The sequence below is a fragment of the Neiella marina genome, from assembly GCF_002165625.1.
GTDB classification, from domain to species: domain Bacteria; phylum Pseudomonadota; class Gammaproteobacteria; order Enterobacterales; family Neiellaceae; genus Neiella; species Neiella marina.
Map to the genome: position 1 here is coordinate 115,344 of NZ_NGNS01000003.1, position 57,671 is coordinate 173,014.

50 protein-coding genes (2 of these 50 cut by a window edge) are annotated in these 57,671 nt (G+C 48.8%); 16 read left to right on the forward strand and 34 right to left on the reverse strand.

Annotation, left to right across the window (positions count from 1 at the left end):
- The 6 genes from dnaX to CBE68_RS03945 form a co-directional block, all read right to left on the reverse strand.
- Nucleotides 1–1,602, reverse strand: partial view of a DNA polymerase III subunit gamma/tau gene (dnaX, locus tag CBE68_RS03920; RefSeq protein ID WP_087504757.1) — the 5' portion only. Its footprint begins 981 nt before the window's first position; the window shows 1,602 of its 2,583 coding nt (coding positions 1–1,602); its start codon is at nucleotides 1,600–1,602; the stop codon falls past the left edge of the window.
- A 17-nt stretch (nucleotides 1,603–1,619) separates the two neighbouring features.
- The gene (gene apt / locus CBE68_RS03925; protein ID WP_087504758.1) at nucleotides 1,620–2,162 is read right to left on the reverse strand and encodes an adenine phosphoribosyltransferase; all 543 of its coding nucleotides are present in this window, start codon (nucleotides 2,160–2,162) and stop codon (nucleotides 1,620–1,622) included.
- A gap of 157 nt (nucleotides 2,163–2,319) precedes the next feature.
- Nucleotides 2,320–2,454, reverse strand: coding sequence for a hypothetical protein (locus CBE68_RS18995; protein WP_087504759.1), 135 nt, complete (start codon nucleotides 2,452–2,454; stop codon nucleotides 2,320–2,322).
- Nucleotides 2,455–2,549: 95 nt separating this feature from the next.
- Nucleotides 2,550–3,317 carry an HvfC family RiPP maturation protein gene (locus CBE68_RS03935; protein ID WP_087504760.1) on the reverse strand — a complete coding sequence of 256 codons (768 nt, stop codon included), beginning with the start codon at nucleotides 3,315–3,317 and terminating at the stop codon, nucleotides 2,550–2,552.
- On the reverse strand, nucleotides 3,314–4,168 hold the full coding sequence (locus CBE68_RS03940; protein ID WP_087504901.1) for an HvfB family MNIO-type RiPP peptide maturase: 855 nt from the start codon (nucleotides 4,166–4,168) through the stop codon (nucleotides 3,314–3,316). Before CBE68_RS03940 ends, CBE68_RS03935 begins: the two co-directional genes overlap by 4 nt.
- A gap of 133 nt (nucleotides 4,169–4,301) precedes the next feature.
- Complete coding sequence (locus tag CBE68_RS03945) at nucleotides 4,302–4,691, reverse strand: HvfA family oxazolone/thioamide-modified RiPP metallophore (RefSeq protein WP_087504761.1); 390 nt, start codon at nucleotides 4,689–4,691, stop codon at nucleotides 4,302–4,304.
- A gap of 251 nt (nucleotides 4,692–4,942) precedes the next feature.
- Between CBE68_RS03945 and CBE68_RS03950 the strand changes: the two genes are divergently transcribed.
- The gene (locus CBE68_RS03950; protein ID WP_087504762.1) at nucleotides 4,943–5,341 is read left to right on the forward strand and encodes a hypothetical protein; all 399 of its coding nucleotides are present in this window, start codon (nucleotides 4,943–4,945) and stop codon (nucleotides 5,339–5,341) included.
- Here CBE68_RS03950 and CBE68_RS03955 read toward each other — a convergent pair.
- A complete protein-coding gene (locus CBE68_RS03955) occupies nucleotides 5,333–7,171 on the reverse strand; it encodes a DUF885 domain-containing protein (RefSeq protein ID WP_087504763.1) in 1,839 nt (612 codons plus the stop codon). The two genes, CBE68_RS03950 and CBE68_RS03955, sit on opposite strands and share 9 nt — an antisense overlap.
- Before the next feature lie 141 nt (nucleotides 7,172–7,312).
- Here CBE68_RS03955 and CBE68_RS03960 point away from each other — a divergent pair, with 141 nt between their 5' ends.
- A complete protein-coding gene (locus CBE68_RS03960) occupies nucleotides 7,313–7,696 on the forward strand; it encodes a YchJ family protein (protein ID WP_158100487.1) in 384 nt (127 codons plus the stop codon).
- A 64-nt stretch (nucleotides 7,697–7,760) separates the two neighbouring features.
- Here CBE68_RS03960 and fadD read toward each other — a convergent pair whose 3' ends face one another.
- The 6 genes from fadD to CBE68_RS03990 all read right to left on the reverse strand — a co-directional run bounded on the left by fadD (nucleotide 7,761) and on the right by CBE68_RS03990 (nucleotide 15,491).
- On the reverse strand, nucleotides 7,761–9,431 hold the full coding sequence (gene fadD / locus CBE68_RS03965) for a long-chain-fatty-acid--CoA ligase FadD (RefSeq protein WP_087504765.1): 1,671 nt from the start codon (nucleotides 9,429–9,431) through the stop codon (nucleotides 7,761–7,763).
- Nucleotides 9,432–9,609: 178 nt separating this feature from the next.
- Entirely contained in the window at nucleotides 9,610–10,482 is an 873-nt protein-coding gene (locus tag CBE68_RS03970) for an alpha/beta fold hydrolase (protein WP_087504766.1), read from the reverse strand.
- A 25-nt stretch (nucleotides 10,483–10,507) separates the two neighbouring features.
- Nucleotides 10,508–11,353, reverse strand: a complete 846-nt coding sequence (locus CBE68_RS03975; RefSeq protein WP_229744635.1) for a class I SAM-dependent methyltransferase — start codon at nucleotides 11,351–11,353, stop codon at nucleotides 10,508–10,510.
- 214 nt (nucleotides 11,354–11,567) lie between these two features.
- Nucleotides 11,568–12,266, reverse strand: coding sequence for a tRNA (adenosine(37)-N6)-threonylcarbamoyltransferase complex dimerization subunit type 1 TsaB (gene tsaB, locus CBE68_RS03980; protein ID WP_087504902.1), 699 nt, complete (start codon nucleotides 12,264–12,266; stop codon nucleotides 11,568–11,570).
- A gap of 3 nt (nucleotides 12,267–12,269) precedes the next feature.
- Nucleotides 12,270–14,204 (reverse strand): ATP-dependent DNA helicase, encoded by a 1,935-nt coding sequence (locus CBE68_RS03985; protein ID WP_087504768.1) that lies wholly within the window; start codon nucleotides 14,202–14,204, stop codon nucleotides 12,270–12,272.
- A gap of 96 nt (nucleotides 14,205–14,300) precedes the next feature.
- Nucleotides 14,301–15,491 (reverse strand): outer membrane beta-barrel protein, encoded by a 1,191-nt coding sequence (locus tag CBE68_RS03990; RefSeq protein ID WP_087504769.1) that lies wholly within the window; start codon nucleotides 15,489–15,491, stop codon nucleotides 14,301–14,303.
- Nucleotides 15,492–15,869: 378 nt separating this feature from the next.
- On the opposite strand from CBE68_RS03990, the gene CBE68_RS03995 reads away from it, so the two are divergent.
- On the forward strand, nucleotides 15,870–16,475 hold the full coding sequence (locus tag CBE68_RS03995; RefSeq protein WP_087504770.1) for a hypothetical protein: 606 nt from the start codon (nucleotides 15,870–15,872) through the stop codon (nucleotides 16,473–16,475).
- On the opposite strand, the gene CBE68_RS04000 is transcribed toward CBE68_RS03995, so the two are convergent.
- On the reverse strand, nucleotides 16,472–18,223 hold the full coding sequence (locus tag CBE68_RS04000; protein ID WP_087504771.1) for a glycoside hydrolase family 36 protein: 1,752 nt from the start codon (nucleotides 18,221–18,223) through the stop codon (nucleotides 16,472–16,474). The genes CBE68_RS03995 and CBE68_RS04000 overlap by 4 nt on opposite strands.
- 56 nt (nucleotides 18,224–18,279) lie before the next feature.
- Here CBE68_RS04000 and CBE68_RS04005 point away from each other — a divergent pair, with 56 nt between their 5' ends.
- Nucleotides 18,280–19,176, forward strand: coding sequence for a type 2 periplasmic-binding domain-containing protein (locus CBE68_RS04005; RefSeq protein ID WP_087504772.1), 897 nt, complete (start codon nucleotides 18,280–18,282; stop codon nucleotides 19,174–19,176).
- Here the strand turns inward: CBE68_RS04005 and CBE68_RS04010 are convergent.
- The 3 genes from CBE68_RS04010 to CBE68_RS04020 all read right to left on the reverse strand — a co-directional run bounded on the left by CBE68_RS04010 (nucleotide 19,136) and on the right by CBE68_RS04020 (nucleotide 22,009).
- Entirely contained in the window at nucleotides 19,136–19,918 is a 783-nt protein-coding gene (locus CBE68_RS04010) for a methyltransferase domain-containing protein (protein ID WP_087504773.1), read from the reverse strand. The two genes, CBE68_RS04005 and CBE68_RS04010, sit on opposite strands and share 41 nt — an antisense overlap.
- A gap of 8 nt (nucleotides 19,919–19,926) precedes the next feature.
- Nucleotides 19,927–20,682: a Nif3-like dinuclear metal center hexameric protein gene (locus CBE68_RS04015; protein ID WP_087504774.1), complete on the reverse strand. Its 756-nt coding sequence runs from the start codon at nucleotides 20,680–20,682 to the stop codon at nucleotides 19,927–19,929.
- Between the two features lie 97 nt (nucleotides 20,683–20,779).
- Nucleotides 20,780–22,009 (reverse strand): nucleoside recognition domain-containing protein, encoded by a 1,230-nt coding sequence (locus tag CBE68_RS04020; RefSeq protein WP_188708069.1) that lies wholly within the window; start codon nucleotides 22,007–22,009, stop codon nucleotides 20,780–20,782.
- A 66-nt stretch (nucleotides 22,010–22,075) separates the two neighbouring features.
- On the opposite strand from CBE68_RS04020, the gene rsmF reads away from it, so the two are divergent.
- Nucleotides 22,076–23,491 (forward strand): 16S rRNA (cytosine(1407)-C(5))-methyltransferase RsmF, encoded by a 1,416-nt coding sequence (gene rsmF, locus CBE68_RS04025; RefSeq protein WP_087504776.1) that lies wholly within the window; start codon nucleotides 22,076–22,078, stop codon nucleotides 23,489–23,491.
- 254 nt (nucleotides 23,492–23,745) lie between these two features.
- On the opposite strand, the gene CBE68_RS04030 is transcribed toward rsmF, so the two are convergent.
- From CBE68_RS04030 to CBE68_RS04040, 3 genes are all read right to left on the reverse strand, one after another.
- Nucleotides 23,746–24,936: a porin gene (locus CBE68_RS04030; RefSeq protein WP_158100488.1), complete on the reverse strand. Its 1,191-nt coding sequence runs from the start codon at nucleotides 24,934–24,936 to the stop codon at nucleotides 23,746–23,748.
- Between the two features lie 126 nt (nucleotides 24,937–25,062).
- Entirely contained in the window at nucleotides 25,063–25,620 is a 558-nt protein-coding gene (locus CBE68_RS04035; RefSeq protein ID WP_087504778.1) for an NAD(P)H nitroreductase, read from the reverse strand.
- A gap of 97 nt (nucleotides 25,621–25,717) precedes the next feature.
- Nucleotides 25,718–26,398, reverse strand: a complete 681-nt coding sequence (locus CBE68_RS04040; RefSeq protein ID WP_087504779.1) for an HvfX family Cu-binding RiPP maturation protein — start codon at nucleotides 26,396–26,398, stop codon at nucleotides 25,718–25,720.
- Between the two features lie 151 nt (nucleotides 26,399–26,549).
- Between CBE68_RS04040 and metA the strand changes: the two genes are divergently transcribed.
- The 6 genes from metA (at nucleotide 26,550) to CBE68_RS04070 (ending at nucleotide 35,033) form a co-directional block, all read left to right on the forward strand.
- The gene (gene metA, locus CBE68_RS04045) at nucleotides 26,550–27,494 is read left to right on the forward strand and encodes a homoserine O-acetyltransferase MetA (protein ID WP_087504780.1); all 945 of its coding nucleotides are present in this window, start codon (nucleotides 26,550–26,552) and stop codon (nucleotides 27,492–27,494) included.
- Between the two features lie 48 nt (nucleotides 27,495–27,542).
- Entirely contained in the window at nucleotides 27,543–31,232 is a 3,690-nt protein-coding gene (gene metH, locus CBE68_RS04050; RefSeq protein WP_087504781.1) for a methionine synthase, read from the forward strand.
- Nucleotides 31,233–31,401: 169 nt separating this feature from the next.
- Complete coding sequence (locus CBE68_RS04055; RefSeq protein WP_087504782.1) at nucleotides 31,402–33,129, forward strand: ABC transporter substrate-binding protein; 1,728 nt, start codon at nucleotides 31,402–31,404, stop codon at nucleotides 33,127–33,129.
- The gene (locus CBE68_RS04060; protein WP_087504783.1) at nucleotides 33,117–33,824 is read left to right on the forward strand and encodes a substrate-binding periplasmic protein; all 708 of its coding nucleotides are present in this window, start codon (nucleotides 33,117–33,119) and stop codon (nucleotides 33,822–33,824) included. The genes CBE68_RS04055 and CBE68_RS04060 overlap by 13 nt, the downstream gene beginning before the upstream one ends.
- A 119-nt stretch (nucleotides 33,825–33,943) precedes the next feature.
- Complete coding sequence (gene hutC / locus CBE68_RS04065; protein ID WP_087504784.1) at nucleotides 33,944–34,648, forward strand: histidine utilization repressor; 705 nt, start codon at nucleotides 33,944–33,946, stop codon at nucleotides 34,646–34,648.
- Between the two features lie 82 nt (nucleotides 34,649–34,730).
- Entirely contained in the window at nucleotides 34,731–35,033 is a 303-nt protein-coding gene (locus CBE68_RS04070; RefSeq protein ID WP_087504785.1) for a PGPGW domain-containing protein, read from the forward strand.
- A gap of 30 nt (nucleotides 35,034–35,063) precedes the next feature.
- Here CBE68_RS04070 and CBE68_RS04075 read toward each other — a convergent pair whose 3' ends face one another.
- The 4 genes from CBE68_RS04075 to recC form a co-directional block, all read right to left on the reverse strand.
- Nucleotides 35,064–36,725 (reverse strand): L,D-transpeptidase family protein, encoded by a 1,662-nt coding sequence (locus tag CBE68_RS04075; RefSeq protein ID WP_087504786.1) that lies wholly within the window; start codon nucleotides 36,723–36,725, stop codon nucleotides 35,064–35,066.
- Between the two features lie 75 nt (nucleotides 36,726–36,800).
- Nucleotides 36,801–38,690 carry an exodeoxyribonuclease V subunit alpha gene (gene recD, locus CBE68_RS04080; RefSeq protein ID WP_087504787.1) on the reverse strand — a complete coding sequence of 630 codons (1,890 nt, stop codon included), beginning with the start codon at nucleotides 38,688–38,690 and terminating at the stop codon, nucleotides 36,801–36,803.
- A complete protein-coding gene (gene recB, locus CBE68_RS04085; RefSeq protein WP_087504788.1) occupies nucleotides 38,687–42,250 on the reverse strand; it encodes an exodeoxyribonuclease V subunit beta in 3,564 nt (1,187 codons plus the stop codon). The genes recD and recB overlap by 4 nt, the downstream gene beginning before the upstream one ends.
- Nucleotides 42,247–45,558, reverse strand: coding sequence for an exodeoxyribonuclease V subunit gamma (recC, locus tag CBE68_RS04090; RefSeq protein ID WP_158100489.1), 3,312 nt, complete (start codon nucleotides 45,556–45,558; stop codon nucleotides 42,247–42,249). Before recC ends, recB begins: the two co-directional genes overlap by 4 nt.
- A gap of 523 nt (nucleotides 45,559–46,081) precedes the next feature.
- Here recC and CBE68_RS04095 point away from each other — a divergent pair.
- Nucleotides 46,082–46,870 (forward strand): DeoR/GlpR family DNA-binding transcription regulator, encoded by a 789-nt coding sequence (locus CBE68_RS04095; RefSeq protein ID WP_087504790.1) that lies wholly within the window; start codon nucleotides 46,082–46,084, stop codon nucleotides 46,868–46,870.
- 280 nt (nucleotides 46,871–47,150) lie between these two features.
- Here the strand turns inward: CBE68_RS04095 and CBE68_RS04100 are convergent, their stop codons facing one another.
- Nucleotides 47,151–48,605 carry a DUF3360 family protein gene (locus tag CBE68_RS04100; RefSeq protein WP_087504791.1) on the reverse strand — a complete coding sequence of 485 codons (1,455 nt, stop codon included), beginning with the start codon at nucleotides 48,603–48,605 and terminating at the stop codon, nucleotides 47,151–47,153.
- Between the two features lie 426 nt (nucleotides 48,606–49,031).
- Between CBE68_RS04100 and CBE68_RS04105 the strand changes: the two genes are divergently transcribed.
- The 3 genes from CBE68_RS04105 to CBE68_RS04115 all read left to right on the forward strand — a co-directional run bounded on the left by CBE68_RS04105 (nucleotide 49,032) and on the right by CBE68_RS04115 (nucleotide 51,328).
- Nucleotides 49,032–49,274, forward strand: coding sequence for a YecH family metal-binding protein (locus tag CBE68_RS04105; protein WP_087504792.1), 243 nt, complete (start codon nucleotides 49,032–49,034; stop codon nucleotides 49,272–49,274).
- Between the two features lie 166 nt (nucleotides 49,275–49,440).
- Nucleotides 49,441–50,340, forward strand: a complete 900-nt coding sequence (locus CBE68_RS04110) for a diguanylate cyclase (RefSeq protein WP_143824483.1) — start codon at nucleotides 49,441–49,443, stop codon at nucleotides 50,338–50,340.
- Between the two features lie 73 nt (nucleotides 50,341–50,413).
- Nucleotides 50,414–51,328: a type 2 periplasmic-binding domain-containing protein gene (locus CBE68_RS04115; protein ID WP_087504794.1), complete on the forward strand. Its 915-nt coding sequence runs from the start codon at nucleotides 50,414–50,416 to the stop codon at nucleotides 51,326–51,328.
- A gap of 77 nt (nucleotides 51,329–51,405) precedes the next feature.
- On the opposite strand, the gene CBE68_RS04120 is transcribed toward CBE68_RS04115, so the two are convergent.
- From CBE68_RS04120 to CBE68_RS04140, 5 genes are all read right to left on the reverse strand, one after another.
- Nucleotides 51,406–51,822 carry a hypothetical protein gene (locus tag CBE68_RS04120; RefSeq protein ID WP_087504795.1) on the reverse strand — a complete coding sequence of 139 codons (417 nt, stop codon included), beginning with the start codon at nucleotides 51,820–51,822 and terminating at the stop codon, nucleotides 51,406–51,408.
- A 29-nt stretch (nucleotides 51,823–51,851) separates the two neighbouring features.
- The gene (locus CBE68_RS04125) at nucleotides 51,852–52,277 is read right to left on the reverse strand and encodes a GNAT family N-acetyltransferase (protein WP_087504903.1); all 426 of its coding nucleotides are present in this window, start codon (nucleotides 52,275–52,277) and stop codon (nucleotides 51,852–51,854) included.
- A gap of 68 nt (nucleotides 52,278–52,345) precedes the next feature.
- The gene (locus CBE68_RS04130; protein WP_087504796.1) at nucleotides 52,346–52,735 is read right to left on the reverse strand and encodes a hypothetical protein; all 390 of its coding nucleotides are present in this window, start codon (nucleotides 52,733–52,735) and stop codon (nucleotides 52,346–52,348) included.
- A 102-nt stretch (nucleotides 52,736–52,837) separates the two neighbouring features.
- Complete coding sequence (locus CBE68_RS04135; RefSeq protein ID WP_158100490.1) at nucleotides 52,838–53,302, reverse strand: energy transducer TonB; 465 nt, start codon at nucleotides 53,300–53,302, stop codon at nucleotides 52,838–52,840.
- A gap of 139 nt (nucleotides 53,303–53,441) precedes the next feature.
- Nucleotides 53,442–53,849, reverse strand: a complete 408-nt coding sequence (locus CBE68_RS04140; RefSeq protein WP_229744633.1) for a winged helix-turn-helix transcriptional regulator — start codon at nucleotides 53,847–53,849, stop codon at nucleotides 53,442–53,444.
- 150 nt (nucleotides 53,850–53,999) lie between these two features.
- Here CBE68_RS04140 and CBE68_RS04145 point away from each other — a divergent pair, with 150 nt between their 5' ends.
- Nucleotides 54,000–54,542 carry a nuclear transport factor 2 family protein gene (locus CBE68_RS04145; protein ID WP_087504798.1) on the forward strand — a complete coding sequence of 181 codons (543 nt, stop codon included), beginning with the start codon at nucleotides 54,000–54,002 and terminating at the stop codon, nucleotides 54,540–54,542.
- 72 nt (nucleotides 54,543–54,614) lie between these two features.
- Here the strand turns inward: CBE68_RS04145 and CBE68_RS04150 are convergent, their stop codons facing one another.
- From CBE68_RS04150 to rimK, 4 genes are all read right to left on the reverse strand, one after another.
- Nucleotides 54,615–55,022 (reverse strand): GFA family protein, encoded by a 408-nt coding sequence (locus CBE68_RS04150; RefSeq protein ID WP_087504799.1) that lies wholly within the window; start codon nucleotides 55,020–55,022, stop codon nucleotides 54,615–54,617.
- Nucleotides 55,023–55,302: 280 nt separating this feature from the next.
- The gene (locus CBE68_RS04155) at nucleotides 55,303–55,734 is read right to left on the reverse strand and encodes an ATP-dependent zinc protease family protein (RefSeq protein WP_087504800.1); all 432 of its coding nucleotides are present in this window, start codon (nucleotides 55,732–55,734) and stop codon (nucleotides 55,303–55,305) included.
- An 18-nt stretch (nucleotides 55,735–55,752) separates the two neighbouring features.
- A complete protein-coding gene (locus tag CBE68_RS04160; RefSeq protein WP_087504801.1) occupies nucleotides 55,753–56,790 on the reverse strand; it encodes a succinylglutamate desuccinylase/aspartoacylase family protein in 1,038 nt (345 codons plus the stop codon).
- Nucleotides 56,790–57,671 carry the 3' portion of a 30S ribosomal protein S6--L-glutamate ligase gene (gene rimK / locus CBE68_RS04165; RefSeq protein WP_087504905.1) on the reverse strand. 24 nt of this gene lie beyond the right edge of the window, so the window shows 882 of its 906 coding nt (coding positions 25–906); the start codon falls outside the window, past its right edge — the gene reads right to left on this strand; it ends in the stop codon at nucleotides 56,790–56,792. The genes CBE68_RS04160 and rimK overlap by 1 nt, the downstream gene beginning before the upstream one ends.

Below are 57,671 nucleotides of genomic sequence, written 5' to 3' on the forward strand. Positions count from 1 at the left end.
CAGGTTGGCCAGATCGACCAACTCAGAACCAAACATATCGTCCGGCTGCGCTGAGTCGAGCGGCGCAGGATGCATAGGCCGTTGCTGGTCATCAACCGCAATATCTGAGTCAGAGGAAACCTCTGGTTCTATTTGGTTTTGTTGCTTAACAACATCATTTTCTAATGCCGGCGCGTGCAATGACTGTTCGTTCAAATCAGCCTGGCTGTCCGCCTCACCCTCTTCCAGAGTCGCCGTTTCATTGGCCACATGTGGCGGGACTTGTTCTTCAGCACTTTGCGATTCGGTTTTTGAAACTGGCATTGTTGCGGCGGATTCGCTGCTTTGATCGTCTTCGACTATATCCAATGCCGCAGGCACTGTCGCTGGCGCAGCAGATGGAGATGGTGCAACAGATTGCTCAGCAGCCACCGTATCGTTCGCTTCTTTTGGTCGCGCCTCCGAAGCCGAATTCGGCTCTGCGATCGGCTCGACCGTCGGCGCCACCACGACCTGATGTTTGGGCAAATCAATTTGCTGCATCGGTCGGAACATTAGAATTCTAAGCAAAACCATTTCCAGACCACTGCGTCCATCAGGAGCAAACGGTAAATCTCGACGGCCTTGCAACAATATCTGATACGCCAGCTGTAATTGCTCAGGCGCCCAATGGTTTACTAAATCCTGCAGTAACTCGCGCTCCGGTTCATGATCAGCTATCGCTGAAGGCGCCAGCGCCGCCAGCGACGCTCGATGAACCAAACTTTGCAGCGAACTGAGTAGCTTGTCGTAATCTGGGGCAAAGCCTGCGACTACAGCGACCTGCTCCATTAGGGTCTCTGCGCTGCCAGCCATCAAACCATTGACTAGGGCTCGGACATAATCGCGGTCAATTAGGCCTAGCATTGCCGTCACTTGCGCATCTGACAGCTGTCCCTGACCATGAGCGATCGCTTGATCGGTGAGACTCAGCGCGTCACGCATACTACCTTGGGCAGCCCGTGCAATTTGTTCCACCGCCAGCATCTCGTATTCGATGTGTTCTTGGCCCAAAACGAATTGCAGCTGGCCGATAATTTGCTCGACCGTCATGGCCTTCAAGTTGAACTGCAAGCAACGCGACAATATCGTCACTGGCAGTTTTTGCGGATCGGTCGTTGCGAGCAGAAACTTAACGTGTGGAGGTGGTTCTTCAAGGGTTTTCAACAAGGCATTGAATGAGTGGCGAGATAACATGTGCACCTCGTCAATCAAATAAACCTTGTACTTACCTCGTGTTGGCCGGTATTGAACGTTATCAAGAATTTCGCGAGTGTCTTCAACCTTGGTACGAGATGCTGCATCGATTTCAATCAAATCGACGAAGCGACCTTGATCAATCTCTTGGCAAACACTGCAGACACCGCAAGGTTCAGCCGATTGGCCTTCCTCACAGTTTAAGCTCTTAGCTAAGATCCGCCCCAAAGTGGTTTTGCCGACACCGCGCGTGCCAGTCAAAAGGTATGCATGGTGCAACCGGCCGGATTCCATGGCATTAGTCAATGCCTGAACCACGTGCTGCTGCCCTACTACCTCAGAAAACTTAGCCGGCCGCCATTTACGGGCCAACACCTGATAACTCATGACTTATCCTTTAGTCGTTAATCGCCGTCAAATGCACACAAGTAATGGGACTTAACGCCAATTTTTGCCAATCGTTCGATACCACCCAAATCAGGTAGTGCGATAACAAATGCCGCTTCTGCTACCTCAGCACCGAGCTCTCGGGCCAAATGAGTGGTCGCTTCAATGGTGCCGCCAGTGGCCAACAAGTCATCGACCAGCAATACCTTATCGCCCGGCCCAACGGCACCTCGATGAATTTCTAAGGTGTCTTCACCATATTCAAGTTGATAGCTTTGACTAATGGTTTCACAAGGCAATTTACCTGGCTTGCGAACCGGAACAAAGCCCAATCCCAAGGCTAGAGCAACCGGCGCACCAAACAAAAAGCCCCGAGCTTCGGTACCAATGACTTTGGTGTAACCTTTATCTCGAAAAGGCTGGGCCAATAACTCAACGGATTGATGAAAGGCCGTTGGGTTTTCTAATAATGAGGTGACATCGCGAAAAAGAATGCCAGGTTTTGGATAATCGGGAATTGCGCGGATCGTCGCTTTGATAAAAGAATATTGTTCGCTCATCGCGTTACTGAACTTGCTCAAGCAGGAAAAAAATCAGTCGCCAATGGTGTCACAGATTGCCCCCATCGCCAAGCGACGCAATCCTAATTTGAGCGATGACCGATGTAAAAAAGGCGCTCCAATGAGCGCCCTTTCTGTGTGCTGTTCCGGCGAAAGATTAGCTCTGCCAGTCCCAGCCACCAATCACGCGAACCCAAGTAAGGGTTGCAACTAGCGTCGGCATTGCCAGTACAGCAACGAACGCCAAGAAGTATTTGAGGTTGTATGGATCTTTGTAGTTTTCGTCAGACATACCGAATTTCCAGCTAGTAAATAAGAATGCTTATAATTTTGAATGCGCATCCTACCTGAAGACCAACTGTTTGACTAGGGTATTACCACGATGAATTAAGGTTGCACGCGTTGTTTGACAATACCCCGCTGTCCCAACTCAACCAATATGTCGTTCAAGCCCGACTGCACTTGTTGTCTCGGGACTTGCGGCATCAGAGCCGTAAGCTGATCGCCCAACTCAGTTACCGAAATACCCGGTCCTTCACTGACAAACTGCAACAAACGAGCCGTTACTGCGTTGATTTCCAAAAACTTTACATCATCATCCATATTACGATAGACGACTAAAAAAACGCCTTGTTCAGTGGCTTGCTGTGGTTGAAAATCGGGTCTTATCTGGTGCACAGGGAATTGATATTGCAATACCCGCGCAGTGTCTGCGACTGCCAATGGCGTGTCAGCTGAGGGGACGCCTTCGGCAAGCGTTTTATGGAGCTGCGATGGACTACAAAATGCCACCTCAAACTCAATCCATTCGTAGTGGGCCAGTTCCACCAGAAATGCCGGATCATCGGCTTGTGGTTGTCGCTGTTGGATCAAGTAGTCTAAAAACTCTTCAGCAATATCAATAAAATATGGTGACTCTGATCGATGCTGGACCATAAAGTTACTGACTTCACGTTCTAGTTTGTCGTCGCCCCATAGTTTCCAAAGCACCGGAAACGCCTCTTCGACAAAGCCTTTAATATTGTTAAACACCAAGCGCCGATAAACTGCTAGGCGCCTGCTCTCAATCCCCTCCGGAGCAGGTTGGCCATCCGGATCTCGAATATGAGCGGCAAAGGCCCGTTGCTGTTGCTGATAGTCACCAGAATCAATCATGCTGGTTGTTTCCCATATGTCCCTTGCAATGATGGCATCTCCGACAATGCTTGCTGTTGATACTGTTTGATTTGACTGACTTCGGTGCACAGCTCCGGCAAAGGCGGAATATTGAAATCGCGTTCCAACAGCGTAGGAAAGACGCCGTGATGAGCATAAGCTTGTTGTAACAATTGCCACACGGGATCAATAACATCTGCGCCGTGGGTATCGACAATAAGATCGACATCCTCATTGTAATGGCCGGCTATATGGCCATACACAATGCGCTCTGAAGGAAGGCCTTTCAGATAACTCAAGGCATCGTAGCCATGGTTGATCGAATTGACGTAAATATTGTTTACATCAAGCAACAGACCGCAATCTGCTTGTTCTAGCACTGCATTGATAAAGGTCAGCTCGTCCAATTGCTGGCCGGGAGCAGCATAATAAGAGACGTTTTCCAGCACAAACCGACGTTCGGTAATATCCTGAACTTGCTTAATTCTGCTCACCACATGGTTAACCGCTTCTTCGGTAAAAGGAATCGGCATCAAATCGTACAAGTGACCATCAGCACTACAATAACTCAAATGTTCAGAATATATCTCGATATTGTGTTCATCGAGGAACCACTTGACCTGCTTAACAAAATCAACGTCTAACGGATCGAGACTGCCAATCGACAACGACAATCCATGGCATATGAAAGGGTATCGCTCGGTCAACGATTTAAATTTTTTGTTGAGCTTGCTACCAAATGGAATCCAGTTTTCTGGTGCAACTTCAAAGAAGTCAATGGCCGCAGGCTTGTCTGCAATCACCTCATCAAGCATGCGCCGCTTGAATCCCAAACCAGCTCCAGTTGGCATATTGAATTTAACCACCGCACCCTCTCTTTTTTTCTGCTGCTTGTAATAATATAGCCAGCATTTCGCTGGCTATATTTTATATGCTCCTACCCGACACTGAAGAGCTTACATCTGCCAAAGCACTGTTGGCGATTTACTTGCCGCCGCAAGCGCCTTCACCACAGCTGGCTTCTTTTTTGTCTTTGCCGCCACAAGAACCTTCACCACAGCTGGCTTCTTTCTTGTCTTTACCACCACAAGAACCTTCGCCACAGCTACCTTCTTTCTTGTCTTTACCGCCACAAGAGCCTTCACCACAGCTGGCTTCTTTCTTGTCTTTACCACCACAAGAACCTTCGCCACAGCTACCTTCTTTCTTGTCCTTACCACCACAAGAACCTTCCGGCGCCGCCACTTGATAGCCAGCAACCAGATCAGTCAGACCAAATGGTGAAGTTTCAGCCTGTGCTGGCATCATCATGACAGAACCGACAGCAACAGCACCTACGGCAGCAGCAACAGAAGTTTTGTTTAATTGTTTCATAACAGTACCTACGTTTATCTTTATGTTTAATATTGGCGCCAGCTGCATGTGCCGTTGCCTCTCCAGTTATCAAAGAAGACCCTAGCCACTAGAAAGAAATTTCACCAGCAACTAAAAAACTTCAAAATAATCTTAATCCGGGACAACAAAAGTTCAATTTCAACTGACTAGTTGGCGAGCAATTGATATGCGTCATAAGTCTAAAGATCACGTCTTTCTATACTCGGCGCGATTGGCTAAGGCGGGTAACAATGGTGACAAAACAACATTCAGCGCAACTTGAGCGCTTTAAAAAGACTCTAGAGAGCGAGCATCAACTGCTGATCGCTGACTTAGCGATGGCGTTGACTAGTATCGAAACAGAAACGAGCCGTAACGTGCTGGCAAACTTGAAGGCACTATCCTGCGACGAGCTTGTGGAATTGCTGGCCGATGAAGAATGCCCGGAGATTAATCGTACTCTAAAGCGCCTGCGGGCAGTCGACGCATCCCTGTGTCAAACCGAACTTGGCCTCTATGGATTTTGTGCAGATTGCGAGAAAGCAATCGAGTTAGATATGTTACAACGCGACGCGACACAGCAGCGATGCTATGCCTGCGATCAAATCCATCGCCACGTAAAAAAGAACAACAAGCGGATCTTACTCTGATCCGCCACTTTTCTGTGCCAGCCACAACTCAACCTGGTTACGCAACGTCGGCAAACTGACCGAGCCGTTGCGTAGCAAAACATCATGAAATTCACGAATATCAAACTGCGCTCCCAACTGTTGTTCGGCATCGCGTCTTAGCTGCAAGATGGTCTGCTCACCAAGCTTGTAGCTCACGGCCTGACCAGGCCAAGCCATATAACGTTCTACTTCAGCGACAATATCTGATTTTGCCAACGGCGAGCTATTGACCATGTATTGGATTGCCTGTTCGCGACTCCAGCCTTTATCGTGCAGGCCGGTATCGACGACTAATCGCATCGCCCGCAACAGCTCATCACTGAGTTTGCCGAAATAATCGTACGGATCATCAAACAACCCCATCTCAATGCCCAAGTATTCAGCATAAAGCGCCCACCCTTCTTCGAAGGCACCATTGCTTTGATAGTTTTGATAATCTGACAACACAGGTAGCGTCAACTTAGTGGCAATTTGGAAGTGGTGGCCCGGTGACGCTTCATGGAGTGACAAGGTCATCATGCCCCATTTCGGTTGTGCTCTTAAGTTATGAGTATTGATGTAAAAAATACCTGGTCGACTGCCATCACGGCTGCCCATCAAATAGCTGGCCCCGGCTTCATTCGCTGCTCGGTAAGCTGGTACTTGATGAATCTGGTAATCTTGCGCCGGCTGCGTAGCAAAGTAGTCATCCAAAAGAGGATTGATTCGTTGCTTAATTTGTTGGTAAGCCAAGACCAAATCGTTGCCATTGCTAAAGTACTGAGCATCATCGCTAGTCATCGCGGAAAATATTTCGGTTAAATCGCTACCTAGCCCTAGTCGTTCGCCAACCTGTCGCATCTCGCGATGAATGCGAGCGACTTCTGATAACCCCAACTGGTGGATTTGCTCGACAGAACGGCTGTCATCGGCAAATTCATTGACATATTGCTTGTACCACAAGCGGCCATTCGGCAGCCCCCAATAACCATCTGACGCTCGAGTGTGTGGCAGGTATTGTTGTTCTAAGTAATCCGCCAACAACTCAAGACCCGGGACAATATTGTCATCTATCGCTTGACTAAAACTCGCTTTGATTTGCTGGCGCTCGCTGGCATCCCATACTTCAGTGGTCAAAGCTAACGGCAAAGCGCCCCATAACGGGCTTTCTGACTTCGGCATCGCCAAAGTTCGGCGGATTTGTTCGATGGCGCGCAGCGCTAATACTTGCGGCAGTGTGACGTCACTGTCGATGCCTTCGTTCATGCGATCGATCGCTAAATCAACCCAGACTCTAAACGATTGGGCTCGAGCGAGGAAATCGTCGAAATCAGCAACCGTGTTAAACGGCTGTGCGGCTTTTCCCGAGGCGTACTGAATCAGTCCTGAATAGGGATTATTGAATTGATCAAGCGGCAAAAATCGCTCAGGGAAGGTTTCTGCCACCAAGTTGATTTGACGCTGACGGATAAATTCAGCCAATACCAACTGCTGCGATTGTGGCCAACAACTCGTGTTCATTTTCTGCGCCCGCTTCAATGATGACTCATTGAGTTGATGACGCTGCTCGAGCCAGCTATCGGATAAACCATCAGCGAAACGATCATTAAATCGATGATCGCCAATAGCGGTGGCCCACATCGGATAGAGAGCCTTGGTGCCTTCAAAGTAATCATCTAGCAACGGCTTAAGCACTTCGGGATCGCAAGTCCGACTGACATCAGTTGATGTGAAGGGTTGTTTAGCGCCTGTTGTTCCGGGCTTACCACAACCAACTAAAGACACTACGACTAACGCCAAACAACTCACCCGAGCAACAACGAACCCCATTCTACTATCCCATCTTGTGACCACTATTTAACGCGGCAATTGTACGCGGACACGTGACCGATAGCGACTATTGATAGTGCAATTGACATCCTGTTCAAGACTCTTATGCTGGGCTCAGATATCGTCCAACGAAGGATACGCGTGAAAATCAATCTGTGCCCTTGCGGCAGTAACCTCAAAACCAAGGATTGCTGTGCCGCTATTCATCTTTCAGCAAAGTTAGCCCGCCACCCTGAACAACTAATGCGCGCGCGTTACACCGCTCACGCCACCAAAAATGTGGCTTTCATCTTAGCTAGCTGGCACCCATCAACCCGTCCTGAAGATAGCGCCGCCATCCAACAATGGAATGATGAGTGTACATGGTTAGCACTGAACGTCGCGCAATCACGCAAACTAGGTAGTAAAGGCTTGGTTGAATTTGTCGCGCTCTATCGCCAAGGGGGCCAGCTAAAACAGCATCATGAAGTGGCGAACTTCAAGTTTGAAAAAGGTCAATGGTGGTATGTTGATCGGACCGACTAACTAAGCGGGGGAAATTGGCGCAGCCATCGCCTACTGCAGCTGCGCCAGAATGAAGCAATTACAGTTAATGCTCCTCGTGTTTGCGCAATTCCCGGCGGAGAATCTTGCCAACGTTTGATTTTGGCAACTCATCACGAAATTCCACTAACTTCGGTACTTTATAAGCCGTCAGATGTTTGCGGCAATGTTGAATTAATGCCGAATCAGTGAGTTTCGGATCTTTACGCACCACAAAGATTTTGACCGATTCGCCCGTCACTTCATTAGGGACACCGATCGCAGCACTTTCCACTACGCCCGGATGCATCGCAACGACATCTTCAATTTCATTTGGGAATACGTTGAAACCACTCACTAGAATCATGTCTTTTTTACGATCGACAATGAAGAAATAGCCCTGCTCATCGACCTTGGCAACATCACCGGTGCGAAGCCAACCGTCTTCGACAATGACTTCCGCTGTGGCGTCGTCCCTGCCCCAATAGCCTTGCATCACCTGTGGCCCTTTTACCCACAACTCTCCTGCTTCACCGGGACCGACATCGACGCCATCATCATTGACCAGTCTCATGTCGGTTGATGGCGCGGGTAAGCCGATACTGCCGTTGTAAGCGGTTTGGTTCATCGGTGACACCGTCACCAGTGGACAACACTCAGTTAAGCCATAGCCCTCGAGTAACACGGTACCCGTCACCTCATGCCACTTTTCTGCTACCGCTCGCTGCACCGCCGCACCACCACCAAGTGCTAATTTGTAATTACTGAAATCAAGGGCACGGAAATCTTCGTTGTTCAGTAACGCGTTAAATAAGGTGTTCACCCCTGTCATAATGGTAAACGGGTAGCGACTGAGCTCTTTGACAAACCCGGGAATATCGCGTGGATTGGTGATCAGCAGATTGGCGCAACCATATTTCATGAAGGTCAGACAATTCGCGGTCAGCGCAAAGATGTGATAGAGCGGCAACGCGGTCACCACAAATTCCTTGCCAGGATTAATCACTGGGCCAACGATAGCTGCCACTTGCTCGAGGTTGCCGACCATATTGCTATGACTCAACATAGCGCCTTTAGCAACACCGGTTGTACCGCCAGTGTATTGTAAAAATGCCAAATCATCAGGCGACATGTGAGGCTTCACGTAAGTTAAATGACGACCTTTGGCCAGCGCTTTGCGCATCGAGATAGCATCTGGCAAATCATATTTCGGCACCATCTTTTTGACGTACTGCACGACAAAATTAACCAAAGTCCTTTTCGCCGTTGCCAGCTGATCACCCAGCTTGGTCAGGATAACGTGTTTAACTGGCGTTTCTCGAACCACTTTTTCAAGGGTATGAGCAAAGTTAGAGACGATAACAATAGCTTTTGCCCCGGAGTCATTAAGCTGGTGTTTTAGTTCTCTAGGGGTGTACAGCGGGTTAACGTTGACAACTACTAGCCCTGCGCGCAAGACACCAAACAAGGCGATCGGATACTGCAACAAGTTGGGCATCATAATGGCGACACGGTCGCCTTTTTGTAGCTTCAACTCTTGTTGCAAGTAAGCAGCAAAAATTCGGCTCTGTTCTTCTAAACTGCGAAATGTCAGAGTCGCACCCATGTTGATGAATGCTGGCTGATCGGGGTATTTATGGACCGACTCCTCAAATATGTCGATCAACGAGGTGTAGTGTTCAGGGTCGATGAATTCGGGCACCCCTTCTGGATATTGCTCCAGCCAGGTCTTCTCCACGGCGCTCTCCTGCTTGTATAGTTTGTTATGTTTTTTATTGAGTGTAACTGCAAAGTCACTTGTTATATTGAACTTTGATGCATTTAGACTAGAGCTAACACTCTAACCATCAAATCGTGACACAAAATTCATAAATCACCTCAATTCACTTGTTCATCATGAGAGCTAGCGCATATTTTCAATCACTTGTTTGAATTGTGCCGGCGACAAATTGCTCAATTAATGAAGCGACATTTTTCGGTTGTGTCATATGGACATGATGACCGCCGGGAAGTTCCTCAACAGACAACCGCTGAAAGAAATCTCGACGCGACGCCAGCATTGATTTCACTTCTGGATAACCATCGGTTGCGACAATAATTTGCACTGGGCATGCGATCGCTTGCAACATTTCTTGGACCTGAGATTCCACCAGACGGGTAGCAGACAGCGCTTTAATCCGTCGATCATATGCCCATTGCACCCCCGAATCTGAAGTCCTTACGTTACGTTTGATGAGTAGCTCTACGAGCGTTGGATTGAGGTCATCTGACACCGCTAGCCTAGCAGCAACGGCTTGATGAATATCGTCATAATATTTAGCCGTTTGCTGCCGATTGCGCTTGCGGCTGAGTAATCCTTTACGAAGCATGGCGACCGCTTGCTCTGGTGCTGCAGACAGCGGCCCTGCGCCCTCAATCATCACCAAGTGGGACACTTTCTCGGGAAATGCTGCAGCAACCATGCTGTTGACCAAAGCCCCCATTGAATGGCCAACCAAAATCACTGGCTGATCAATTTGCACCAACACCTGATACAGCACATCAGCCCAATCAACAAAATGATAGTTTGCCGCGGATGGCAAGTGTTGCGACAAGCCGTGGCCGGGCCAGTCAAATGCCAGTACCGGATGATTCTGAATTCTTTTTGCCAATGGCAGTAATGAGTTGGCGTTATCGAGCCAGCCATGGGTGGCAACGATTAAAGGCCTTTGCGGCTCTTGGGATGGGGGGTTAATTTGCCAACCAGCCAGCTTAATACCAGCTAGTTGGCAATACCAATCTTGATACATAGTTGATCAAGCCAAACGAAATGAGTTAATTCGCTGGTTTGATGAACTTCAAGGTCATGCGATCACTCTCACCAATAGCAAGGTACTTGTCTTTGTCCTGATCTTTCAGGCGCAGTACCGGCGGTAATGTCCACACTCCTTTAGGATGGTCTTTGGTGTCTTTTGCATTGGCGTTAACTTCGCTGGTTGCAACAATTTTGAAGCCTGCGCTTTCAATGACGCCAATCAGTTCAGCTTGGTTCAAGTAACCTGAACCCTTCAGTTCTTCGTTGCTTTTATTGTCGGGGCCGCGATGCTGAACCACCCCCAAAACGCCACCAGGCTTCAACACAGCAAATGCTGATGCCAAGACATCGCCATCGATGCCATCGCGATGCCAACCATGGAGGTTGCGGAAAGTTAGAACCATATCGACCGAGTTATCAGCACCCAGTTTGGCAGCGGCCGGCGGCTGAAATTCAACCACTGCAACATTGCCCCACCAGTCTTTGTTAGCGTCTAACTTCGCCAGAAGCTTCTTACCATTTTTGTAGTAGTAGCTATTTTCATCAGCTCCAGTGACTTTGAAATTGGCGGCAATGAACTTACCTTGATCTTTCAGATAAGGAGCGAGTATGTGGCTATACCAAGCCCCACTGCCGGGCCACAATTCGATCACTGTATCTGTTGGTTTGATACCAAAGAAAGTGAGTGTCTGGTAGGGGTGACGATAGACGTCTCGTTCGGCCATCGCAGCACGACGTTCATCGGCAATGGTTTTCGCTAATGCGTCATCAGCCATTGCCGGAGCAGCAATAACGGCTGCCGATAAGGTTAATCCTGCCAATACAGCTTTCTTCGCTGAAGTCGTTCTCAGAGCTCTCAGTAGCATGCTATTTGTTCCTTTATTGTGCTGTTATTTATATGGAAAATCGTAGCTTTATACCAATCGATGTAGACATTTATCCTGCTCTGAGCGGAGCAAATGTTTGCATCGACTGGTATTACAGACTGGCCATTAACTTAAAGCTTTCAGCAGTCAAATAGCCAGCCCCAGACACAATTTGAAACAAGATTGCTAGCTTATCGCCGCGAACAACGATCCCTTAGCGACCAGGTAGTTTTTGCCACGTCACGGTATCACGAAGGTATACAGGCTGAGCGTCTGCAGCATCAACAGCTTCACCACGTTGCCAAGCAAACTGGCTTAAATACGCCATGTCCTCAGCAAGTGGAAATAGATCGATATCGTGGTGCACGACGTGATTTGGCATTGGAGCCAGTTTATCGGCATAAGCCAACCAACCGGAGCCCGTCGCGTAATAGTCTTTTGATTCGTCAACAACATCGCGCCATTGCTCTGGTGGGCAAACTCGCTCTGGCTGTTGTGGCACAAAGTCACCTTGGTGATGGCAAAAGCTACCGAGGTAGATTTCATTCATCCGAGCATCAATGGCGACTAACTGCTGCGGGATATCGCTTAAACGGTAACCTTGACGAGCCAGAGCTTGCAACGTCGACATAGCTAGCAGTGGTAAATCGGCGCCGAATGCCAATCCTTGCGCCGTTGCGGTACCGATACGAACACCAGTAAAACTGCCTGGCCCGCGACCGAAGGCGATGGCATCGAGTTGCGATAAACTCAATCCGGCTTGTGCTAGCAGTGATTTTGCCATTGGCAATACTAATTTAGCGTGCTCTCGGGGTGCCACTTTACTATCGGCAATTATTTCGTCACCGACCATCAATGCCGCAGAGCAACTTTCAGTACAGGTATCGATTGCTAAGATTTGGAGCTTTTTCATCATTTAATCAGGTTGTTGTTCTATCGAAGGTTGTTGCAAAAACGCCACCGCCTTGTCTTGTCGCCGAGTTCTCGGCATCTCCGGTAAGCTTTGCAAAAAGGTTTTGCCGTAGGCTCTGGATGCTAATCGAGAGTCACAGATTGCCAATAAGCCTTGGTCTGTCACTGAACGGATCAAGCGCCCTGCGCCCTGTTTTAAAGTGATCACCGCTTTGGGAATTTGAATAGCCGAAAATGGGTCGCCGCCACTGCGCCGGCAATCTTCGATGCGAGCGCTGAGCAAAGGGTCATCTGGGGCACCAAAGGGCAATTTGTCGATGATAACACAGCTCAAGGCATCACCTCGGACATCAACGCCTTCCCAAAAACTGCCAGTTGCCAGCAATACAGCATCCCCTGCAGCAACAAATTGATCGAGCAAAATCCGTTTTGAACTCTTTCCTTGGACCAATATCGGCCGCGTCAATTGCTCGCCAATCTCGGCGGCTACTTGCTGCATCATCCGATGACTAGTAAACAGCACAAACACGCCGCCTTTGCTCGCCTCAATGAGCGGCAAAATAGTCTCTATGAATTGCCTTGCCGTAGGCTGACCGCCGACTGGTTCTGGCAGAGATGCCGGAACAAATAGTAAACTCTGTTGCTGATAGTTGAAGGGGCTTGGCAAACTTAACTCTGCAGTACGCTGAATTCCCATTTGAGAGGAAAAATGTCTGAAACCATCGCCAACTCGCAAGGTAGCGGAAGTAAACACCCAAGAGGCGTGTTGCTGGGCCATAAAATCGGCAAAGCGGTTGGCGATATCCAATGGCGTTAAATGCATGATTAAATGTCGAGGTGTCGTTTCAAACCAATAGCTATTGCCGAGTTCATCGACTTGGCAAATCGCTTTGAGCTGATTGATATACTGGCTACAACGCTCCCAGCATTGATCAATTAATTTTCCTCGTCCCAAAGCCAGCTTCAACACATCGAATAAAAAGCTCAAATCATCGGCTAGGCGCTTGACCGCATGTTGCACATTGCTTTGTTGCATTTGCTCGCGCCAATTGCCTTTGCTTGGCTCTCGGCCAAAGCAAAGCCGTAGGTCTTGCCCGGCTTGCGATAATCGCGCCGCCGCTTTACCTAACTGGGCTTGGTCGGCCGCTTCGGAGCGATAGGCAGCTTCAACATCCTTGCTCAGATCGACAATCTGGCGAGTAGACAACGAGGTCCCAAAATACATGGTAGCAATATCGGGTAGTTGGTGAGCTTCATCGAAAATAAAGCTATCGGCCTGTGGCAATAGTTCACCAAATCCGGTGTCTTTAATCGCCATGTCGGCAAAGAACAGGTGATGATTGATCACCACCAACTCTGCCTCCTGGGCCTTTTTGCGCGCTTTTAGTAGGTAACACTCGTCATAGTCTGGGCAATCTCGGCCCAAACAATTGTCTTGAGTCGAAGTCACATAAGGATAAATACGACTGTCTTCACCGAGCTCTGTTAATTCGCCGATGTCGCCACTGTCAGTTCGATTCGACCAGCGCTTGACGATCACTAAATCAGCCTGCAAGTCAGACTCGAGTAGCTTATCAGCTTGTTTTAGGTGCAAATCCATCCGGTATCGGCACAAATAATTAGCCCGCCCTTTGAGCAAAGCTACAGGTCGACCGCAACCTAGGGCATCGATAACAGTCGGCAAATCTCGATGAAAGAGTTGCTCTTGCAGCGCTTTGGTTCCGGTACTGACGATGGTCTTACCTTTACTTAACAGCGCCGGAATCAAATAAGCGAAGGTTTTACCGGTACCCGTCCCAGCCTCGACCACTAAGTTGGTCTTTTGCTTCATCGCTTTTTCGACTGCAAGCGCCATATCAAGCTGTGCCTGACGTGGTTTGAACTGGGGAATAGACTTGGCTAGCGCGCCTTTGTCACCAAAACAATTCGATACTTTCATCAACTCAGTGAGTCATTAACTCGTCATTCAATAAACCGATAAGCGGTCCACAAAAAAGCTGGCCTAAAGCCAGCTTTTTGTCATTCGCTTTGCTTTTTATAGGGCTGCACGCAGCGTCAGCCAGTAGGTACTTTTATCGTAACTCAAGCGCTCTATATTGGAATCTTGGTCACTGTACTGGTAGTTCAGTTCCGTGCTTAACCAGCGGCGCCAATCATAGCTAATAGCAAACTGTGCCGATAGATAATCATCATCTCGGTCTAAACCGGTGAACTCCTCGTCAACGTATTTGCCACCAACAGTAGTGGTCAATCGGTCACTCCAACCATGCTGCCAACGCAATGCTGCATTGGTTTCTTTTACAAAGTCACCAAGGGTATCGGGATCTTTCGCCCGTCGACCACTTTCAATGCTGATTTTGGAGTAACTCTTTGGCATCCATTCCGCGCCGACAGACCAAGTTAAACCAGAAAAGTCAGTTCGCGCGACGTCATCATAATCGCGATTTTCGTAACCGACTTTAACGATACCAGCAGTTTTGCCAGTGGCTTGCCAGCGCAAACCCAATTGATAGCTCTCATCGGTACTATCGCGGTTGCTCTCGGAGGCGGCTTGGCGATCATACTCAGTATCCGTGCGACTCCAATCAAGCAGCGCTGAGGTTTTCGGTCCCAAACGCCAATACAGCGTGGCGCCAGCAGTTAGTGCGTCAAAATCTCGAAACACGCTTTGTTGACGGAAGTTGCGATACTCCTGCTGGTCGTAAGCTAAGCGAACGTCAACATTGAATCGTGCATCACTGACACCGAAACCGTAAAGCGCCGAGGCATTTTGCAATTCCTTCTCAACAACTTCATCGAGGCGGTCACCCTGTCCTTCACTGATGCCTTTGCCACGCGCTTCATGCTCCCGAATGAAGTCGTAGTTCATGGTCAGACGATGTTGACTGGTAAACTCATGGTGCAGCTTGGTGGTTAGCTTATGATCGGTGTAATCATCTTCATCACTCGAATGATAGGTCGCATGTGCCAATTGATAACCGACCGCGAAGTTACTCAGCTTGTCGCCGCCCGCAACCGTTAATTCGGGCTTGAGTAATGTGTACCAGCTATCAATTTCAGCAGTCGATGTGTGCGCCGTATTGTCGTCATAACCATTAATCACACTAAGTTGAGGTCGAAGCTTTAAACCGTCAGCTATTTCAACCGCAGCCGGTTGATAATCGGCTTTTACAGGACTGCTGACGGCCACAATCAAGGTCAGCGCAGAAGTGGTGATAAGTCGCATTGGCTAGTTCCCTCACAACACCAGTCGTTCGTCACTCAATTGACAATGGATGGCACGACTGATTATTCCAGCATCTTTTTTTAGTTAGTGTGGAGATAATACAGACAATAGCCGCTAACGGCACCCATCAAACAGTAAATTAGTCCCTCGTCATTGGGGCAATAACAATTTGCCAGCAATAATTTTGAACTATTTGATTAAAGTTCCGTCAACTAGAGGAATGTGTGCTGCTCATCGCATCGGTGTTTCAAAATGTAACGATGTGTTCACAAATTTGTCGGGAATCAAAAGAATTCGTTGATTTTTGCTCTATGGTGCTGATAGTTTTTGACCGCTGTTGACGCACAGATTGTTGTCGTACGTTACGTTAGGGCTTGTATGAAGTATTTGATTGGTTCAATTATTGTAGCGATAGCTGCCGGGTTAAGTGCTCTGACACCTTGTCAGGCGCTCGATCGTGACGCCGCCGAATCAACCAATGATAAACAACCAGTGCTCACCACAGGCCAAGCCAGCTTTCTGCAGTTCAATCAAAAGTTTCAAATTGATTTCCAATCGCTCACCACTGCATCAGACTTTGCCAAGCAGACTTACAACGCGGTGTATGAGTCGCTGATTAACTACAGCCACAAAATTGAAATCCTGCCAACAGCCACCGATCAGTTTTATGATGCCGAGGCAATGTCGTACCAATACATCGCGTTGCCATTGGTCGCTTTACCCCATGACAACGTCAGGTTTGAGGTGTTTAGCCAGGCCTACGATCCGAGTTATTATGCACTGAGCCATCGAAGTCAGGATGACCCACTAAACAGCTACATGCCATATGCTGATTTACAGTTTAATGATGCCAAGTTCGCGGTTGGTGTCGGTGCTAGCTTGCCACTCGACGACCGCTCCAGCCTCAGAGCACTCTATACCTCTGGAACCATCCCTGGTTTGGGAGATAGTAAACTTGGCTTGTCCTACGAACTCAAGTTCTAAGCGCTACTTTGACCGCGTCTTTTCGCTAGAATCGCCCTCGCCTGTTTTGGCTCAACATTGCACCTGAACTCGGTTTGCTGATCAGCAAGGGGTATTTGTTGCCAGTAATCGAACCAATCCACCGGTTCATCACAACTAACGATGTGTTGCTGCGTAACGTCGCGATGCAAGTTAAACAACAAGAACAATTCGAGTTCCGCGCTCAGTCGCAAGCGCGCCTGACTAAAATCCAAATCGTGATACTTAGCACTGTCTTCACTCTGCTGCCAACGATCGAACAATCGCTGAATGGTGTTGTGCGCTAAAGACGGCATCGCCAGCACCGAATCACCCAAGATCAGATTGCCACCATGGGTCAACATTGATGTGGCGTGAAACAGGTATTCCGATGGACTCGCGTGCTGTTGCTGCTCAGCGGTGTCGAGATCCGATACGGTCAGACAATCTTGATCGATCTGCCACAGTTTGTTGTGCTGCCAACTACGGCAGGCATTCTCTTGATGCAACTGACTGAAGCGATGCATATGCCGATGAATATCGTCACTGGTTCGCATCGCGTCAACTAATCCTAGCGATGGCCACATCGGTGCGTTACAGCCCAGCACGACCGCATCACCTGCGCCTTCGCGAATAGCAGCCAAGCCACGGCGATATGCTTCAACACTGGTCATTGGATTGGCTCGCGGAACTTGCAATGCCCCCCAATATAGCGCGTCGAGTTTGAACAGCACGATGCCCCAGCGCTGTTTCATTGCTGCGACTGTATCTCGCAAGTATTGGCAAGGGCCATCTTGGGAAGTATCAAGCAAGTACCAAGGAGTGCAACGCCAACCTCCGTAGGTAATGTCATCCGCCGGTATCGGGCGCCCCTGTTGATTGCGGACAAACCAGTCGGGATGTTGCTGCAATAACTGTGATGATCGCTCAGCAATAAATGGCGCCAACCAGATGCCCGGTTGGCAATTGGCGCGTTCAATTGCATCAATTGCCGATTCAACACCGCCAGCAAACTTGTCAGACGGTAGCAACCAATCCCCCATCGCTCGTTGATAGCCATCATCGATCAGCACTACCTTGGCTTGCGGAAATTGTTTACTCAACGCATCACTATTGGCTGCGATAATGTCGGTAGTGATGTGTTCATAATAGTGGTACCAGGAACACCAGCCCTGCAGGCTGTTGTTAAATCTGGGCACTCCGTGGTGGTGTTGAATCGCCTTAGCAAACTGCGAGGTCACCTCATCAATCGAATGACCGGCTACACATACAGGCATTGGCAAAGACAACTCTTGACGCGCCGCCAGCGACAATTGTTCCGTTTCCACTACCGCCACCAAGAGCCCTTGATCTCGATATTGAAAATAGCCATTAAACTGGTCACAGCTAGCAAAGCCGCAGAGCCAGTACGCTTTACTGGGCTCTACCTCAACGATCAAGTAGTTGTAATAACGAACCTGATCGGCTGGATAGCGTCGATAGTCATTGTCGTTGTCGGCACAGCGGCTGACCCGCTGGGGGTGCTGCAATGTACCACGCCACTGACAAAGCATTTGGAAACCATCGCCTAACACTTGTTGGTCGCGCCATAGGCTCAGGTCCCAGCTCGCCACAATGACATTAGGCAATTGCTCAATCTCGGCGTTATTGGCGCGCACAATCACGCAATTATCGTGTTTTATCAGTTGCGCATTGCTACGACGGTCAAAACACGGCGTAGCCAAGGTTGATTGCGAGGGCTTAATAGGCATACTGAATACTAAGGTGACTGTCGTTTGACGTTAGTCTAGTGGAATTGGAGACCTAAGTGGTGCAGATTTTTATCATCTCGCTGGTATTGATGTTGCTGATCCCCACTAGCTATGCCCAGACCAATGTGGTCTACTTTCAAAGCCATGACAGGTTCAGTTATGAAGTTGAATTGCTTGAACATTTACTGGCAATAACTGACCAAGAATACGGCAAAGCGACGCCAATAGCGCATCAATCAACAATGACTGAACAGCAAGGCTTGCGGGCGTTAACCCGGGGTGAAGTCGATATCGCTTTTTTGCCAACCAGCAAACGCCGTGAGGCAAACTATCTTGCCATTAAACAACCGTTGCTACAGGGCATGCTGGGCTTCAGGTTGTTGCTGACAAATCGGTCATCGAATTACAAATTTGCCGATATCCACTCTATTCAACAACTCCGCGACAACGTCATCGCAGGCTTTGGCTTGCATTGGGAAGATCTTCGTATCTTGTACCGTAATCGACTGCCCGTCATGACTTCACCTCAGTATCAAGAACTGTTCGCCATGCTTGGCACTGGCCAGATTGATTACCTGCCGCGGGGCCTGAATGAAGTCGAAGCCGAGTTAAAAGAACAAGCCATGCGCTATCCCGATATTGGTCTCAATGAGGATATTGCCCTGTATTACGCATTCCCTCGTTACTATTTCGTCAACCGCGGCAATAAACAACTAGCAGAGCGTTTGACCGCAGGCCTTGCTATAGCGAAACGAGATGGCAGTTTCCGGGCATTATTTGACAAACATTTTGGCGCCGTTAGTGAACGTTTGATGAGTAAGCCAAGAGTGTTAATTGAATTGAAAAACCCGTTCCTGCCGGATGATGTGCCGCCGATGGAAACCGATTGGTGGTTACAGCCGAAAGCAATTACTAATGTCGCTGGCACACGTAGTGCACGTAACGAGCAATAGCGCATAACGCCTGATCATCAGCATGTTGTAACTCTAATTCAATTAACTGCTGCTCATTGGCCGCAGCGTGCTCTCTATCGCGAACATAATCGCTAAATACCCTGACTCCTGAGCGTCCAACAAGCGTCAATTGATTGGCCTCTAACTGTTGTTCAAGCTGCGGCAAATCTACCGGCCATTGTGGACTGAGGCGTTGCCGACTACGCCTTTTCATACCACTGGCAACATGGTCAAAGTTACCAGCAACAAGATTGTGCAACAGTTTTGATTTTGCGTTATACGCCATTAGGCTCAGAGATCCGCCAGGTTTAAGCAGCTGACCGAGTATGCTGACAAATTGTGCCTGTGGCTCAATCCATTCAATGACTGCATGGCACAGAATCAAATCGAACGGTTGTTGCGGCGCCAAGTCAAACAAGCTGGCGTGAATGAAATCGAGTTGCTGATCCAGCTGGCGCTGAGTCGCATGTTGTTTTGCCTCCGCCAGCATATCGGCAGAGATATCGCACAAGGTGACATGATGCCCTGCTTCAGCAAACCACAAAGCCATCTGGCCCATCCCGGCCCCCACATCGAGAATCCGTAACGGAGCGCCATTGCGGAACTGAGCCAAATCCCGCTGTAAAACAGCCAAGCGTATCTTTCCTTTCGGCGTCTCATAGATACTGCGAGAAAACTTCTTTGCGGCGCCATCGAAGTTCGATTTAGTGGTCTGGCGATGACCCTTTTTAGATTTAGCCACGCGCTTGTCTATACCGGATTGTCGATATCGACAAATTCAACATCCAAACCATGCTGCTCAGCCAAATGCTCGCCAAGCGCTTTAACACCGTAACGTTCGGTAGCATGGTGACCAGCAGCGAAATAATCGATGTTCAACTCCTGGGCGATATGAAACGTTTGCTCCGATACCTCGCCACTAATAAACGCATCACATCCGGCAAGTGCCGCTTGTTCAATAAATGACTGACCACCGCCGGTACACCAACCAACAGTGCTAATTGGTCGTTCGCTGGCAGCAATATGTAACGGAGAGCGCTCCAACACATGGCTAATCCGCTGTGCCAATTGCGCTCCACTTAGGGGCTGAGAGAACCTGCCTAGCATAGCGACCGAGAATGGGTCATTTGGCTCCAGTCCGCCGATTACATCAATGTCTAACAATGCTGCGAGCTGGGCGTTGTTGCCCAATTGTGGATGGACATCGAGTGGTAAGTGGTAGCCAATCAAGTTGATATCTGCGCCCAGCAAGGCTTTCAATCGATGGTGTTTCATTCCTGTGATTACCGGTGATTCGCTTTTCCAAAAGTAACCATGATGAACCAAAATGGCGTCCGCTTGGCGCTCAACAGCAGCATCTACTAAGGCTTGGCTAGCAGTCACCCCAGTGACTATTTTACCAACCTCATCACGACCTTGGACTTGCAGGCCATTGGGGCAGTAATCACGGATTTTATCGGCTTGCAGCAATTCATCCAAATAGCGAATCAGATCGTTGGTCAGCATAGAAAAATGTTCCAAGTATCAATTTCAGTAACTGTCATTTTGCAGAGCGGCATTCTATCTCAATGCCGTCACCTGTTGATGCATTTTTTCGTTATCACTAGCCGTAGAACCAATAGGCAATGAAAATTGCCGCAATAATGCCCACAGCATCGGCAAAAAGGCCACACCAGAGCGCATAGCGACTGTTCCGAATACCAACGGCGCCAAAATACACCGCTAAGACGTAAAACGTCGTCTCAGTACTACCTTGGAATATGCTAGCCAAACGACCAACAAAGCTATCGGCGCCATGAACATGCATGGTATCAATCAACAGCGCCCGAGCCGCCGAGCCGGAGAAAGGTTTGGCGAACGCAACCGGCATTGCCTCGACAAACGACGTATCACCACCAAACCATGCAACCAGCCACGCCAAGCCATCAACCACCATTGCTAGTAAACCACTCGCGCGCAACATCGCCAATGCCACGAGCATCGCGACCAAAAACGGAATCAGTCGAATAGCGGTTTCAAATCCCTGCTTGGCACCTTCAATAAATTCATCATAAACAGCAACCTGACGCCGCTGAGCAAGCAGCAGAACAATGGCAATAAATGCAACTAACAGTAGATTGGCCATTAAGGTTGATTGTTCGCTAATCGCACTTGCACTCAGCTGCATCAAGTAACCAATGAGCGCCAGTATTAACGCTGCGACCAACGCAAATGCCATCAGAATTTGTCGTTGCAGTAAATTGATTCGCTGCACTAGCGAAACGATCAGTAGCCCGCCGATGGTCGATGCTGTCGTGGCCAGCAGTATCGGCAAAAACACGTCGGCCGGCGCTTCAGCACCTTGCTGCGCTCGATACAAGAACACCGTGATAGGAATGAGTGTGACTGATGATGTATTGAGCACCAGAAATAGAATTTGTGCATCACTTGCGGTATCCGGTGTCGGATTGTGCTTCTGCAGATCTTGCATCGCCCTGATACCCAGTGGCGTTGCAGCATTATCGAGCCCAAGAGCATTGGCCGCTAAATTCATCGTGACGCTACCAAAGGCAGGATCGCCTTTGGGTATACCAGGCATCAGCAACTGGAACAGGGGCGTCACTTTTTTGGCTAGCCAAGCAACCGCCCCGCACTTCTCGGCGATAGCAAACAGCCCTTGCCATAGACACAACACCCCTATCAAACCCAAGGCAATTTCAACGGCCAAACTGGCACTGTCAAACATCGCAGCCACCAATCCATTGACACTTTGGCTATCGCCAATGAACAGCCATTGCGCTAGGGCGGTGGCAAAACTGGCAAGGATCATTACCAGCCAAACTCGATTTAACACGCTACGTCCTTTTTATCGTTATGCTAGAATCTGCCGCTGTTCTAGCCCATAACATAACTTTGCATCATGACTAAAGTGGAATTCCCTCAAGAGTTTATTGATAACACTAAGTCGATACTACCGGCAAATTTGACCATTGAGTCTTTGTTGGAAATCAGTCAACTACCGCTTAGAAAGAGCATTCGCTTAAATACCTTGAAAATGCCCACTGGGCCTAGCCTTGATAACTTAGTGGCACAAGCTAACCCGATACCTTGGTGCCCTCAGGGTTACTGGCTAACCGAGCAACCACAGTATCCATTGGGCAATCATGTCAGCCACCTCAATGGCCAATTCTATATTCAAGAAGCCAGCTCGATGTTGCCACCAATGGCTCTAGCCCACTTATGTGACAGTCCTCAACTGGTTCTCGATATGGCCGCTGCGCCGGGTTCAAAAACAACTCAGCTGGCCGCTTTTATGAACAACCAAGGAGGACTGGTAGCAAACGAGTTGTCGGGTTCAAGGTTGAAGGGATTGTTTTCCAATATCCAGCGATGTGGTGTCCGCAATACCGCATTGACTCATTTTGATGCCAGCGTCTTTGGTGCTGCATTGCCAGAAACCTTTGATGCCATTTTGCTCGATGCACCGTGCTCAGGAGAAGGTACGGTGCGCAAAGATCCAGACGCCATGAAAAACTGGTCGATCGCCGCCATTGAGGAGCTGGCTGCCTTGCAAAAGCGGCTTATTGATAGCGCGTTTCACGCCCTCAAGCCCGGCGGAGTGTTGATATATTCAACCTGCACACTTAACCCTCAAGAGAATCAGCAAGTCTGTCAGCATTTGATGAACACATTTGCCGGCTCAGTTGCACATCGTTCATTGGCAACATTGTTCAATGGTGCGGACAAGGCACTCACGCCAGAGGGCTATTTGCATATTTGGCCACAACTGTACGATTCCGAAGGGTTCTTTATTGCCGCATTTGAAAAAACCGCGGCGGTTGAGCCTCCTACTGCGACTAATTATCGGTTGGGGCAATTTCCCTATCAACGGATGAATGCCAAGGAGCGAAGCGCCATTGACCATCATCTGCAGCAGTTTGGCTTAAGTGCACCCAATGATATGAGTTGGTACAAGCGTGACAATGTTTGCTGGTTGTTTCCTCAGGCAATTGAGCCATTAATCGGCAAGGTGCGATTCGACCGAATCGGCTTAAAGGTTGCCGAGCAACATAAAAAGGACTTTCGATTGTGCCATGAATTTGCAGTTGCGCTGGGAGCAGGAGCCTCGGCACGGCTGATTGAATTGGACCCATCGCAAGCGGAGCAATATCTCCAAGGCAAAGATGTTCGAGACATCGGCGAGCTGCCGAACAAAGGCGAAGTCATGGTTCAATTTGAACGACAAGTACTGGGGCTGGGGAAAGTGGTTAATCAGCGAATTAAAAATTCTTTACCTAGGGATCTTGTAAGGGATCAACCAGTTACCCAATTCTGACCATTTTGACGGTTAAAAAACAGGCGAATTAGTGGCGTTATCGACAATCTGACCTACACTGAAGTGTATCTAAAGATTGCGTCCCCCCTCGGGTGTTGTCTTTGAAACAGTTAGTTAGCGCACGGCTCAACAAGAGCCATTCCCCTACGCTCGGAACAGGAATCGTTCCGAGCTTTTTTTTGCCTTCTCGCCGTCATTATGACAATAAAAAAGCCACACTTGCGTGTGGCCTTCATCGTCAATCAGTGAGCAGCTTACAAGCTGAACCGGACACCTAGTCCATAAATATCTTCGCCGCTGGTGCCATTGAAATCACTGTCATCAATACGGATTTCACTGAACAGGCTAAAGTAGTCGGTCCAATTAAATATCACGCCTCCAACATAGTAAGTCAGTTCGTGCGTATCGGTAAGCGCAGTGCCCATTGCCGCGTTATAACTAGCAACGGCTTCTTTGTAATTCGAGTCATCATCAGAGATTGAGTTATGACCGGTATAAATCACCCAAGTTTTGTTGAAACCGTAACTGACCAGCGATTCATGACCTTCGGCGTCATACAAAATACCTTGGCTATCGAACTCATGATTTTCGGTGGTGGCATAAACGAAAGCTGCATAGAGGCCTTCTTTCATCGGCCCGTTACCGATTTTGATACCAAATGCGGTTGCCTTGTCATCAACTTTGAGCTTCAACGAATTGTCGTCGATCTCACCGCGTAGTTCCATGTCAGCTTCGTTGTACGTCACACCAACAGTCAACGGCATGCCAACGTCTGCGACGTATTGAAAACTGACGCCATAACTGGAATCAAACTCACCTTTGTTACCACGAAATCCAGTATCACTGACAAAGTCTTCAAAGGTAATATCGCCTGGACTAACTTGAACCTGCAAACCTAACTTAAACCCAGCCCACTGATTGCGGTAAGTCAAAGCGTTTTCCGCTCGACCAGTTCCTGATAAACCACCGTCGCCGGAAAAGTTAAAGGTACCGGACGCTTCGCCCCCGTACATCATGTACTCATCGGTGTAAGACGTCACATCGTAATAGGCAGCCCATTGCTTACCGACTTTAAAGGCACCATAGGTATCGTGAACGACGCCAATGTTACCTTGCCTCAAACTAATGGTGTCGTCTTTATCGCCCGAAGACAAAGAAGGCAAACCATCACCGTTGATCACTAGGCTGTTACCCGAGTTAGTGGTTTTGATTGCCCATTCGAGATAAGCGGACGCATCCCACTCATTATCGATCTGATGGTCAAATTGAAAGCCCAGCCGAGATGATCCGTCTTTCGCAGTAAAGTCGCTATCGGTATACAGGGCATCGATTTCAAAGTAGCCCTTGAGTTGAGCTGAGAGGTGTTCATTTTCGAATAATTGGTAGGCACCAGCCTGACAGGTTGCTGCTGCCACAGACAAACACAAAGCGCGCTTAAGCCACATGTGGAACTCCCTTCGTAAGTGTGCAAGTTTTGATGCCATTTGGCATTTTTGGGTAGCAAGCCTTAACGGCTTGTCTTTTACTTGCGTTTAAGACTAGTTCAAAGAAGCGACGCTGACAAAAAACCTTTAATCGCCAATGAATTCGACATATTTGTCAAGCAGCGGCATCGCTGCTATGCGGGTTTCGCCTTGTGCTGTGCCTAGGTAAAGGAAGCCAACAATTTCATCTTGCTCGGCTAATTCAAAGGCATCACGGACATAAGGATCGGTAGCATAAACACCACTGCGCCAAATACCACCATAGCCAAGTACTAAAGCAGCTTGTTGCATTGCCATGACCGCACAACCAGCACTTAAATGTTGTTCCAACGGCGGCACTTTAGGGTGCGCCGACACTTTGGCAATCACGGTAATAACAACAGGCGCACGAAATGGCATTTTCGGTGCTTTGTCAATGGCAGCTTGGTCCAGATCCGGGTTGTTAATCGCCGCACGTTCCAAAATATCAGCCAACTCTTGGCGCCCATCGCCTTGATAGACAATAAAACGCCATGGCCTTAAATGAGCATGATCTGGCGCTCTCAAGCCGGCTTGAACGATGATTTCTAGCTCTTCTTGGGTGGGTGCTGGGGCAGCTAAATTGGCATGAGAGTGGCGATTCAATAACAGGTCGATAGCGTCCATGAATGTCCTCTGTGATTCAACGATGCTAACAGCCATCGCGTCTTGCGACGGCCACAATGGTTAGCAGAGCTTAGCACGATGTTTCAGCAATTGGCTGTTAGTTGGCGAGTTTTCTAGCTAACCAGTAGTCAACACTGAGCCAACGACCAGCACCGGTAAAGAGTAAACTCAGCAACATCGAAAAATAGATCGCAGCAAACTGAATACCATTGTTTAAGATAACCACCGGACCAGTCTCGTAAAGATAACTTGGTTTGCCATTGGCCTCGACAATGCTTCGAATCCGCTCAAGGCGGTCTGATACTTCGTTACTGTTCTGCAAACTTTCCGCTGCTGCGTTAAACCCAAACCAATCAAAAAATGTTGCCACGCTTGTACTACCATTGGCCGGTGCGATGGCATGCCAACCATTGACCCAATGGACTGAAAATGCCGCCACCAACATGGTAATTAACAACGGAATCACCACCAAACGAGTCAGAAAGCCAAACAACAACAGCCAACCACCACCAAACTCGGCCCAGCCAGCAAGAAATGCCAACAGATCGGGAGCAGGCAATCCCAAACCCCACTCTGGATTGCCAAACCAAGCAACAATGTTGGGCTTGGCTAGAAACTGTTCGAACACGCCAGCATCCGCATCACCAATGCGCAGCTTGTTGTAGCCAGCAATGATCATGACGGGGGCGAGGATCAGCCGAAACACCAGTGGCGCTAAAAAGTCCACCAAGTTGACTTTATCTGAGGTTTTCTGAGCTGCTGCATACAAGCGATTCATGAGCGATTCCTGTTGTTAAAGGCTCGAAATATTGCCTTTAGGAGTATAGAAACGGATTCGCTGAAAAAAATTTCAATCAACCAGACTTCTAGACGTCTAGACGTTGATGTTTTATTATTTCGCAACTTTCGTTTTTAGCAGGAACAAAGGCATGCCAATTAATATTCCAGATCGGCTCCCTGCCGCTCAGGTATTGACCACAGAAAACATCTTTGTGATGGGCCACGAACGTGCTTCATCGCAGAACATTCGGCCATTGAAAGTCCTGCTGCTAAATCTGATGCCGAAGAAAATCGAGACTGAAATTCAGATTATGCGGATGCTGTCCAATACCCCGTTGCAGGTCGATGTTGATTTGCTTCGTATCGACAACCGGCCATCAAAAAATACCCCGGAAGAACACCTAAACGCCTTCTATCGCACCTTTGAAGAAGTCGAACAGCAGAACTATGACGGCATGATCATTACTGGCGCACCATTGGGTTTAGTCGAGTGGAATGATGTGGTGTTCTGGCAGCGGATGAAGACCATCATCGACTGGGCGAACAAGCACGTCACCTCCACCATGTACTTGTGTTGGGCGGCTCATGCCGCGTTATACACGCTGTATGGCATCGATCGAAAAATTCGCCAAGAAAAATACTCGGGCGTTTACCCACACCAAGTACTCTATCGAAATCACCCGTTGATGCGCGGTTTTGATGACGTGTTCTGGGTCCCGCATTCTCGTTATGCCGAGATCAATGCCGATGAGGTCGAAGAAAAAACTAATCTGCAGATTCTCGCGGCATCGCCACAAACAGGAGTGCACTTGGTTGCTTCTCCAGATGGCCGGCAACTTTTTATTACCGGTCATCCGGAGTACGATCCGGAAACCTTGCACAACGAATATGTTCGAGATTCAGCTGCCGGTTTAAACCCTGCCGTTCCTGAGAACTATTATCGCGACAACGATCCGAGCAAAGAACCGCTGGTGCGCTGGCGTAGCCATGGTAATCTGCTGTTCTCCAACTGGCTGAACTACTTTGTCTACCAGACCACACCATACGATTTGCAACAGCTCAAGCCCGTCGCGCTTGCTGCCAAACTGTCATAACAACAATCAGATTTCCGTAGTACGGTTTACCGCTGAAGAGGTTAACAAGTGAGTCAAAACAACAATAACCAAACGTCCCTGGAGCAAGCATTCCAACAACGTATCCTGATCTTGGATGGCGGTATGGGGACGATGATTCAGGCTCATAAACTCGAAGAGCAGGATTATCGCGGCGAGCGCTACGCTGACTGGCATTGTGACGTCAAGGGCAACAACGATCTGTTGGTCCTGACCCAACCTCAAATCATTCGTGATATTCACGCTGAATACTTTGCCGCTGGGGCGGATATTGTTGAAACCAATACGTTTAACAGCACCAGCATCGCCATGGCCGACTATGACATGGAAGCACTGTGTCACGAACTGAACTTGGAAGCTGCCAAATTGGCGCGTTCCGTGGCAGATGAGTTTACTGCCAAGGAACCCCATAAGCCTCGATATGTCGCTGGTGTTCTCGGCCCAACCAACCGTACCTGTTCAATCAGCCCTGATGTGAACGATCCAGGGTTCAGAAACGTCACCTTTGACGGTTTAGTAGAATCATATTTAGAGGCGACACTGGCATTAATTGAGGGTGGCTCGGATCTAATTCTGATCGAAACCATTTTCGATACCCTCAATGCTAAAGCGGCCATTGTTGCGGTAGAACAAGCGTACGAGCAAATTGGTCGACGCCTGCCGGTGATGATTTCAGGAACCATTACCGATGCCTCGGGTCGGACGCTATCGGGACAAACCACCGAAGCATTCTACAACTCATTGCGTCATGCGAAACCTCTGACCATGGGCCTCAACTGTGCCCTTGGCCCTGCCGAGTTACGACAGTACGTTGAAGAGTTGTCTCGAATCAGCGAAGGCTATGTCTCGGTTCATCCTAATGCTGGTCTGCCAAACGCTTTCGGCGAATACGATCTTGGCCCAGAAGAAATGGCCGATCACATTGTCGAATGGGCCAATGCAGGTTTCTTGAACATGGTCGGCGGCTGCTGTGGTACCACGCCAGAACACATTCGTCAGTTTGCCGAACGGCTCGAAGGTGTTGCTCCTCGGGAGCTGCCTGAGCTACCAGTTGCCAGCCGTTTGTCAGGCCTCGAGCCATTTAACATTCACGCCGCAGATTTGTTCGTCAATGTCGGCGAACGCACCAACGTCACCGGATCGGCTCGTTTCAAACGGTTAATTCTCGAAGAAAACTACGACGAAGCATTGGAAGTTGCTCGACACCAAGTAGATAACGGCGCCCAAATCATCGATATCAACATGGATGAAGGCATGTTGGATGCCGAAAAAGCCATGGTTCGTTTCCTCAACCTGATTGCCGCTGAGCCCGATATCTCGCGAGTGCCAATCATGATTGACTCGTCGAAATGGGAAGTGCTGGAAGCTGGCCTGAAGTGCATTCAGGGTAAAGGTGTGGTGAACTCGATTTCACTCAAAGAAGGCGAACAGAATTTCATTAAGCAGGCGGAAACAATTCGTCGATATGGCGCCGCGGTCATTGTCATGGCCTTTGATGAAACCGGCCAAGCTGACACCCGCGAGCGCAAGTTTGAAATCTGCAAACGCTCCTATGATGTGTTGGTCAACAAAGTGGGTTTCCCGCCGGAAGACATTATTTTTGACCCCAATATCTTTGCCGTTGCCACTGGCATTGATGAACATAACAACTATGCCGTTGATTTCATCGAAGCGGTCAAAGACATCAAAGACAATCTGCCCCATGCAATGATTTCCGGTGGCGTCTCTAACGTGTCCTTCTCGTTCCGCGGAAACAATCCGGTCCGTGAAGCCATCCATTGCGTGTTTCTCTACTATGCCATTCAAAACGGCATGGATATGGGCATCGTCAATGCCGGTCAGCTAGCAATTTACGAAGACATTCCGCAAGAGCTTCGCGACGCCGTTGAGGCGGTGGTGCTTAACAGTAACGACGACGCCACCGAAACCTTGTTGGCAATCGCTGATAAATATCGTGACAGCGGCGCAGCGCAAGACGATGCTCAAGACGCTGAATGGCGCAGTTGGGACGTCAACAAACGTCTCGAACATGCGCTTGTGAAAGGCATTACCGACTTTATTGAAGAAGATACCGAAGCCGCACGGCAAGCAGCAGATCGCCCCCTGCACGTCATTGAAGGGCCGCTGATGGACGGCATGAATGTGGTCGGCGATTTGTTCGGAGCCGGTAAAATGTTCCTGCCACAGGTAGTGAAATCTGCGCGCGTGATGAAGCGTGCCGTGGCCTACCTAGAGCCGTACATTGAAGCTGAGAAACAAGCTGGAACCAGCAATGGCAAGGTGTTGATGGCAACAGTAAAAGGCGATGTTCATGATATTGGTAAAAACATCGTCGGCGTGGTGTTGCAATGTAATAACTACGAAATTGTCGACCTTGGCGTGATGGTGCCTTGTGAGAAAATCCTGCAAGTCGCCAAAGAACAAAATGTCGATGTGATTGGTCTGTCTGGTCTTATCACACCATCACTCGATGAAATGGTGCATGTTGCCAAAGAAATGCAGCGCCAAGGCTTTACTCTGCCGCTGATGATTGGTGGCGCAACCACTTCCAAAGCTCACACCGCGGTGAAGATCGAGCAAAACTACGACCAGCCCGTGGTGTATGTGCCCAATGCTTCGCGCGCCGTTGGTGTCACGGCAGCACTGCTTTCTGATGAGCAGCGCCCTGCCTTTGTTGAACGCCTCAACCACGAATATGAAGTGGCTCGCGATCAGCACGCCCGGAAAGTCCCTCGTGGCCAAGCGATTGATATGACCGAAGCGCGCGCCAATGGCTATGTTATCGCCGATGACTATACGCCTCCTGTACCGAACCAGTTGGGCGTGCAAGTAATTGAAGACATGGACATCGAAGTACTTGAAAAATACATCGACTGGACGCCATTTTTCATGACTTGGCAGCTCAAAGGTTCATACCCTCGGATCTTTGATAACGCCACTGTCGGTGAAGAAGCGAAGAAGTTATTTGCTGAAGCGAATGCCATGCTTAACACCTTGAAGCAGCAAGGTTCAGTCACCGCGAAGGGAGTGTTCGGCCTGTTCCCGGCTAATCGCGATGGTGATGACACCATCGTCTACCGCGACGAATCTCGCACCGAGGTACTCACCACCCTGCACCATTTGCGTCAGCAAACCCGTAAACCCAAGGGCAAGCTCAACCATTGCTTAGCTGACTACGTGGCACAATCTGGCAAAGACGATTACATCGGCGCGTTTGCCGTCACTGGTGGTGTCGGTGAAGAAGAAATCGCTAATGCCTTTAAAGCGGATGGTGATGATTACAACGCGATTATGGTTCAGGCCGTTTGTGATCGCTTGGCTGAGGCGTTTGCCGAGTACTTACACGAGCAAGTTCGTAAGCTGCACTGGGGATATGCTGCAGATGAGAACCTGCCAAACGAAGACTTGATTCGGGAGAAGTATCAGGGTATTCGTCCTGCCCCAGGATACGCAGCCTGCCCTGAACATACCGAGAAAGGCAAGATTTGGCAGATGCTCGATGTCGAAGCGAACATCGGCATGAAGCTCACCGAAAGCTACGCCATGTGGCCTGGTGCATCGGTTTCTGGCTTTTACTTTAGTCATCCCGATGCCAAGTACTTTGCCGTTGCCGGTATCCAGCGCGACCAAGTAGAGCAATACGCGGCAAAGAAAGACTGGGATATGGCAACCGCCGAGCGTTGGTTGGCGCCGAATATCGCCTATGATACCGACAGCTAACCAGGGAGCAATGCGCAGCTTTTGGAGCTGCGCATTGACTTCGCCGCTCGTCCAGTCCAAAAAATAACTCTAAGTCAACAAACCGCACGTTTAACCAGTTCCATCATCCCCATCCCTGCTGAAGTGGCCTAAAGTAATAAACAGATCAGCTGACGAGAGGGAGATTCGAATGGACACAAGATGCTTGTGGCGCCCCGAGTTGTTATTCGTCGCCCTAGCTATCGTGCCGACGCCCTCAGTAGCTGATTCGTTTTCATCACAAGCCATCGAACGATGGTTAGCGCAAGAGTTTATTCATTCCACTTTGGCCAAATCCGCGCAACGGCAAGAGTTACAGTGGTTTCAACATGCTGCTGTGCCCTATCGCGATCTGACGATTCATGTTGTGTCAGAAGATATTCCTACTCATCGATATGAATCCGAAGTATTAGCGCGAGCCTTCTATGACATCACCGGTATTCACGTCGTTCACGAAGTGACCCAAGAAGATGATGTGGTGAGAAAGCTGCAGGTTCAAATGGACCTCGGCATTAACATCTATGATGGATATGTCAATGACAGTGATTTTATTGGTAGTCATTCGCGTTACCGGCAAACGCTGGCAATTTCTGACATGATATCAGGCGAGTGGCGCAATATTACATTGCCAACGTTGGCACTTGACGACTTTATTGGCCTGTCTCACGTCACTGGCATTGACGGCAAGTTATATCAACTACCAACTCAACAATTTGCCAATCTCTATTGGTACCGACATGACTGGTTCACCGATCCTCAGCTAAAGCAACGCTTTCAATCCCACTTTGGCTATCCATTGGGGGTGCCACAGAATTGGGCAGCGTATGAGGATATCGCCAACTTTTTTACCAATATCGTTAAAGAAATCGATGGTAAGCAAGTGTGGGGGCACATGGACTACGGTCATTTTGATCCTTCTTTGGGCTGGCGTATTTCCGATTCGTGGTTGAGTCTTGCTGGTGCCAATGACTTAACATTCAGCAATGATAAACCCTACAACACGCAACAGGGTGTTGGTGATTGGGGCATCAGAGTCGAACACTGTCATCCAGTTGGCGCATCGGTAACCAGAGGCGGTGCATTGGACAGCCCAGCGGCAGTTTATGCAGTTGAAACCTATATCAGCTGGCTATTGAAATACGCCCCCGCTGAAGCCCGATACCTAACCTTTTCTAATTCATCGGAATATCTCGCTAGAGGAAGTATTGCCCAACAGGTATTTTGGTACACCGCATTTATCCCCAACCTACTCAATGAAGAGTTGCTCAGCCACAATGACATGCCGGTTTGGCGCGTTGCCCCTAGTCCACGAGGCAAATATTGGCGCTCGGGCATGAAATCGGGCTATCAAGACATTAGTGGTTGGACATTTTTGCGCTCAACGCCCAAACGTCGCGCAGCCGCTGCATGGCTTTATGCCCAATTCGTTGTTTCTAAAACCGTATCAATGGAAAAGTTTCTTAACGGCTACACGCCGATTCGACAATCGGATCTGTCATCAACGTACTTAATAGACAATGCCCATAAGTGGGGGGGATTATTAGAGTTTTACCGCAGCAAAGCGCGAGATTATTGGACTCCAACGGGTTTGAGTGTCGCCAACTATGCTGCATTGTCTGATGCTTGGTGGCGGCATATCGGCCGTGCTGTGAGCGGCCACCAAAGTGTCAAAGAAACAATGACGCAATTAGCGAACGACATCGACCAACGGCTCGATAAGCTAAAGCATGACGATATGCGATGTCCGCCAAGGCTCAATCCACCTCAAGCAGCGAGCCACTGGCTAGAGCGCCACGGCGCGCCTTGGCCAGCAGATAGCAAGCCGGCCGTCCCGAAGACGCTGTCATATCAAGAGGCATTGCTGTTATGGCAAGAGTAGCGTTAGTGGTGTGCTTACTGTTAGTGGCTCTACCGGTTGCTGCGACGATCAAGTTACTGATCTATGACTACCCTCCGCTGATTGCAATCAAGGGTCAAGCGCAGCCCTCGGGACATGCCATCGAACTGATCAAGCCGTTGTTCCTGCAAGCGGGAGTGCCCTATCAGTTCGTTGAGCAACCACTCCGCCGCGCGATTTATCAAGCTGCACAAAAGCAAAATTACTGCACCTTCCCGGTGATCCGCACCCAACAAAGGGAGGCCAGCTTTCGTTGGATTGGGCCCATATCGATCAATCGCTATGGGCTCTATGGCCACCCTGAACTACACCATAAACTGGTCACACTAAACGACGCTAAATCTTACAAGATCGGCGCCTACGCCGGTTCAGCAGTTGCCGAATACTTGTCGCAGAACGGCTTTAGCATCGATCAAACCAACAGCATCGAACAAGGCTTACAAATGTTGAAACACAGCCGCATCGATTTTTGGGTTGCTGATACGCAATCGATCCGCCAAGCGAGTAAAACTGCCAACATGGCGAAGTTATCACCGAGTTTAAGTTTTTACACCAGCATGAGCTTTATGGCGTGCAATCTGGAAACGACCGATAGTGACTTACTGGCATTAGAAGCAGAGCTCAAGAAAATGTACCTCTCAGGGCAAGCCCAACAATTACTTCATTTGAGTTTTTAGCGCCATTTACAGCTCCGAACACCCCAATCAAGTTCATCAAAATAGCATGGCGAATCACCATAGAATGTGCCACCATTGGCGCCTGACATTCGTTTCGCTAAGCCCAATAATCCACATCCATGCCTGCTGCTAAGTACCACAGTATCAAACAGTTTTTGTTCAATGAAATTGCATCTGGCCGCTGGCCAGAACATCATCGAGTGCCATCAGAAAACGAATTGGCAACTCAATTTAAAGTCAGCAGGATGACAGCTCGGCGAGCATTGCAAGAGTTGGCTGACGAAGGGGTCCTGCTGCGGACCAAAGGCTTAGGCAGTTTCGTTGCACCATTCAAGAACCAAAGCTCATTAGTGCAAGTGCAAAACATTGAGCAAGAAATCACTCAACGTGGTCAGAAACATCGTACTGAATTAATCACCTTGGAATCGCGAGAATCAGATCAAGAGGTGTCCATCGCTCTGAGTTTGCCAATAGGTAGCCCGGTGTTTTTCGCCGCCATCGTTCATTACCAAGATGAGTTACCGATCCAACTTGAAGCTCGCTATGTCAATGCACGACTAGTACCGGGCTTTATTGAGCAAGACTTCAGCACAACCACACCACATGAATATTTAAGTCAGATCTTACCGCTGACCGAAGCCGATCAATTAGTTGAAGCGGTACTCGCCGATCGGCAAACTTTGCACTATTTGAAACTCAATCCACCGCAAGCGTGTTTGCAGCTGACGTGCCGCAGTTGGACCGCGTTAGGAGTGGTCAGCTATACCCGCCTCACTCACCCCGGTCAGCACTTTCGGTTGGGCTCACAAACCAAAGCCAATTAGCGACTATTATTTGTTCTAATGCCATGGAACTGTCATTAAATCATGGTTAATTATGCTCTTTGAATTTTGACACTTGGTCTCAATGCAAGCTTTAGATGATATGAAGCGGATGATTCTGTCGGTAACTGGCGGCGTATTGCTTGTCGTTGGCCTGATACTGATCCCCATGCCTGTGCCTATTGGTCTGGCGATGACTATTAGCGGCCTTGCTCTATTGATTCATAGTAACGACACAGTCCGACATTACATTCGTGATTGTCGTCAGCGTTACCCAAACCTCAATGAAAAGATTCGCCGTGCAGGGGCAGCTTTGCCAAAGCCACTGCGACGCATCGTTAGTCGTACCAAGCCTCTGATTCAAAGACACAAAAAAGGGGCAGACTAGCTGCCCCGATTGGTGATATCTACCCCTTGGCTATTGCAAAGCGCGTTCAACCGCTGGCAGCATAATTTGCTCAGAAGTCATTCCTAACTCTTTCAAGAGTCGAGCATCGTGGCCATAGATATCATTGTGGAAAATCAAATTATCTTCATCATCGACAATCGCTGTGAGGTAAATAATACCCACGGTAATGGCTGTTTTAAGCGAGACAACTTTTGCCCCATCAGCGGCAAACTCCTCATCAATGGCAGCCGCATCCCAGCCTTCAGGGTTCAATACCCAATTGGCTAACCCAGGTACATCACCGACCCGAATGCAGCCATGGCTGAAATCTCTGCGCTCTTTGGCGAATAGACTTTTCGCTGGTGTGCCATGCAGGTAAACGTTATTCGAATTGGGAAAAATAAACTTAGCCTCACCAAGGGCGTTGTGCGGGCCATTGGATTGGCGTAGCAAAAACTCCCCCCGCTTCAATGCGGCAATATTTTCTGGCGTGGGCGGGAACACTTCAGCTGTTTTGGAAAAGTACTTCACCAGTTGAAAATTGTGTTCCTCGAAAAATCCCGGCTTATCGACATGAGGGATATACTCTCGCCGCAAGATACTATTTGGCACGTTCCAATAGGGATTGAACACCATATAGGTCATATCTGCGACGAAAAGCGGGGTCCGGTAACGGCGATAACTTTTGCCGACAATCACATCCGACTCAAAGGTTAACTGCTGCTCTCCTTGTGAATCAGCCTCAATGCCATACATGGTGAATGACGGCACATTGACCAGAATATAACGGGTATCGACAATCTCACGAGGCAACCACCGTAGTCGCTCCATGGTAGCAATCATCTGCTGCTCGCGCGCAAACCAGTCTTTGTTGAGCGCTTCGTACGTCCGTTTGCCAATGACGCCATCCTGCCCCAGTCCATTAAGCAGCTGAAACCTTTTGATATTGGCCACCATGGCTTGATCATAAGTGCCAGCGAACGTCATCGGCTCTGCAGCTGGCACTAATTCAGCAAGGCGCTCAGCTATCGATTGGTACAGCACAGTTGTGATTTGATCACCAGGGTGCAGGGTTTTACCGCTAGGTACCGGCAACCATTGCTCGGTATCCAACCTGTTATTAACGATGGTAATCATGGCTTTTTTAAGCCGTTGATACAGGGAGCTTGGTGGCTCGGCCTGAGCCAAGATGGCTACCGGATCTTCACCATCAGAAATTCGTTGCAGTAGCTGTCCTGGGTCGTCAAGTTCAACAAGCTCCGGGATCCCTTGATGGTGAGCCGTGGGTGGTGTTCTGCCGACTTTGACATCAGCGACATACTGCAAAAAGCCAAGGCTGAGCAGCAATTCAGCACGAGATTTGGACAGCTCACCATGACTTGGCTGAGCAGCAATCATGTCAATGATATCGGCAAAATAGTCTTCTGGGCGTAAGCCGTTGTAACTGGCCTGCTTTAATGCTTGCAGTAATTGTTGAGCTTGCTCGCTCAGTTCGCCATTGATATACCAAATGGGTTGGTAATCTCGGAATTCATAAAAATTCACTAAATGACTGTAATGATCGCTGAACCTTGGCAATTGCAAGGTTTCAGCGGGGAGATCATCATTAAGATTCTGGGCAATAAAATCGCTGATATTAGCGAGCGCTACCGCAGGCAAGAAACAAATAACAGCGAGAAATTGGCGCAACATATTGCATCCTTGGCTTTAAATTTACCGACCAGTTAGCTGACTCATTCAATCAGCCTAACCAATTGAAACTAAAGCCTAGTCGAGAAATTCCTCAATGCGGGATTTTAACCCCGAAAAGCGCACAATTCGTTGTGCCAATGCATGCCGCCAAACCTCTTGGTTGGCACAAATGGTTAGCCGTTTTTTGGCCCGAGTGATCCCCGTATATAGTAGCTCCGGGCTTAACAGTTGGTGACGCTGTTGCGGTAGCAAAACCGCCACATGGCCAAATTCTGACCCTTGGGTTTTATGGATGGTCATGGCGTAAACCGGCTCAACTGGCGGTAAGCGCGATAAACTGACGCGTCGGAAGCCGAGTTGACCATCGCTTTGTTCGTCAAACCAAGCCATTAAACGACCTTGCTCATCGGGCCATATCAATCCCACATCACCATTGAACAACTCGATGCCGTAGTCATTCTCGGTCACCATAATGGCTTTACCGCGATAGTTAAGACCCGGCTTGATTTGTCGATCGGATGGCATATTGGCCTGATTCAAGTGTTGCGCTAAAAGTTGTTCAATGCGTTGATTGAGTTGCTCGACGCCACGTTCACCAACACGGGTAGCAACCAATAGCCGAAATGATGCAAGCGCGGCAAAAGCGTCGGTCAACGACCGAGCATTGAAAATGGCGCTGTATTGGCTGATCACCGCTTGGCGCAACCACGTTTGCCAATCATCATCAGCGACGAGCTGCACTTGATTATCAAAAGCCAGCTGCTGCTGTTGGTCATTCGTTGGTTGGCTGCGCGCTAACAGTTGCCAGCTCTGATTGCCTTGACACTGAATCACCAACTGGGCGATCTGACCGATGTCACCAGCAAAACGATGGCTCTTTTGCAGCATGGTTTGGTAATCGAACATGGTGTCATCAGCCACCGGAACTTCTTGCTTGCTGATGGCTGCGATTAGCCGCGCCGATGATGACAAGTAACCTGAGTTTTGACGGCAAGTGATATCGGCCAGCACACAGCCGGCATCTACTGAAGGCAGCTGATCGACGTCGCCCAGTAAAACCAGTTTAGCGTTGCTCGGCAACGCATCGAGTAAACGCGCCATCATCGCGGTATCAACCATTGATACCTCGTCAACCAATAAGATATCGCATGGTAACTGATGTTCCGCATGGTACTTGAGGCCTACTCGATCAGGGCGATATCCCAGTAGCCGATGTAAGGTAGCAGCCTGCTGCGGTATAGCCGCCAGCAAATCACCACTTAGGCCCTGCTCGATTAACTGTGATTTGGCCGCCGCGATTGACTCACTCAATCGTTGCGCAGCCTTGCCAGTTGGAGCGGTCATCAAGATTCGGACCGGGCTCGGCTCGGCGATAATCAGAGCGGCTAACAAACGTGTCACAGTATAGGTTTTACCGGTACCAGGGCCACCTGAAATAACGCTTAAGGGGCGGCCCAAGGCATTAGCCACCGCAACTTGTTGCCAATCAATATCATCGCCTTTGGTCGCTCCGAACAGGGCCTGCCAATGGTCGCTTAGCCGCCGTTGTGACTCAGCCGATACCTGCTGCCTCGATGCTCGATTCGCTAACTGCTTTGCGATATTAATTTCACACTGCCACAACCGTTGCAGGTAGATGTGCTGGCCGCTGATCACAATAGGCACACCTTGATGAAGTTTGTCAGCCAGCGCCCGTAACGATGCCTGCAACGAATCGATAGCAGGAAAGCTAAAGCCCGACTCATCTTGCTCTGGATGTTGCCAAAGAGTTTGTGTTGCCAGCCAGTCGACATCAAGGCAATTATGGCCCTGCCGCTGCGACCAGCAGGTTGCTAGCAATAAGTGAAACGTCAGCTCATCAAGGTGGCCACCCAGTTGTGTTTGCCATTGCTGAACAAGGAAATAATCAATCGCTTCGATCCCTGCTAACCGCTGCTGACAGCTGTTCGAGTTGGCGTAGCTCATTTTATCACCGCCTGAGTATTGGCAAACAATTGGTCTAATTGCAGTATCAAATCAATGTCGAGTTGCCGGTGATAAATACCTGGATGAGGTGTATCGGCTTGTTTAGGCTGATCGGTCATGCCACGCAAATACAAGTAATAAACCCCTCCTAGATGCTCTCTCGGCGAGTAATCCGGCAATCGTACTTGTAAGTATCGGTGCAGCGCCAAACTATAGAGCAGGTATTGTAAATCGTAGTAATGGGCCTGGTTGTTACTGTTCAGCTGCTGCCAGCCATAATCAGCGAAGTCATTACCCATGTGTGTGCTTTTGTAGTCCGCGACATAAAAGCGGCCCTGATGCTCAAAAATCAAATCGATAAAGCCGTGCATCATACCCGATAGCTGCTCATCGCCGGGTAACACAACGAGTTGATGCTGACCTCGATGTTGCGCCAGAATCGCAGCCAGCTGGCGTTTGTGCAAGTTGGCAATGGGAAAGTAAAATTCGCTTTCGCGGAGCGTGGCCGACCAATTAAGGTGAGAGAGACGAAAGCACGACTGATTGTCGTACAGATCTGGCATCGGAGCATCAAGCACTGCTTGTAACCAATCAACTAGCGGCGCATGTTGGTCCTCTTGCAGGTGACCAAAACGCTGAGCCGGCCCGGCTATCGCGTTTGGCCATTGGGGATCAGTAAAATCAAGGTGTTCCAAAATGTCATGCAGCAAGTTACCCGCAGCAGCGCCCTTCTTTAAGGTAAAACGCAACTCAATTGGTGCAGCTGGCTCTGGTTGATTGAGCTCGATACCTTGCTGATCACCATGCTCCTTGTGATCCAGCCGTACCTGATGGGCATGGCGAGTAATTGCCGAAAATGACGTCAGACGCCAATCGTCGGCAATGGCGCGATTAAAACTAGCTGCTTTGAGGTCCGTGGCAAGCTCTGTTCGCTCGGCGGGGCCAGCAAAGTCAAAATCATCACTTGCCGCTATCAAGCCACTGCTGTTGCCATCTACCGTCGTGATAGCCGCAATCTCATTCGACCAATCTGCCTTTTTAGCCATTGCCATAGCGCGGCCTAACGCCGATTGGTGACCATCGCGAAATGGCGCAACTCCGAGGTAGCAGCGGTGCTCGGCACGAGTAATAGCGACATACAGCAAGCGCATGGCTTCAGCGTGCCCCTCATGGCGGACTTGCTGCAGGGCGACATCAGATTGGCCTAACTGACACACCGAGCGACTCGAAGCAGGATCCTGATAGCGGTAGACTTCGATGTAGCGACTACCAAATTTAGCCGGATCTTGATACTTAGCAGCAAATGGCACAAACACCACTGGGTATTCCAGGCCCTTTGAACCATGCTGAGTGACAATCCGAATTAAGGCGTTGTCACTCTCTAGACGCAGCAGGTAATCATCATCGGCACTTTCGAGTACCAGTTGGCGCTGTAACCAATTGAGCAGCTGTTGCGGCTGCTTATACTCACGAGCACGCTGTTGCAGAATTTCCGCTAAGTGCAGCATGTTGGTGGTTGCCCGCTCGTGACGAGCGTTCGGCGGTTGATAGTGCTGCTGAAGCAATCGCAGCATCAACGCCATGATGCCTTTTTGCTGCCAGATTTGCCGCAGCTCAAACACCAAAGCCCGAGCTTGTTCAAATTCAGCTTCAAATTCAGCTTGTTGGAAATCAACCAACGCTTGGCCATCGAATGCTAACAGCGGCGACGCCAATGCTCGAATCAACTGACGATTGTTCTGACAGTACCAAATGCCCTGTAGTGCGTGATTGAGTTCCGCTGCTTCTGGGCTGTCAAACAACTTTTGTCGATTACTGACGAACACCGCATCAAGGCCAACATCTGCGAGTGCTTCGCGGACAAATGTCGCTTCTCGCCCGGAACGCACCAATAGCGCAATATCTTGTGGCTGCAGAGGCAGCTCTCCCAATTTGGCTTGGACCAGCAAACGCTTTGCCTCGGTTGCACACCATTTGGCTAACCCCAGTTGTAATCCATCGGCGCCAGCGGCCGGGGCTTGATCTTCGGCAAGCCAAACAAACTGCATTGCTTCGCTACGGTTAGGGTCGAACAATGGACGTTTCACCGCAGCGGCATGGGGCGTTGAGTTTATCTGCTCATAACGAATACCAAATCCGAACACATCGGTTGCATCAGACGTTAAATCAGCTCCCCAAAAAAGTCGGTTGTAACTGTTCACCATGCCGCTAACCGAGCGCCAATTTGTATCCATATGCCAGCGGTAGTTTGCTGCTCTACGCGCTTCCAAATAGGTAAAAATATCACCGCCGCGAAAGCCATAAATAGCTTGTTTTGGATCGCCGATCATCAGCAGCAGCGCATCGCTTCGTTGCGTCGGGTAAAGGACATCGAAAATCCGATACTGAGCGGCATCGGTGTCCTGAAATTCATCGACTAAAGCGACGGGGTATTGTTGCTGCAGCTGTTGACTCAAGGCCCCGCTGGGGGCGGCTATTAGGTTCTGATGCAAGCGCTGAATCAGGTCATCATAGTCGAGCAGTGCCAAGCGTTTTTTGCTGGCAGCAATGGCCTGGCGAATGCCTTTGATGCCTGCTATGACCAACTCATAGGTACACGCTTGTTGCTGTTTTTTCAGGTCACTGGTTAGCGCCTTGGCTGCAGCAGTAAGCTGTTTTAACTGCTGCAATATCGGCTTAACCGCTGTGCCTTTGGCACGATATTTATTGAAAGTAGCGAAGGTAGTAGCCAGCTTAACTGGGTAATGCTCAACATCGCCAGCGATGCCGGTTAACAGCTGCGACCAACAGGCAATCAAGTCGCTATGCTGCTCAAGTAAATCAGCCAAAAGTTGTTCTTGGTGCTGTTTTAGCAGTGTCACCACACTCGCTTGCTGTTGCTCAAACTCCGCTTTGAGCAAAGCCAAGGAACCACCATCAACATAGGCGGCCAAGCCATTGACTAGTTCATGTTCACCGTTCAGTTCGCGGCCAAACGCCTGAATAAATGATTCCGGCTGATGCCAACCTTGCCCCGCCAAGAATGCATAGTCACCGTCACTGCGGCTAACTTGCCGCAACCAATCTTGCACCGCTTGCAGCTGTAACTGACTGACATCCGCTTCCATGGTGACTTCAAACGGTAAGGCACTTTCGAATGCTTGTTGTGACAGTACGCGATTGCAAAAACCATGAATGGTATAAATGGCGGCTTCATCCATTTCAAGCAGTGCAGCTTGCAACAACGAGCGCACCTTATCACCATCACAACGCTGTTCTAATTCAGCAAAAAATGGATCGTTGACACCAAGTTGCCCCCATTGACCCAGCGTTGCCCTTAAGGTTTCGGCAATACGGCCACGCAACTCTTCTGTTGCGGCACGGGTAAACGTCATCACCAGAATTTGCTGAACTGACAATTCACGCTCAAGTAGCAAGCGCAAATAAAGTCGAGTGATATTGTAGGTCTTTCCGGTGCCAGCGCTGGCTTCAATTAAATGACGACCAAATAGTGGCAGGTGCTGTGAGACCAATGGCGCCGATTCGGCTAGCTCTGCTTGGCGTTGCTCTGAGTCGTTCATAACGACGCTCCTTGGCCGCCAAGTAAAGCCTGATACATTGGCTGATAAATGGTTTCCATCAGAGCCAATACCTCGCGAGAAGGCACCGGGTAATGATGTTCATGCTGATAAAACCATTGAAAATATGGGTCTTGATCAAGTCCAGGTAGTGGCGCAAATGGTTTTGATTCAACGCAATCTCGCCACGCTTTGCTGACACTGCCATCGGCCAGTTTGTCGTCCAGTGGCTGGAGTGGTTGCGATTGCCATATACCTTGTGCCAGCCGACAAAACAGCGGTAATGGCTGACTCAGCACTTGTGCTCTTGCCTCCAATAACTGGTGTAGCAGCTGCGCCGCTTGTTCAGGCGCTATTGCTGCTGGTATTTGGTGGCAAATCACCTGATCCGTTTTTGAATCAAGATATAAACCAACACTGCGAAGCGGCTGTGTGGCAACAGATGAGGCCAGTAAATGATGAATCCACAGTTTCACCAGTTGGCCTGCACTATCGCTGCCTGGGTGATAGCAGATGATGCCCTGCTGTTGCTGTTGCCAATGCAAATCGGCGCTGATCTCAATATCACCTAGCCGAACAGAGTACTGGGCTAGCGGTGCCATTCCAATGTCAGTTATGGCTGCGGCTAAATGACAAGCACGATCACTCCATTGGTCAAGCTCGCGATCAATCAGCGGTGTGTTGGGCAGTTGGCCGGAACCACGAAGGGCCTGCTTTACCGCCGAAACGGACTGTTCTGCCAACTGTGCTTGTAGCAAACGCTGGGTAGCATCAAAGCGCATCAAGGCATCAACGGCAAACGGCTCTGAATCAGACAACGGCCGTTGCTCGATGTCTAGATACAGTTGCAGTCGCTGACGTGCCAAATAGCGCAACGGGTGAATCAAACATTGAATCAAATCTGTTGCAGTCACCGGCTCTGCCGGCTGCCTTTCAGTGTCAATAACAAGTTGACGTTGCTTTGGCTCAATGTGTTGTGCAAGCCGCATCCACCCGGCCTCAAAACTGCCAGTTTGATGCGCCGCGGGCTGATACAAACGCGCGCTAAATGGATGCAAAGGCTGTTGCTTGACATCACGTTCAAACTGCCAGCCATAACCATATGTCAGGTAATCCATTAACTCGGCCAATACCAAACTCGGTTGGCGTTCGTTGTTATCTTTCGAATCACGCCCTTGATAACTCAAAATCAAGTGTTGTCGCGCCGAGATCAAAGCTTCCAGAAACAAGTAACGATCATCGCCACGGCGTGATCGATCGCCCTGCCTGCGTCCATGACGCGCCATCAAATCGAAGCTTAGCGGATTACTCTGACGCGGGAATACGCCATCATTGAGACCTAAGATTGCAATCACTTTAAACGGAATACTGCGCATCGGTACCATCGAACAAAATGTCACTTGTCCAGTCATGAAGTGGTTGCCGGTATCCGGCTGGGAAAAGTGATGGCTGAGGTAATGTTGGAACACACTCAGTTCAATATCGCCCTGATAATCGGATTGTTCACAGGCACCGACAAACTCAGCAAGTACTTGATGAATGTGGTCAATGACGTATTGCTCATCTTCCTGCTCATCAAACAATTCAGTAAGGCTTTGTTCAATAAAGTGACGCCATTGTTCAGCGCTACGTGGTTGCTGTAACTGTTTACCAAGCCACTGCAATTGTTCAAGTATTTGCATTAATCGGCCAAGTAACACACCTTGTTGACCATCAACTATCGGTAACCACTGAACATCATCGACCATCAAATCCTGCCCCGATGCAAACCCCTGTAGCAAGCGAGTCAGACCCCATTGCCAACTGTAGGTGCCGAGCTGATAGCTTGCTCCGGCGATTTGTTGTTGGTGCTGTTGATTGAGCCCCCAGTGAATACAGGCCTGCTGCAACCAATACTCAATCGTCTCCAACTCACTATCAATCAAGCCAAATCGACGCTGTAGTGATGGCACTCGCAAATACTCAAGGATCTGGTTCACTTCGAAACGGCTATCGGGCAGTTGCAGTATATTAAGCAGCGCATTGACCATCGGCTCCGAATCCAACAAAGTTCGGTCTGCAATTGAACACGGCAAACGTGGTGCTTGGCCCACTTCATCGTGCTCCCAAGGCTTGCGAAATACCGCATCAACATAAGGCGCATAATCTTCAATTCGTGGGCACATCACCAGCACATCACTGGGCACTAGCGCCGGATCGGCATTGAACAAATGCAGCAACTGATCATGTAGCGCCTGAATTTCCCGCAAGGCACTGTGGCAGGAATGAAAAACAATGGAATCATCAGTCTCAGCTTGGGCGCGGGGTCGCTCTCGGGCGTCGGATAGATTGAGGATGTCGCGTTGGACGCAAGCGAGCAGCGAATCGTTCTCTGGAGTGTTATCAACGTCACGCGTTGCGTCGTTAAAAGCTGCAATTTCTTGTACCCCGAGCTGCTGCAAGCCGTTGAATAGGTCTTTGCCTTGTTGGCCTAAATTGGCCAGCAGCGGGTTACTCTGGCCTGCGTCTAACCATTGCTGATACTGCTGTTGTCGAATGGCTTTGGCCTGGCTCTTGTCGGACTGAAGTTCGCCCCAGAAATCGACACAAGGATTAAGGTGAAATAAGTGAACGTCAATATGTTGCGCCAACACTTGAAAAAACTGCAACGATTGCGGCGCCATGGCATTAATCGCGAATAAACTAATCTGTTTAGGTAAACGCGCCGCATACGCCTCAAAATTTGACTCTATTTCAGCGATGGCTCGTTGCTGCAACGCAGCCGGATGCTCCGGAGCATCGGCCAATAATGCTTGCCATAAATAGGCCTGCCACTGTTCATCTGCATCGTCAGCCACAGTTCCTTGTTGCCATTGTTGCAACCAATCACTGCGGTAGATTAAGTATTGCTCGAATAAGTCGGCGACCTTAGCGGCTAGCTGATAACGTTTAAGCTGACCTTGGCTACTATCGCTATCCTGCCAGTACTGTAATAGTGGCGCACACTGTGGCGCAGCAATCGTCGCCTCATCCGCCAGCAACTGCTCAAGCTTCCAAACCATCACCTCGCGGCGAAACAACGACTGCCGGGGTACTGAATCACCCAATACGATTCGCGCAGTGTCCCAGATAAAACGCGATGGCATGGGGAACTCTAGGTTCATTGCAACGCCCTGATGTTGCGCCAATTCCATGTTGAGCCAATGCTGCATCCCCTGACTTTCAACCAGAATAACATCGGCGTCTAAGGTGCCACTGCGTCGGTAGCTAAGCACGGCTTGCAATAGTTGCGAGAGAATTTCCAGACGATTGGAGGGGTACAGGGTGAGCACTAATATTCCTTGTTCAGGTGCTTAGATGTTTTGCTGCCACCAGAGTACTCAGATTAACGACCAAAAACGAGCACCGGGTAGCAAATATGTATGCACTAACGGCATTAACAACAAAGGCGCCAGTTAAGGCTAAAAGGGGGCATTGTTAAAATTCTCTGCTTGGTTTTTAAAACTACAGGGAAAGAATGCTGGACAAAAAATTGTAATCTTTTGTTTATTTATCGCACCTCAAGCAAAGACTCTGAATTGTCAGCACAGCAAAAACACATGTTTGCGGCAATTGGCGACATCATGCAATTTTTTGCTTGCCAATGGCAATCGACTAACAAATCACACTATTTAATCAGGCAGGCGTAAACAGCGACTCTTGCATTTGTAGAGCCAACTATTAATTAATTGAGACGGAAAAGTTTCACTTTGACTTGTTACAGCAACCTATGTAGAGTTTATCTAATTGTGCTAATATTCCCAGAATATCAACGCGTTAAACCTAGATACTTCAACAAGTAATTAAGAGCTAGACATGCTGGAAAAACATAGGCAACAACTCATCAAGAACATTCTTGACCAGCAACAATTTGCAAGTGTTAAGGATTTGACCGAAAAGCTGAACGCTTCTGAAGCCACTATTCGCAGAGACATTAGAAAACTGTCAATGAGTGGCGAGATTAAGAAAATCAGAGGCGGTGCAGAGTCAATCAACAAGGACGCCAAAAACAAGCATATCTTAAGCTCTCCTTTCTTCGTTGACAAAGAGAAGAACTCTGAGACCAAGCGTTTGATTGCTCAAAGGGCTGCTGAGTTATGCCAAGATGGTGACTCCGTCATCATTAATGGTGGTAGCTCAACCTACATGATGGGTGAATTTTTGTCGGGCGTTCATTTGAACATTCTTACCAACTCGTTTGTATTGGCGAACTACCTGACCGAAAATACCGACCACCAAATTACGTTACCTGGCGGCGAAATCTACCGCGAGCAAGGTATCATTCTCAGCTCATACGAAAAAGATAGTACGGAAAACTATTTTGCTTCGATGATGTTTATGGGTACCCCGGGTATTGGCAAGTTTGGTGTGATGGAATCAGACCCGCTGCTGATCCGCTCAGAGCAAAAACTTCACAAGCAGGCAGAAAAGCTAGTCATTCTTGCCGATAGCTCCAAACTCGGCACTCGCAGTAATTTTGTGGTTTGCTCACTGGCCGAGGTTGATGTGCTCATCACCGACTCTGGTGCAGATCCAGAGTTGCTCGCTTGTTTCGAAGAGAATGAAATCGAGGTGCTCATCGTAGATAAGGCCGCTGAGGAATAATCAACAGCACTTAGCGCCTCAACTAACCGGCCTATATCAACACTGGCTGGTGCACTTACTTTTTTGGCCACTCATATCCGAAACCCATTGCGACACAAATTTTAGCCGAAATCGTTAATCGCCATCATCAGCCATTTATTCGATGCAGTGGACAACCGCCAATCTCACTCCGGCAAAAAAGCCAGCGTTGGAGGAACACTGGCTTAATCATAAACCGTCAACTTACGTTCGGGCGGTGTTGAGGTGTGAGAGTTCAGTCCATTGAGCCTCTCTGGAACTATTACAGCAGCGCAGGGATGCCCGGTAACTGACCAACCAATGCCAGTGAGCCTACACAGACCACAAAGGCGATAAGCGGCAACCACAAGCCATCAAGCTTAGACAGCTGCTTTGGACGCTCTTTGTCACCAATCAAACCGAGATTATCGAGCAGCATGGTCAACGCCCAACCGAATACAGGGTTAACAAAGGCACAAGAGAAGATACAAATACCGGCGCTTTGCGAATTCTTTGAATCCTTAACCATTTGCATACCAGCTTCAAGCAATGGCAGGAATACACCAACCAACAGGGCAACGCGTAATACTGGCTCCCACATTGCCAAATCCATCGGGTAACCGAAGATACCAGCCAGAATACAGAGCAAACCAGTAAGGATTGCGCCACCAGGAATTGGCCGCTTAGCAATCGCCGCAGGGATCATGTAAGTACCCCAAGAAGACGCCAAGTTACCGCCACCCAAACCAGCACCAACGATTTGGCGAATCGAAGCAACCGCCATGGTATCGTCAGCGTTCATCAATACTTTTTTCGCTTTTGGCGGGTAGTTCAGCTCTTGGAATACGCGGTGGCCCAATACATCAGGAGACCACATGGCAACAGCCAGTACAGCGAAAGGAATGACCGCAATGTAGTGTTGCAAGCTTGGCCAACCGAGCTGCCAACCTGTGTCCTCACCCCACCAGTAGAATGGGTTCATGTTAGGCAGACCTGGCTCGGTAACGAACTCAAACGGCGCCCCCATGGCAAACGCAACAATACCGGCAATTGCAGAACACAAAGGAATTGCCAACCAACGCTTTTGGATCCGCGCCAGATAAGCATAAAGAATAATGGTGACAACAATAACGCCAAACGACACTGCACTCATTTCAATGCTTGCCGCCCAGCTACCTAGTTTGCTGATTTGGCTGATGGTACCCACGGCACCAAGATAAATCAGCAAGCCCCCTCGGACCCCTTCACCGGTGGCGTTGACCAACCGCGAGCCACCTTTGGAGAAACTCAATAACAAGCCGAACACACCAACCATCACACCAAGTGCCAGCGGGTGACCACCGGCCAACGCAATGAGCGGGATGAGCGGAATCATAGGGCCATGAGTACCGGCCAAGTTAGCCGCCGGATTTAAAATGGCAGAAAACAGCACGACAAACAGTGCACCGGCAATCAGTAGTTCAAAACGGACGTTTTCAGCAATGAATTCAGGAGACAAACCATACTGCGCAGCAAATGCTGCCACCATGGCTGTCACCATCACGATCTTACCGATCGTTGCTGCCAGCGCTGGCACCCAATCTTCAACTTCAATACCGAAGTCGCGAAATGGCAGGTTAATACCCCAACGCTTTACATTAGTAATTTCCAGCTCGTGATTGAGAAAGTCTTCGCGGCTGTCAAAAGATGCCGCCGGTCGGCGTCGATCCGCGTAACCCAATTCTCCAGAATCAGACATTTATTCTACCCTTACGTACTTGTTATAAATTTGTGCCACTTATTAGAGGGCTGTTAAGCGTTGAAAAGCTTACTGGGTTCCACCAAACGAAACTTGATCTGAACCTTAATTACATCGTTTTTTTGCAAATTTCATAAAGTCCGCGAGCCCACATAAAAAAAGCCGTTTTTTCGCCATTTTGGCGGCAAAACCGCCACAAATAACGTAATTTATTTACAGAATTGCGAAAATTGAGCAACAAATATACTGATTTATAAACATTTTTTACTGAGTTGAAAAACACCACCAAATGTTAATTTGCTGCAGAAATTAAGTGACTGCCGTCAGTTAAGTAACAGCATCTTTTGCTTGTCTTGAGATAGATCAGCATTTTGTGGTGAGACATTGGTCACACTGCAAACTCATTAATGCATCCGGAGCACAACAATGACTGATTCCATTCACGGCCACGAGGTAATGCACATGATGCTCGACTCAGAGCAGCAATTTACCCGCGCCACCTTGAAACAAGCGATCGAACAAAAATTTGGCGCTACGGCTAAGTTCCACACCTGCAGTGCCAGCGATATGAATGCCGACCAACTGATTGAGTTCCTCGCCGCTCGCGGTAAGTTTGTTGAATCTGAGCAAGGCTTTAATACCGCCGCAGAAAAGATCTGCAACCATTGATGACAACTCAGTCTGAGCCGAAGGAGTTCAGCGCCCTTGATGATCATCGATAGTGAATTAGTGTCGAAGCGCTACTGATTTTTAACGGTGGCAATGCTAGTCTGTCGCCAATATCAAAGAAGCCGTAGCCGCTTCGATCACTCAATCAACATTGGGCTCAATGGGTATGAAGTTTTATCAGGCTCCGGCAGTTTTTTGTTTCGTCATTATTTGCCTGCTGAACGTCCCTGCGCCGCTTTTCGCCTGCGAACAACAGGTGACACACCCACCACTAGAATCAAGCAAAGACCAGCTGGTGTTTTCGTTGCTGAAACTGGCGCTAAGTAAAACCGATACTTCTTTTTGCTATCAACAAATGGAGTTGGTGGTGACAGAGGCCCGAAAATCGGCATTGATTGGCTCCAATCAACTCAGCGTACAATGGGCTAGCGCAGGCTCCAGTGCAGACACTTATGCTGATCCAATAAAACAGCCGATTTTCCTCGGCCTGACCGGTTTTCGCTTGTTAGTGATCCGTAATGGCGAACAACATCGCTTTGACCAAATTACTAATGCCAAGGGGCTTAAAGCGATGAAGGTTGGCCAAGGATTGTTTTGGGGCGATACCCAAATCCTTGAACGGGCCGGCTTTCAAGTTGTCACCTCAACTCAAGCGCGCCGACTTTGGAAGATGTTGGCCTCCAAGCGCTTTGATTACATCGCACTTGGCGCTCACGAACCATGGAAGGACATCGCGCTGCGCCCAGAGCTAAACCTCGCTGTCGAGCGCAACTTGTTGTTGGTCTATCCATCAGTGCTGTACTTCTACGTGAGTCCAGAACACCATCAGCTTGGTCAACTGATCGCTGATGGCATGCGTATGGCGCTGGCCGATGGCAGTTATCAGCAACTGCTCTATCAATCTGAAATGATCCAGTCGTTACTGACTCATGCCAACATTACTGAGCGCCGCCAAATCCGAATTGACGATGCTCAGTTATTCGATTTGCTGCCGCCGGGTTATGACATGCGCTTGCCTGAATTTCTCAAACAACCAGCAACAACGGCAAGCGACAACAGCCACTAAACTTGAAGTTGATCAAGAGGTTTGACCGTCATTAACTATACTGGAAATGTTTTAGTTAGCAGGGCAGCAATTCATGGGGTGGAAGCAATTCGTTAAGGACACACGTTATCTTGCCGTCATCCTACTGCTGGTATCTACACCGAGCATCAGTGTTGCTTGTGAACTCACCATCACCCACCCCAAATTAGAAACTCGCAAAAGTGAACTGGTGTTATCACTGCTAAAACTCGCTCTGAGTAAAACCAGCACCGACGTTTGCTATCAGCCCTTACCTATCTTTGTCACCGACGGACGCAAGGCTGCTCTGGTTAACAAGGGCGTGCTCAGCGTCCATTGGGCAAGCGCTGGGTTCAGCGCCGATGAATATGTTGAGCCCGTTAAGCAGCCGATTTTTATGGGGTTGACCGGATTTCGACTGTTCGTGATTCGCCAGGGGGAACAGTCGCGTTTCGACAACATCTACTCAATCGAACCGCTGAAACAGTTAAAAGTAGGCCAAGGCGCATTCTGGGGCGACACCCAGATCCTCAAACGAGCAGGCTTTGCAGTGGTTACCGCAGCCAAAAACGAAGCACTTTGGAAAATGCTGGTCACCAAACGATTTGATTACATGCCACTGGGAGCACACGAGCCGTGGCTCGATTTAGCCATTCGCGAGGACATGGGGCTGACGGTGGAACAGAACATATTGCTGGTCTATCCGTTGGTGCTCTACTTTTACGTTGCCGCCGATCAGCCTGAGCTAAAAGCACTCATTGAGCAGGGCATGAAAATGGCCATGGCAGATGGCAGCTATCAAGCCAAGCTTTATCACTCAGAGATCATTCAAGCCATGCTGGCACAGGCTAATGTTTTGCAGCGCAAGCAGCTTTACATTGACGATGCAGAACAAGCCAAACTGCTACCTGATGGCTACAAGATGAAGTTACCTGATTTTCTATTCAACCCGCCAGCTGACTTAGTCACCGATGAGCCACGCAAGGATTAAATCGGCTTGGAGTGTTGGCCCTCACCAGATAGCTTACGCTATGAGGATTTGGGCAACACGGTATTGCATCCGACGGACTACTGACGAGCAGCATTTTTCTTTGCTGATTTCCAACAGTAGTTCGCTGCAGGAAAAAGCAATATGAAAATCAATATGCCCAACACGCCATTTTCTATATTGCCAGCTGAGAGCGAGTAAAAAATGCTCGCCACTACACCGCCTCCAACCATTAAAAATATGCATAGCATTGAAAATGGAGAAAGTAAGTAAGCATCTTGTTTTGTTGAGCAACCAAGAAGTTGATAGCTCAATTTTCCAAACCACGCTGCAAGCAGCGCAATTGCAGTGCAAAACATCAATATGTCGGCAGAGAAGCGTCCATATGCTTGGTACACGACAAAACCGAGAAGAGATAACAAAGCAAAACAAATCAGTGAAGTGAGCAAGCCAACACCAGCAGTATAGAAACTGCCAACACGTTGTTCTAAGTCCATATAGAATCCTTATCTGGCATAGATTGGCGTCATAAATCTTTAGCTAAACAATACGTTGTATGACCCTTGGGATAATCAGGTAACTGACCAAACACCTTGTACCCAAGCTTTTCATAAAAGCCTTTGGCTTGAAAATCTAATGTCTCAGCTCGTATGTATTGGAAGCCTTTTGATTTTGCATAGGACTCCACTTGAGCCATTAACTTTGAGCCTACTCCGCTGCCACGAGTTTCTTCTGACAACCACAACAACTCAACAATACAATAATTCCAAAACGCGGTTGCTCGAACACCGCCTACCACCTCGTTGTGATTATTGCGAACAAAAACGGCAAACTTGGTATCCGGCTCAAAGACAACTTCATCCGGCAGATGCAGCTGATTGTAACTTTGAATACCTTGGCTGATTGTTTCAAGGTCTGCGTGAGCTGGCATTGTCGCTAGTTCAATCTTCAACGGAGGCTCCAATTTCAAATCTTAGCTGGGATACCAAAGCAACCAGAAGCCCCACGGAGCTCTACTCTTCACGGACTAGACTTGATGCCTTGGTGACGTCCCGATACATCAAGTTGCTGATTAATCTGTTTTACTTCCTCAGCTGTCAGTTCACCATAAAATTTGGGATAGGGCCAACCATATCCCCAACGAAAAGTGGTTGGAAAAAAAGGCGAGCCACCAACTCTTACACCGGCAAGCATCAAAACAGCGATTTCTTCTTCTCCAACAGAAGCAACACACTCCTTCAATGCTAAGTCAGCATTTTCACGCTCCGAATACGTCCCGCCTTTCCAATACGCAAAATCGTGTGCAACACAACAACTAAGCCAAAGCTCATTTTGTTCAAGTGTTCCATCAGGGAATGCACTGCAGCCATCACTAACAAAAGGTTTGAGCTCTCCACCTATCATCTTCATCAGCGTTAACGCAGACAAGGCACCAAGCCCAATAAGGACTTTCAACTTCACAAACAGATACCTCACCAAAGGACCATGTAGCTTTATGATATAACCACGCGTTTAGCCAAATTTAATGCCTTTTGACAATACAACATCCGAACCTGGGCAATCATATGCGGTGAATGTGGGACGGCATTGACTGTCAGCGCTTTCAAAACAAAAGTCGAAACGAGTCTGCGTTTTCACTGGCGTGCTAGTAAGGCCCTTGGCTAACGATGACCACTTCCAGTTTTCAACAACGGCTTTTGCAGATTTTCCGAAGTGTCTATTTGATGCTGCAATTATTTGAACATTGGTCACTTCATTTGCGGGTGATATGACGTATTCAACCGTGGCACAACCTTCCTCGCCATTCATTGCGGCCTTTTCCGGGTATCGAGCAGGAAAGCGTTCCAAGCCAGACCACTGTTCGGTCTGAAGCAAGCCATCTTCGACACTCAACTGCGAATAATCATTAGCTGGCTCGACAGTAGAGCAAGAAGCTAATAAACACAGTGAAGCAGACAATGTTGTTAATTTTTTCATAATGTTACGTTCCATGTATTGAGCCCTGTTAATGGGCAAAACGCTTTAAGAAGGGCCGCCAATTACGACCTTCCGCTTGCTCGACTTGTTATGTGCGTGTTGATGTCTCACTGATTTCAAGCCGATATTCTTGGTAAAATTAGTTTCTCTCATCGTAGGCCTTTCGTGAACGTTTGATCTCGCCATGGTGAGTTTCCGCCCAGGAAACTAATTGATATAGGGGTTTGACTATATCCCTTCCCATGCTTGTCAGCTCGTACTCCACCTTTACTGGTACTTCGGGATAGACAGTTCTATTTACATACCCTTCTCGCTCCAGATCACGCAGGGTTTGTGTAAGCATACGCTGAGAGATTCCTACCACTCTGGATTTAAGGGAGTTAAACCTATCAGCACCTTCGACAAGGGCAAACAAAATAAGTACTGACCATTTGTCGCCGATCTGGGCAACCACATTACGAATGGGGCAATCATCGCTATTATGAAACACCCGCTTTTTAGTGCTCTCTGTGCTGACCGTCTTCGTTTTTCTTATAGATTTCGCCACGTAGTAGGCCTCTTGCAAACTTCTATTTGTGGGTTACCAAAATGTGCCTAGATAACTTTATAGTGCCTTCTTGTAATGCAAGTTACTAATAAATACCATGATGCACAATTGATACTTACATGTTGCAAGCTACATCAAACGGAACAACTTATGTTGAAAATCATTACATCGACGCTGCTAATTTTGGCAAGCACTAGTGCTTTTGCGCAAAATTCAGACAAGTTGGTTATTAACCTAGAATCACTTCAGAAACCCGGCTGGACACAGCAAGAACTCGCAAACGCCGCCTTAGTTACTGATTTTGTTCAAAACCTAATGAACAACCATAACTTCGATTACATATTGGCGCAGTATAACGATAGCTCGTATGTTCAGCACAACCGGAACCTGCCCGATAAAATCACAGGTTTAGTGAGTTTTTTAAGCGAGTTTGTTGAGGATTACCCTGATTACACCTATGACGTCAAACACATCTATGTTGACGGCGATTACGTTATTTTTCATTCCCATGCCACGCTAAAGAAAGATGACCGAGGTAATGATCAAAAAGGGATGAACATTATTGATACTTGGCGGATCGAAAACGGAAAAATCGTAGAGCATTGGGACTCAATTCAAGCTCTTGATACCTTTATGCGATTTTATTCGTTGGTTAGCGGCGGCAATATTGAGAATAGCAATGGGGTTTTTTAATCGAATAATGGTAGCAATGCTGAATCTCAGCAGAAGCACGTAGACATCACTAAATGTGTTCAGAGCTTCCACTTAGCTAGATGGGAACGTTTCAAAGTTCGGAATATTTGATGGTAAAACAGCCCATTTCGGCGCAGATGCGGTGAAAATTGCCATCTTGGGAGCTAAATGATCGCCTGTGTCAAATGATGGGCCATTGATAGTGAAGAACTTACCTATGGTGATGTCTGCGCATACCGTTACACCGCAATCTGGGCAATAGTGATTGTGAACATCTTCGCCTGAACTCCCTTTACGAGTGAACGTCTTCGTCTCTGCGCCTGTGAACTTGAAGTTATCGTACGAGTACCAAACACCAAACCATTTATCGCCACCTGTGCGCTTTTGGCAATCGGAGCAATAACAAAACATTTGATTCATTGGTTCACCAGTTACTTCGTAGCGAACCTTTCCACACTGACAACCACCCGCTTTAACCATAGATGCCTCTCTAAACCTGAGTTTTTGAAAACTATTTAAGGATAGTATTAATGATTCAAATTCATAGTGTTCGGTTGTCCCATCGCCTAACAACACCTAACGAATGATATGGACGGCTCCGAGGTTGGAAAAGAATCAGTCTTGGAAGGTGGCATTGCTGAGCGGAGTCATCCGGTCATTAATTTAACCGGAAAGCCCTCTCTGATACTCGATTGATTCGCCAATAATCAGCAATGCGTTGGGTGACAGCCCGCTCTGATGGTCACAGCGGGCTAGGTACTTATGCTTCGCTATTGAGCAAAAAGGTTGATGAAGGATCAACGTAGACCCGGCTACCCATGGCTTCACGGCCAAGCAGCATCAGGTAACTCATGTCTTGACGATTAGTTAGGGTGATTTCAATGGGCCACTGTTCGTTGCCAATCGCGAACATGGTTTTAATCACACAGCGCTGCTCGGCTTCGCCATTAGACGACTTAATCCGTCTGGAATCGTGCAGCGGCGCTTCACAGTTCACCGTTTGATCCAAGTGGTAGACATCGGGATGGAGATCAAAACGCACATAAGGGCGGCCATTTTTTTGTATCCGCTGCAAGTTATCAACGTGCAGCGATGACGTTTTGGCGCCGGTGTCGATACGCACTTCCAGATCGCGAATACCAAGCTCAGGCAAGCTGCAAAGCTCCAAATTACCAATCAGTAATCGACTCATTTATTCACCTATAGGTCTCTACACTTGACCTTCTGTCACTTCAGTCAGCAAAACCGGATCCACTTGATCTTGCATACGCTCAATGTGTTCTGCCACATCATCCGCCGCATCACCAAAGTAGGCAATGTGATACATGGCATCACCCTCTTGCACCAACGGGATGTTTTGTTTGCCAATGACAATGCCCGAACGACTTGAGCGCACTTGATCAATAACATCGCCCAACGGACTATTGATCGATGCTAGGACTTCGTTCTTCTCCACCAGCGACCCCAGGGTAACGAACTCCTGCACAAAGCCACTAGCCGTCGCGCGCATCCAATCACTGCGGTTGGCGACAAAGGGCTCAATCCGCCGCTTGGCCCGACGTTTGCGAATCATGCCCAGCGCCGACAACACGTTAAGCGTGCCTTTAAAGCCATTTTGAATCGACAGCTCATCGAATCGCAACGCCTGCCCTGCTTCATACAGTAATATCCGAGTACCGCGCTGAACAGCTGCCTCACGCAATGAGCCATCGCGCAAGTTGGCGTTTAACAGCACAGGCACGCCAAATGATTCGGCCAATGCTCGGGTTTGCTCGTCATCCAAGTCTGCCCGAACCTGTGGCAGGTTAGAGCGATGGATAGCTCCCGTGTGCAAGTCAATACCGTAATCGCAATGTTGAACAATTTCGTTTAGAAACGTATGCGCCAAGCGCCCTGCTAACGAGCCCTTTGTAGAGCCGGGAAAACAGCGGTTCAAATCGCGGCGATCGGGCATATAACGGCTTTGGTTCAATACTCCATAAACATTGACCATAGGCACCAAAATCAAGGTGCCTTTGGTCAACTTGACATCATGAGCAATCAAGCGACGAATGATCTCAATACCATTGAGTTCATCACCATGCACTGCGGCACTGACAAATACCGTAGGACCATCTTTACGCGCCCGTGTTACATGCACGGGTATCGACATTTGAGTGTCGGTATACAAGCGAGCGACGGGCAGTTTTAGCTGCTTGCGCTCGCCCGGTAAAATCTCGACACCAGCGATCATCAGTGGCGTTGCCATTAACCTTTACCCTTAGTGCGTGTAGCGTTTGGCTTGGCGTTTTTTTCAATAAACTCGTAGACCAAACCTGCCACATCTTTACCGGTTGCATTCTCAATGCCTTCTAAACCCGGTGACGAATTCACTTCCATCACCACAGGCCCGCGGCTGGATTGCAAAATATCCACGCCACACAAATTCAAGCCCATGGCTTTTGCTGCATTAATCGCTGTAGCACGTTCTTCTTTGCTGAGCTTGACCAATTGCGCACTGCCGCCACGGTGCAAATTTGAGCGAAACTCTCCTTCTGCCGCCTGCCGCTTCATTGCCGCCACAACCTTGCCGCCAACCACAAAACAACGGATATCGGCACCACCGGCTTCTTTAATAAATTCCTGCACTAGAATATTGGCTTTCAAGCCCATGAAAGCTTCCATCACGCTCTCAGCCGCTTTATTGGTTTCGGCTAACACCACACCAATGCCTTGAGTGCCTTCAAGCAGCTTAATCACTAAAGGCGCGCCACCAACATTCTTGATGACGTCCTGAATTTTGTCAGGCTTGCTAGCAAAACCGGTGCGTGGCAAACCAATGCCCTTGCGAGACAACAACTGCAACGAGCGCAACTTGTCACGCGATCGGCTAATCGCCACCGATTCATTAACGCAAAACGTTCCCATCATCTCAAACTGGCGCACCACAGCAGTACCATAAAAGGTAATCGACGCACCTATCCGTGGGATGATGGCATCGTAAGCTGGCAGCACTTCACCATTGTAACGCACGGTTGGGTTACTACTGGTGATATCCATGTAGCAATGAAGTGTGTCAATCACATCCACTTGGTGACCGCGTAATTCCCCCGCTTCTTTAAGGCGACGAGTGGAGTACAAGTTTTCATT

Bases quoted from the DNA above. Each gene is read 5' to 3' on its own strand.
- CBE68_RS04095 (WP_087504790.1), top strand. From the start codon at position 46,082: ATGCTGGAAAAACATAGGCAACAACTCATCAAGAACATTCTTGACCAG.
- CBE68_RS04135 (WP_158100490.1), bottom strand. From the start codon at position 53,302: ATGAAAAAATTAACAACATTGTCTGCTTCACTGTGTTTATTAGCTTCT.
- CBE68_RS04015 (WP_087504774.1), bottom strand. From the start codon at position 20,682: ATGCTGACCAACGATCTGATTCGCTATTTGGATGAATTGCTGCAAGCC.
- CBE68_RS04070 (WP_087504785.1), top strand. From the start codon at position 34,731: ATGCAAGCTTTAGATGATATGAAGCGGATGATTCTGTCGGTAACTGGC.
- CBE68_RS04130 (WP_087504796.1), bottom strand. From the start codon at position 52,735: ATGAAGATGATAGGTGGAGAGCTCAAACCTTTTGTTAGTGATGGCTGC.
- CBE68_RS03985 (WP_087504768.1), bottom strand. From the start codon at position 14,204: ATGAAAGTATCGAATTGTTTTGGTGACAAAGGCGCGCTAGCCAAGTCT.
- CBE68_RS04110 (WP_143824483.1), top strand. From the start codon at position 49,441: ATGAAGTTTTATCAGGCTCCGGCAGTTTTTTGTTTCGTCATTATTTGC.
- CBE68_RS04145 (WP_087504798.1), top strand. From the start codon at position 54,000: ATGTTGAAAATCATTACATCGACGCTGCTAATTTTGGCAAGCACTAGT.
- CBE68_RS03975 (WP_229744635.1), bottom strand. From the start codon at position 11,353: ATGCTACTGAGAGCTCTGAGAACGACTTCAGCGAAGAAAGCTGTATTG.
- CBE68_RS04150 (WP_087504799.1), bottom strand. From the start codon at position 55,022: ATGGTTAAAGCGGGTGGTTGTCAGTGTGGAAAGGTTCGCTACGAAGTA.
- CBE68_RS04075 (WP_087504786.1), bottom strand. From the start codon at position 36,725: ATGTTGCGCCAATTTCTCGCTGTTATTTGTTTCTTGCCTGCGGTAGCG.
- hutC (WP_087504784.1), top strand. From the start codon at position 33,944: ATGCCTGCTGCTAAGTACCACAGTATCAAACAGTTTTTGTTCAATGAA.
- CBE68_RS04160 (WP_087504801.1), bottom strand. From the start codon at position 56,790: ATGGCAACGCCACTGATGATCGCTGGTGTCGAGATTTTACCGGGCGAG.
- CBE68_RS04060 (WP_087504783.1), top strand. From the start codon at position 33,117: ATGGCAAGAGTAGCGTTAGTGGTGTGCTTACTGTTAGTGGCTCTACCG.
- CBE68_RS03955 (WP_087504763.1), bottom strand. From the start codon at position 7,171: ATGGGGTTCGTTGTTGCTCGGGTGAGTTGTTTGGCGTTAGTCGTAGTG.
- CBE68_RS03990 (WP_087504769.1), bottom strand. From the start codon at position 15,491: ATGCGACTTATCACCACTTCTGCGCTGACCTTGATTGTGGCCGTCAGC.
- metA (WP_087504780.1), top strand. From the start codon at position 26,550: ATGCCAATTAATATTCCAGATCGGCTCCCTGCCGCTCAGGTATTGACC.
- CBE68_RS18995 (WP_087504759.1), bottom strand. From the start codon at position 2,454: ATGTCTGACGAAAACTACAAAGATCCATACAACCTCAAATACTTCTTG.
- CBE68_RS04155 (WP_087504800.1), bottom strand. From the start codon at position 55,734: ATGAGTCGATTACTGATTGGTAATTTGGAGCTTTGCAGCTTGCCTGAG.
- CBE68_RS04040 (WP_087504779.1), bottom strand. From the start codon at position 26,398: ATGAATCGCTTGTATGCAGCAGCTCAGAAAACCTCAGATAAAGTCAAC.
- CBE68_RS04105 (WP_087504792.1), top strand. From the start codon at position 49,032: ATGACTGATTCCATTCACGGCCACGAGGTAATGCACATGATGCTCGAC.
- CBE68_RS04030 (WP_158100488.1), bottom strand. From the start codon at position 24,936: ATGTGGCTTAAGCGCGCTTTGTGTTTGTCTGTGGCAGCAGCAACCTGT.
- apt (WP_087504758.1), bottom strand. From the start codon at position 2,162: ATGAGCGAACAATATTCTTTTATCAAAGCGACGATCCGCGCAATTCCC.
- CBE68_RS04100 (WP_087504791.1), bottom strand. From the start codon at position 48,605: ATGTCTGATTCTGGAGAATTGGGTTACGCGGATCGACGCCGACCGGCG.
- rsmF (WP_087504776.1), top strand. From the start codon at position 22,076: ATGACTAAAGTGGAATTCCCTCAAGAGTTTATTGATAACACTAAGTCG.
- CBE68_RS04120 (WP_087504795.1), bottom strand. From the start codon at position 51,822: ATGGACTTAGAACAACGTGTTGGCAGTTTCTATACTGCTGGTGTTGGC.
- CBE68_RS03945 (WP_087504761.1), bottom strand. From the start codon at position 4,691: ATGAAACAATTAAACAAAACTTCTGTTGCTGCTGCCGTAGGTGCTGTT.
- recD (WP_087504787.1), bottom strand. From the start codon at position 38,690: ATGAGCTACGCCAACTCGAACAGCTGTCAGCAGCGGTTAGCAGGGATC.
- CBE68_RS03940 (WP_087504901.1), bottom strand. From the start codon at position 4,168: ATGCCAACTGGAGCTGGTTTGGGATTCAAGCGGCGCATGCTTGATGAG.
- CBE68_RS04115 (WP_087504794.1), top strand. From the start codon at position 50,414: ATGGGGTGGAAGCAATTCGTTAAGGACACACGTTATCTTGCCGTCATC.
- CBE68_RS04000 (WP_087504771.1), bottom strand. From the start codon at position 18,223: ATGCCTATTAAGCCCTCGCAATCAACCTTGGCTACGCCGTGTTTTGAC.
- CBE68_RS04035 (WP_087504778.1), bottom strand. From the start codon at position 25,620: ATGGACGCTATCGACCTGTTATTGAATCGCCACTCTCATGCCAATTTA.
- CBE68_RS03970 (WP_087504766.1), bottom strand. From the start codon at position 10,482: ATGTATCAAGATTGGTATTGCCAACTAGCTGGTATTAAGCTGGCTGGT.
- CBE68_RS03950 (WP_087504762.1), top strand. From the start codon at position 4,943: ATGGTGACAAAACAACATTCAGCGCAACTTGAGCGCTTTAAAAAGACT.
- tsaB (WP_087504902.1), bottom strand. From the start codon at position 12,266: ATGAAAAAGCTCCAAATCTTAGCAATCGATACCTGTACTGAAAGTTGC.
- recB (WP_087504788.1), bottom strand. From the start codon at position 42,250: ATGAACGACTCAGAGCAACGCCAAGCAGAGCTAGCCGAATCGGCGCCA.
- CBE68_RS04055 (WP_087504782.1), top strand. From the start codon at position 31,402: ATGGACACAAGATGCTTGTGGCGCCCCGAGTTGTTATTCGTCGCCCTA.
- CBE68_RS03995 (WP_087504770.1), top strand. From the start codon at position 15,870: ATGAAGTATTTGATTGGTTCAATTATTGTAGCGATAGCTGCCGGGTTA.
- CBE68_RS03935 (WP_087504760.1), bottom strand. From the start codon at position 3,317: ATGATTGATTCTGGTGACTATCAGCAACAGCAACGGGCCTTTGCCGCT.